Source organism: Lentilactobacillus parakefiri, from assembly GCF_002157585.1.
Classification (GTDB): domain Bacteria; phylum Bacillota; class Bacilli; order Lactobacillales; family Lactobacillaceae; genus Lentilactobacillus; species Lentilactobacillus parakefiri.
In genome coordinates this window covers 1-57,671 of the sequence record NZ_BDGB01000055.1, presented here as the reverse complement: position 1 = coordinate 57,671, position 57,671 = coordinate 1, and the positions used below count along the sequence as shown (strand labels likewise).

Genomic DNA, 57,671 nt, shown 5'->3' with positions numbered 1-57,671 from the left:
TTGCTCAAGGTCCTTTTGGGAAATATGGATTTCATCAATGACGTGGTCCAAATGGTGTTGTTCTTGTGTTTTGATATTATCTGCCATTATTTACCCCCTATAACTTGACTTAATAGTTTAGCATAAAAACGGTACCAATTCAAAAGACATTATCGTTTCAGGCTTAACCTTAACTTAAACGGCCTAACTTTGTTAATTGGTATACTTGCCAACTCACCGATGTACTATGGTATAATTTAGATGTTTTAAATAATTGTATACTTAGGAGGACATACATGACAATCTCACTATATTTTGTTAGACATGGTCAAACATACTTAAACAAATATCACCGTATTCAGGGCATCATCGATTCCCCATTAACAGATAAGGGAATTGCTGACGCGGTGGCTGCCGGAAAGCGGCTTTCTCAAATCAAATTTGATGCGGCTTATAGCAGTGATACGTCACGAGCAATTAAGACCGGTGAACTGATCCTAAAAGAAAATCCAAGTACCCTCGAGGAGCCAGTCCCCACCGGCGCCTTTCGTGAACTGAACTTCGGTTACTACGAAGGCGAAGATGCCGTCAAAACCTGGCACACAATTGGCGGCCCCATCGGGATTAACTCATTTCATGGCTTAATTGCCGAATTTGGGATTGAAAAGGCCGAAGACATGATTGCGGCCGCCGATCCGTATAAAGATGCCGAAAGCGGTGAAGCTTTCTGGAAGCGGCTTAAACCGGCCATTGATCAGGTGGTTGCTGATGCCCAGGATGGCGACAAGATTTTGTTGGCCACCCATGGAACCCTGATCCGAAATGTGGTTGCCAAGTTCAGTGATATTCACGTTGACGTGTCGACAAAGAACGGCAGTGTCACCAAGGTTAACTGGGACGGCAAGGGATACTCTGTTGCCTACTTTAATAATGTCAGTGAGGATTTATAAGGAAGTGCCAAACAGCCGTGAGCAAAAGTCTGCTCACGGCTGTTTTTGATCTGGTTCATAAATAGCTTGGATGAGAGACCCTAGTTTTCGTTGAACCGCTTCTTCAATTTAGCCTCACTAAAAGCCATCAAACTATCCGGATCAACCTGATACTTGTCACAAAGAATCAGGACCTGGTCCATCACATCTGCCAACTCTTCATGCAGATTATCCTTGCGTTCATCCTTGGTTTCATGTTCACATGGATGATCGCGGCCGATTTCAATTGCTCGAATTGCCCGGGACAGTTCGCCGACTTCCTCAGTCAAAAAGTTCAGTCGAATGAACGAAGAATATTTGTACCAATCCCGCCGCTTGTAAAAATCGACCAGCCAATCTTCATGCTGCTTTAACGTCATCGTTTACCACTCCATTGTCTAAGAATATGTCTCCTTAAAATCATACACCTCACTGTTTTGTTTTCCAGGTCAACAAGCTGATGGCAGTACAAACGACACTCGGAATCACAAAGGTCGGTACCACCAAGTCAGCAATCTGGGTCGAACTAACCAGCGCCCACCCCAGAAGTGAACAGATAAAAATTAGTTCAAGCACCAGCCAAGCTGCTATGTACGGGTGTTCAGTGAATCGCTTATGACTCATCCAATCATCTCCAAATAGTGATTAAGATTAGTAAACCACACAAATTTGAAGAAAATATGACCATTACCCCCACCCGTAGTCTGTTATAATAAGGGCGTCAGGGGGTTCACATCATGAAAAAAATTTTGCCAGCTATCGGAATCGGGCTTGCAGGCATTTTGTTTCTCACCGGCTGTGGGAACAAAAAAGCCGACATGCAGGATAAAACGACGGCCAATCCCAATACAACCAAATTAAATCATTTGTTGTCACCAGCAACCGCAAAAGTCCCGGAAGATTCACAGACCACCACGAATAACCAGCTCTATTCGCAATTTTATAAACAAAAGGGTCAGTGGTACTGGAAGCTGTCTTCTAAAGACGACGGAACGATTGATGACAGTAAAATTAAATCACTTAACGAAACGGACCAAAACGGTGTTTATAACTTTTCCATGGTCAGCAATCAGCGCAAACCTTACACGCTCAAATTTAATTGGATTAACGGCGGCCGCCAAGCCTATACCGTTAATGCCAGTTACCACCACGTCAACAGCAATTTCATCTTAGCTGACGCCAATACTGCAAACAATTGGCAGGCAGGTGCCCCACAGGTCGTCCAAGGAACTTGGGCAACCGACTTCGCTAGTAATTCAGTTAGTGACGCGCAAAAGCTGCCCTATACCAAGCAATTTTTGAACATTACCAGTACCGCCATGAGCAGCTTCACCAATGAATATGACACTAACCACCGGTTGTATAACTCAGACACAATTGCTAAAACCAGCAACGTTTCCTATAAGCAGACCGGCGATGACACTTATGTTTTAAAAGCTTACGGTACTGATCAAACACCAATCGTGTACAGCATCAATGCCCAAGGCAATAATCAAATTGAAGTGACTGGGCTGACGTCAGGCAGTCTAACGTTGACCAAATCAGCCACCACCCAACCCGCTACCAGCTCGACGACTGCCAGCTCACAGTCAGCTTCGACAACCAGCGGCTCCACTGCCACTCCAGCGGCCCCAACCACCAACCACCTCACCGATCAACAGGTGGTTAATTGGATTTGGCCTTACGTGAAGTCTAAATATCCAAATATGGCCGTCAATTCAACCGACTTTACCTACATGCCGCAAATGAGAAATGGTCAGCTGTACGTTAATGTGATGGAAAATCACAACTCTCAAGCATTCAAGAAGAGTGGCGTTGACACCGGCACTAATCCGCAAGTCGCCAGCTTCCGGGTCACTGCTAACGGTGCTCTAGAACAGATGGACGCAACGACAGGTGACTGGGCGGTTGTTTCCAATAGTTACGGCGGATAACGGTACCATCTTAAATTAGTTTTAAAGAGCCCAAAAAGTACCCACTCCTCAATCGGGAATGGGTACTTTTTTGGCTGTAGACAGCAGCACTGCTAATTAATACTCGCCATTTTACCTTGATAATCCTTATCAATATGTTCATAATGATCAACTTTGTATTTCAGCTTATCATAAGAGGCCTGCATTTTAGCCAGGCGTTCACTCACCGACTCCAGCTGCTCGTTCAAAAGGTCTTTCCTCGCTTGAACAGTTTGCTTCCCCTGCTTAAACAGGGAAATATAATCGATCAAATATTCCACACTGACGCCCGCATCCCTCATACAAATCGCAAACGAGACCCAGTTCAGATCCTCTTCATCATAGTTTCGATAACCGGCTTGGTCTCTGGAAACACGGGGAATGGCACCAACCCGCTCCCAATAACGCAGCGTATCGGATGTCACGTTAAACTTTTTAGAAACTTCATTAATTTTCATCTGCTCACCTCATTACAGTTTTCAATCATAAACCTTGAAGTGAACTTTAAGGCAAGCGTCTTTTGCATCTTAGTAATGACTTAATTGTTAACTACTTAATCCTCGTTAATTGGTGGCAGCTTTTTAATTAATTTTGCCGGAACCCCACCAACCATTGCGTTATCCGGAACATCACTGGTAACCACAGCGCCGCCGGCAATCACAACGTTACTGCCAATCGTGACACCAGGCATAATCGATGCCTTGCCACCAATCCAAACATCGTTACCAATCTTGACTGGGAACCCCTGAGCCATATACTTTCGCCTTTGTACGGCATCAACTGGGTGATTGACCGTATAGATATCAACGTTTGGTCCAATCATGACGTTATGGCCGATTGTGACGGGGGCGATATCCAGAATAGTGAGATTGTAGTTACTCAAAAAATCCTCACCAACCGAAATATTTTTGCCGTTATCACAATTAAAAGTTGCCTGAACGGACACCCGCTCACCGGTTTTGCCAAAAATCTGCTTAATTTTAGCGGTCTGCTTATCCGGCTCAGTCGCTGGAATCGAATTAAATTCTTGGCATAACTTGGCGGCTCTGGCTTTTCTGGCGGCAACCCCATCATCTAGGAAATAGGAGGGTTCACCAGCATCTAATTTTTCTAATTCTGTCACTTTTAGTCCACTCCTTTGATCAAAGATTGCCCTTCAACTATTATAACTGTAACAAAAATATCAGCAAATTCAAAAACGGCCCCAAACAGAAGCGTGAATTTCACCCTCTTTGAGACCGTTGTCTTTTAATACTGAATTAAATTATTGTTTCAATCGTGAATCTTCCCGTGCTCGTTTTTGATACATTGGAATTTCATCCTCACTGGCACGAACCCAGTGATGGGGCACAATTTCAACTAATGAACGTTCCTTACCGTCAAATTCCTGGCTAGCATCATAGGGAATTTGGACCCGCGCCCGTTCGTATTCAGGATCCGGAACTGGTACGGCTGACAAAAGGCTGGCGGTATAGTCATGCAGTGGATGAGCATAAATCTCATCAGAACTGGCAATTTCCAGCATTCGGCCATAGTGCATCACGCCGATTCGATCCGAAATGTATTTAACCATCGAAAGGTCATGGGCAATAAACAGATAAGTCAGGTTCCGTTCACGCTGCAATTTCTTCAGCAAATTAACCACTTGAGCTTGAATGGAAACGTCCAATGCGGAGATTGGTTCATCGGCAATGATGAATTGCGGCTGAACGGCCAGCGCTCTGGCAATCCCAATTCGTTGCCGCTGCCCGCCGGAAAATTCATGAGGATAACGGCTGGAGTGATCTTTATTCAAACCAGCGGTCTCTAACAAATCTTCAACTTGCTTGGAGCGGTCAGCATCATCTTTCGCTAAATGATTAATGTCAATCCCTTCGGCAACGATATCCTTCACTTTCATCCGAGGGTTCAGCGACGCATACGGATCTTGGAAGATCATCTGCATATCTCGGCGGAACTTCTGCTTCTGGCTCTTAGAATCAAGTTTGGAAACATCTTGACCATCAAAAATAATTTTACCAGAGGTTGGTTCGTACAAATGAATAATGGCACGGCCAGTGGTGGTCTTCCCGGAACCGGATTCACCAACCAAGCCAAAGGTTTCACCACGATACACGTCAAAAGTAATGTCATCGACGGCGCGGACTTCGTTAGGTTTGCCAATGTTGAAGTATTGTTTCAGGTGTTCAACTTGCAATATTTTGTTTTCTTCTGAGTAATCAATCACAGTTGTTCCTCCTGTTCTTCAACATGATTTCCCTTGCTCTTATCAATTTCTTGATGAACAAGTTCAGCGTAATGCTTTTGACGTTCGATGATCGGTTCAGGCGGGGTCACTTTAGGCGCCCGTTTATCCAGCAGCCAAGTGGCAGCGTAATGGGTATCCGACACCTTGAAGAACGGCGGCTGCTTTTCTGTGTCAATTTTTAGGGCATATTTGTTTCGGGCAGCGAAGGCATCCCCGACTGGTGGATCCAACAAATCTGGTGGGGTTCCTGGAATTGATGGCAATTCGGTCCCACCGGTATCCATCGTTGGCATGGAGTTTAAAAGTCCCCAAGTATATGGATGTTTTGGATTATAGAAGATTTCATCAACCGTCCCATATTCAACAATCTTACCGGCGTACATAACGGCAACTCGATCGGCCATCCCGGCAACCACGCCCAAATCATGGGTAATGAAAATAATGGAAGTGTTGGTCTTCGCCTGGAGTTCCTTCATCAAGTCCAGAATCTGAGCTTGAATCGTTACATCCAGTGCAGTCGTTGGCTCATCAGCAATGAGAATTTCAGGGTAGTTAACCAACGCAATCGCGATCACGATCCGCTGCCTCATCCCGCCTGAAAATTGGTGAGGATAGTTGTTAATCCGCTGTTCAGCATTTTCAATTCCGACTAACTTCATCATTTCCAATGCTTGGGCATAAGCTTTTTCACGCTTCATCCCCTTGTGGATAATCAGGGGTTCGGCAATCTGCTTACCAATCTTCATCGTTGGGTCAAGGGAAGTCATTGGATCCTGGAAGATTTCAGCAATGTCTCGTCCACGAATTTGGTCCATTTGTTTACGTGACTTTTTCAGCAAATCTTGACCTTTAAACATAATTGTTCCGCTATCAATCACAGCGTTAGGCGAATTTAATCCCATAATGCTTCTTGTTGTAACCGTCTTGCCTGAACCGGATTCCCCAACAATTGCCAAAGTCTCCCCTTTTCTCAGGTCAAAGCTGACATCTCGAATCGCTTGAACAGTACCGGCATAAGTATTGAAGTTGATTTTGAGATTTCTGACCTCAAGAACATCTTTTTCGTTTTCCATCTCAAAACACCTACTCTCTACTCTTTGGATCAAGGGCATCACGAAGCCCATCACCCAAGATATTAAATGCAATCATTAAGACTGAAAGAACGATTGCTGGATACCACATCTGATAAGGCAAGAATTGGAAGTTCTTCTGCCCATCGTTAATCAAAGTACCAAGTGAAGCTTGTGGCGCACTAATACCAATTCCGATGTAGGACAGGAAGGCCTCAAAGAAGATTGCTGTTGGGATGGTGAACATCAAGTTAATGATGATGACACTACTCAAGTTGGGTAATAAATGCTTAAAGGCAATCTTCCAAGAACTTTCACCCAGCGTTCGAGCCGCCAGGATAAATTCCTGGTTCTTCAACTCCAGCGTCTGGGCTCGGACCAGCCGAGCCATGTTAATCCAACTGGTAATCGCAATTGACAGAATGATCGCCGTCATTCCTGGTTTCAATACCAGGATCAACAGAACCATGACAACCAGGTTAGGAATTGACAACATGATTTCAATAATTCGTTGCATCAAGGTATCAACTCGGCCGCCAATCCAACCTGAGGTGATGCCGTAAACAACACCGAATGCCAAGTCAAAGAAACTGGCAATCAAGGCAATTTCAAGCGAAATTCGGGTTCCGTATAAGATTCTGGAGAACAAGTCACGGCCAAGGTAATCAGTTCCTAACAGGTACCAGTTATTGCCGGCATGCGCCTGGGCATAGGCATTCACCCGTTCACCCGATTGGTCAAGAGTCCCATTGAGGCCATTAATATCAATTCCAGGGATCTTTGGCGGTAAATTGGCAAAGTTTGGATTGGTTGCGTTTGGATTGTGCGTTTCAAAAAAGTGAGATCCAAAGGCAAGGATAAATAAAATGATAAGAAGTCCCAGTGCAATCATTGCTGCTTTATTTTTACGTAATCGACGCCACGAGTCTTGTAAGAAAGTTAAAGATGGCGTTGCGATTTTTTCGTCGTCCAGTTTGGCACGATCGGCACCGGCAATCGGTGTGAAATCGTCAGCTGAAGTTTGTTTTGCATTGTCTGCCATTATTATTCTCCCTCCTACTTATTAATTCTGATTCGTGGATCAATCAATCCATAAACGATATCAGTAATCAACAGCACAACACAAAGCATCGCACTATAGACAATTGTCAGCCCCATGATGGTTGGATAATCGTTAGTCAAAATCGACTTAACGAATTGTTCACCAATTCCGGGAATTGAGAAGATGTTTTCAACAACCATTGAACCGGTCATGATATTAACAGCTAAAGGCCCAATGATTGTGACAACGGGAATCAAACTATTCCGTAGTGCATGGTGATAAATAATGCCGACTTTGTTGAGGCCCTTGGCTTTTGCCAGTTCAATATAGTCTGAACTCAACACGTCCACCATTTCCGTCCGCATAAATCGGGCGGTTTCAGCTAATGGCGACGCGGCCAGTGCCAAGGTTGGCAGGACGGTATACATAAATCCACCCCAGTCAGCAATTGGGAACAGTCTCAATTTCAATCCTAGGTAGTACTGCAAAAGAACTGCCAAAACGAATGAAGGAATTGAGATGAACAGAATTGAAATGATGGTGGCTGAAGTATCAACCCAAGTGTTGGCTTTGATAGCACCAACGGCACCAACAACCAGTCCTGCAAGAACACCCAGTACCATTCCTTGGCCACCAATAATCAGAGATGGTCCCAGTCGACTGGAAATCAAGTATGAAACCGGCTGGTTACTGAATTGGAAGGAAGTCCCGAAATTACCATGAATGATGCCACCCAGATAAACCAGGTACTGCTGCCAAACAGGTTTGTCCAGCCCATACTGTTTATAAATTTGATGAATCTGTGTCGGTGTCAATTTGGCTTGGTTAGTCAATGGAGTACCAGGCATTAATTTCATCAAGAAAAAGGTGATCGTACTGACGATAAACAAGGTCAGAATAATGTAAAATATTCGTTTTCCCAAGTATTTTGCCATAAGTGTTCCTCTCATTTCTAATTATGTTGTCACTATTTTTTCATAAACTCCATATTAATGTAAAAGAGGCCGGATTTCAATAACCAGCCTCAAATACATCGAACTGTTCATTTAATAATTACTTAACGTAAGCCTTAGCCCAATCATATTGTGGTGAAGTTGGGAAAGGTTGAACACCCTTAACAGAAGATTTCAGTAATGCGGCTTGGCCTTGTTGATACAATGGCGCGATTCCTTGTTGATTCATAAGAATCTTTTCTGCTTGAACCATGTCATTCCAACGAGCAGTTTCATTGTTGGCATCGGTTGATTCAGATTTCTTGATCAAAGCATCATACTGCTTGTTTGACCATTTACCATCATTTTGAGGGTTGTCAGAAGTCATCAAGTCCAAAAAGTTGCTTGGATCTGGATAATCGGCAATCCATGCAGAAAGAACCAGGTCAAATTGTTGATTTTGGGCACGAGTTAATTTTGACTTAAGTGGAATGTTTTGAGTGGTAATCTTCAAACCAGGCAACTTGGTCAATTGACTTTGAACAAACTCTGATGCACGTTTGGTATCATCATCGTCAGCACCCAGCAGTGTCAAACTCAATGACTTCTTACCAACCTGTTTCATACCTTTTGCGAATAAGGTCTTGGCTTCAGCCAAATTGTAATCAGTTCCTGCTTTGACGTATGACTGCTTAGCAAAGTCTTGACCATTATGCTTAGCCATGTCAGCTGGGACAAAGCCCTTAGGCGTAATGTCACCGCCCTGCATAACTTTATTAACCATTTGTTTCTTATCAATGGCTAATGACATTGCCTTACGGATATTAGCATTTCTCAAAGCCGGGATCTTCTTAGTGTTAAATTCCATATATGAAGTTGAAGCTTCTGGGAAGACAACATAGTCTTTGTTCTTCTTGTTATTAGCAGCTAAAGTACCACTTAACGTTGTGAAATCAAGCTTACCGCTGTTATAACTATTCAAAGCAGTTGAAGGTGTCTTAACAGCTTGGAACTTAACATCTTTAATCTTGACACTCTTGGCATTCCAATAGTTCTTGTTCTTGGTCAACGTCCAGGTATCATTAGTCCCATTCCAACCCTTCAATACAAATGGGCCATTATAAGTATCCTTTGCTGCACTGGTTGCATAACTGCTGCCGTACTTAGCCACTGTCTTAGAATTCTGAGGGAAGAATTCTGGCTGCGTAACCATGAACTTAAAGTAACTTTGTGGTTTAACAAGTGAAACAACAAACTTATAGTTACCTTCTGCCTTAACACCTAACTTTGAAGGTGACATTTTTCCATTATTGATCTTGTCTGCATTCTTAATGTTGGCAAATATGTAGGCATATTGCGAAGCCGTCTTTGGACTAACTGTCCGCTGCCAGGAATAGACAAAATCTTTAGCAGTAACCGGTGTTCCATCATTCCACTTTGAATGACGGAGGTTAAAGGTCCAAGTTAAGCCGTCTTTTGAAGTCGTGTAACTCTTGGCAACTCCTGGATCAACTTTATTATTCTTGGCCATCCGAAGAAGTCCTTCGTTGGTACCATTGGCAACCTGTGCCGAATACAAATCAGTCATTTTTGACGTATCCATCGTGGCAATTGGTGATGGTGTCATCCAGCTAATTTCTTGTTTCTTTGATTGTGAAGATTTACTTCCACACCCAGCAAGGATAAGACCGGTAACCAGAGCTACCCCACCGAGTTTCGCTAATGAATTAATTTTCATGTTGCGATACTTCCCTTCTCATATATGAAATACATATCTTGTAATGACCCTGTTTTAAATTAAAATTTGATTAAAAGCAAACACTATTGAATCATTTAACTCATTTAGTCAGAATCAAATTGGTATGGTTGGTTAATTGTGAACGATGGATTGTTTAACCATCAGTACTTACGAACGATTATTCACGTTTAAATCGTCCAAAGAATTTTATTGGTCAAATGCTTTTTGACAATATATCCGGACCATTCCCTGCAAATATTCGAACCACAAGTAAACCGATTCACATCAGGAATCAATGTATTGCTCACTATATTAGCAGCCGCTCTCAGAGTTTGATATGCATATTTTGATGCATAAAGAAGACCCACCGAATTGTCAGTGAGTCTTCTTCTCGAATCATTTAGGATTATTTAACACTAATTTTGCTCCAATCCCACTGTGGGGCAGTTGGGAAGAATTGAACACCGTGAATCTTTGGCTTCATCAAAGTTGATATTGCCGGTTGATACAGTGGCACAATCCCTTGATCGTTCATCAGTACTTTTTCGGCTTGAACCATATCGTTCCAACGGGCACCTTCATTAGCAGCGTCGGCACCTTCTGACTTCTTAACCAAAGCATCATACTTGGCGTTGCTCCACTTACCATTGTTGTAACTGTTCTTAGAAGTTAAGATGTCCAAAAAGTTACTTGGATCAGGGTAATCAGCGTTCCAAGCGGTAATCACTAAATCAAACTGACCGCTGGCAGAACGTGAAAGACGCGTCTTATAAGGAACGTTTTGGTTGGTGATCTTAACACCAGGTAACTTGGTCAACTGGCTTTGAACAAATTCAGTTGAGCGTTTGGCAACGTCAGTATCATCGGAAAGCAGCGTCAGGTTAACTGACTTTTTGCCAGTTTCTTGAAGGCCCTTAGCCCAGTATTTCTTGGCTTCATTCAAGTTGTATGCAACTGCACCCTTAACGTATGATTCATCGGCAAAGTCCTTACCATTACGTTGAGACATATCGTCGGCAACAAATCCCTTGGGTGCCTGTGAGCCATCAGCGAGGACTTTATTGGCGAGTTGTTTCTTATCGATTGCCAATGAGAAAGCTTTACGGATGTTTTTATTCTTAAACATTGGGAACTTCTTTTCGTTCATTTCCAGGTAGTAGATTGAGGCTTGCTTGTACAAATGATAGTTCTTATCGTTCTTGTACTGTTTAACCTGAGTCCCACTTAAAGTGGTGAAATCAAGCTTGCCACTTTGATAACCATTCAAAGCGGTGTTAGGATCCTTAATTGCCTGCATGTTCAAGGTATCCAGCTTAATCGCCTTGGCATTCCAGTACTTCGGATTCTTTACGAGTTTCCAAGTATCGTTAGTTCCGTTCCAACCCTTCAGCACGAATGGGCCATTGTAGCCGTTCTTTTGGGCGTCGGTACCATACGATGAACCATATTTTTTCACCTTGGAAATTTCTTCAGGGAAGTAGTAGCTTTGAGAAACCATGAATTTGAAGTAACTTTGTGGCTTGATCAAATGAACAACCAGTTTGTAGTCACCCTCAGCTTTCGCTCCCAACTTGGATGGTGACAGCTTACCAGCATTAATCTTGTCGGCATTTTCGATGTTGGTAAAAATGTAGGCATATTGTGAAGCCGTCTTTGGATTAACCGTCCGCTGCCATGAATAGACAAAGTCTTTGGCGGTAACCGGCGTGCCGTCATTCCACTTCGAATGACGGAGATTAAAGGTCCACGTCTTGCCGTCCTTTGATACCGTGTAGTTCTTCGCAACCCCAGGCACAACTGCATTGCCGGTGGTCATTTTCAAAAGGCCTTCATTAGTCGCATTAACATTTTGGCTGGAAATCAAGTCAGTCATTTTTGACACGTCCATCGTATTGATGTTAGCGGCAACCATCCAGTTAGCCGATTGCTTCTTGGCACCTGAATCAGAAGATTTACTACCACACCCAGCCAATACAACAGCCGTGAGTAACCCAACTCCGGCGATCTTTAACAACGCTTTAGTCCTTATAAATATGAAACTTCCCTTCTTGTCTTATGTATTATCTGTGAACTCATTCATTTTAGGTTAAAATTTCATTAAAATCAATATCATTTTAATATTATTTCATTTCCGCCAGGTCAAGGATTTCATCACCCAGCATGAGATTGCTGCTTTAAAAGATGAGTTTTAAATAATAGAAGTTACCGATCAGTTTAATATTTGCTGAGCGTTTGTTTCCAAGACAAAAAGCCAACTGCACTTTGTCCACTATTTATTTACATTTGTGTGTTATACTTGAACACATAATTTATTAGGAGGCATTACATGGATTTACAAGAAACTTTAACTCCGGTTGTCACGATTGGATTGAACCGCAATACCAGCAGCTTCGAGTATTCAATGACGGAATTGAATAATTTGGCTGAGGCCAATAATATGCGGGTTGTTGAAACCTTGGTTCAAAAATTAGACCGGCCGGATCCTGCCACCTACTTTGGCAAGGGCAAGATTGAGGAATTGACTCAAGTCGTAATTGATGATGGTGTTGATACCATCGTAGTTAACGACGAACTATCCCCTAGCCAAATCCGGAACATTGAGAAAAACACCCATTCTCGAATCATTGATCGAACTGGGCTGATTCTAGAAATTTTTGCTAACCGGGCACAATCCCGCGAAGCCAAACTTCAAGTTGAATTAGCTAAATTAAAATATCAGCTGCCGCGTTTGCATACCAGTGCCAGTCAACGTTTGGATCAGCAGACTGGTACCAGCAGCGGTGCCGGTGGTGCCACCAACCGTGGTGCCGGTGAATCACAATACGAATTAAACCGTCGAACCCTTGAGAAGCGGATTACCCACGTCAATCAGGAACTCAAAGAAACCGCTAAGGCAGATCAAACAAAGCGTAAGCAAAGAGATCGCAGCGAGATGCCAACGGTTGCTTTGGTTGGGTACACCAATGCGGGCAAATCAACTGTCATGAACGGCATGATTAACCTATTTGGCGAGAACGAAGACAAACAGGTGATGGTTAAAAATATGTTGTTTGCCACCTTGGACACTTCGGTTCGCAAACTGACCTTACCGGATCAGAAACGTTTCTTATTAAGTGACACCGTCGGGTTTGTGAGTCAATTGCCTCACCAATTGGTTCAAGCCTTCAAGTCGACCTTGTCAGAAGCTGCCAATGCCGACCTGCTCATTCAAGTCGTTGATTATTCCGATCCTCATCGTGAATTGATGATGAAGACCACCGAAGACACCCTGGATGAAATCGGCGTCAACGGCATCCCAATGATCGTTGCTCTCAACAAAGCCGATAAGATGGAAGTTTCCTTCCCATCTCGCGAAGGTGACAACTTGATTATGTCGGCAATGGATCAAAGCTCGCTCCAAGAGCTAACGACCATGATCAAAGAAAAGATCTTCAAAAATTACCATCAATTGACGTTGCTAATTCCGTTTAGTGACGGCGATGTCGTTTCTTATTTGAATGAAAACACCAACATTGAAAAAACCGATTATCAAGATGATGGCACGGTGATTACCGCGGAATTAAATGATGTTGATGCCAAACGCTTTGAAAAGTACGTGTTAACCACAGAATAGCGGCACGATTGTGTCACTGCTTGTTTCATATTTTTTTGATAAAAAGAGAGGAAAAGCCCATGAAAGAACAGAAAGAAGTAACGCTGGATCGTGACCTCGGCCTCTGGTCAGCGTTAGCCCTTGTGATTGGAACGATTATTGGTGCCGGTGTCTTTGTTCGTCAGTCTGCCGTCCTAGACGATGCCGGCTCAACGTCAATGGCGTTATTTGCCTGGCTGGCAGGTGGTATTTTAACCATTACTGCCGGGTTGACAATCGCCGAAATTGCTTCGCAAATGCCTGAAACTGGTGGTCTTTACGTTTATATGGAACGAATTTACGGCAAACTTTGGGGATTTTTGTCCGGCTGGATGCAGATTATTATTTACGGCCCGGCAATGATCGCCTCACTGGGTGCTTACCTAGCCATTCTATTGTCGGATTTCTTTGGCTTTCCAAGTAAGTACAATGCCATTCTGGCAATTGGAACAATCGTATTAGTTGGTATTTTAAATTTATTCTCAAACCGCTACGGGGCAACGTTTGCTATTATTACCACGATCTGTAAGTTGGTTCCGGTTGCTGCATTAATTATCTTTGGCCTTTTCTTTGGTAAGGAAAATGCCTTTGGCCAGAGCCTGGTCCACGTTCACCAGTCAGCCGGTAACTTCGGAGTTGCGATCTTAGCAACGTTATTTGCCTTCGACGGTTGGATCCTGGTTGCCAACTTGGGCGGTGAAATCAAGAATCCTCGGAAATTACTGCCGCAAGCCATTACATTTGGGATCTTGGCAGTGTTAGCCATTTACCTGCTGGTTTCCTATGGCGTTTATCGCTCAGTGCCCGCTGAACAGATTCACCGCTTGGGTACGAGTGCCATTCCTTACATTGCCAATCAGGCATTTGGACAAGTTGGCGGTAAAATTTTGAGTATTGGGATTATCATCTCCATCGTTGGCTGTATGAACGGGAAAATCATGACCTTCCCGCGGATTATGTATGCAATGGCTAAGCGTGGTCAGCTGCCATTCTCAAAGACTTTGTCGTACTTGCATCCAAAGTCACATACGCCAATTTTCTCAACGGTTGCCGAGTTACTGATTGTGACAGTTATGATCATCTTTTCCAACGCTGATCGCCTTTCAGAATTATGTATCTTCACTGTTTACTGCTTCTATGTGATGGCCTTTGTTGGCGTCTTTCTCTTAAGAAAACGCAATCCAAACCAGCATCGGGTATTCTCCACCCCACTATTCCCAATTACGCCAATCCTGGCAATTGGTGGTTCACTCTTCGTTATCGTCAGCGAAATTATGTCTGACCTTCCAGGGGTGTTAACTTCCTTTATCTTCGTGGCCGTCGGTATTCCGGTATTTTATTATGAAACTAAGAAGTATCGCGAAAGCCAAGCAGAAGCCGCAAAAGAAGAATCATTAGACAAGGAAAATTAATCAGGTATCAAAAATGAGCTGGAAATCACAATTGGTTTCCAGCTCATTTTTTCTCTTTATTTTTAATGTTTGAAATCTTTCACGATAAGACAACCACCTTACCAAAGCTGTCATGGCTGTCCAGGTATGCTTGAGCGTCAGCGGTATGCTTCAAATCAAACACCTTGGTTGGTGCGACATCTATGTGACTGCTGTTAATGATATCAAACAGATCGTCAAACATTCGCTGGTCAAGAGCGCCAGATTCAAAACTCGTTAAGTAACCACCATTCAGTTGAGAAATTGGTTCAAAGTGGGTTAAGTCCCAGACACCGCCCAACTCACCGGTGACACAAGTGATCCCATTTGGTTGAATAAATTTCATTGAGTTGGGTAATGTAAGTGCACCAACCAGTTCCAGGATCCGGTCAAACTTCTGATCCCCAGTCTGTAGTTGGTTGTCCTGATCCAAAACGACTTCATCAAAGCCAACCGATTTCAATTCATCGGCCTTCTCCAAATGCCTGGTTGACCCAACCAGCTTGATTGAAGGCACCATGGCCCGGGCCAACTTAGCAGCCGCTACACCAACGCCACTCGTTGCCCCACGGATGAGTAAGGAGTCGGCATCATCCAATTGTAGCTTTAGGAGTGATCCGTAAGCCGTTCCGTAAGTTTCGGGAACCGCAGTTAAATCTGAAATCGTAAGTTTCGTGTTAACCGAGTAAATCTGCTTGTTGGAGAGCAGTACGTATTCAGCATAACTGCCGTTAAACACTCTGCCCATTCCACCCATCACAGAGACCACAATTTGCCCTTTCAATAAGTGATCGGAATCGGTGGTTTCGACAACTTCGCCCACACACTCAATCCCGAGAATTCTGGGCAGTTTAACTGATGGCGACCAGCCATTCCGAGTGAAAATTTCCGAACGGTTAATGCCAAATCCTTTAACTTTCAACAATGTCCAACCATCCCTCACTTTGGGAGTCGGCACATCTTCATATGATAAGGCGGAAGGTCCACCCGGGTGACGTAATACGATTGCCTTCATTCTGATTGCCTCCTAAACACTTTCACGTTCGACGATGTTAATTGGCGTATACATCGAATAAAACTCCTTGATTGATTCGCTTACCAGCATATCCATCCCTTTAACACCCATCTCAAAAAACGATTGGGTAACACTGGATAGCTTTGGCCGCACAATATCACACAGTTGAGTCCCGTCAACTGTCAAAATGGCAAGATTGCCGGGCACCCGGATGCCATATTGGTTCGCCTGGTTTAAAATACCAATCCCCACCAAATCACTGGATGCAATCACAGCGGTCAGCTCGGTTTTTTGACCATATTGCCTCATTGCCTTGAGGCCATCCTCATAGGTAAAGTGGCCACCACAGACCCATTCGGCTTTTCGGGCCAACTGATTATCACGCATGGCATCCCGGTAACCTTCAAACCGAAGATTGCCGACAAACGAATTCAGATCCGTTCCTGCAAAACCAATTTTGGTATGGCCTTTTTTTATCAAATATTTGGTCGCTTGATAGCCAATATCAAAATCATTTGATGAAATAAATGGAAAGTTGGCGTTTTTCATCGTCATTGAAATAAAAATAAACGGAATGTTGGCACTCTCAAGTAAAGCGTTATTTGTGGGATCCAGGTCAACGGCCACCAGCAAAATCCCCATTACCGAGCGCTCGATAACTGTTTGCAGCGCCTTTTCCTGCATTTCAGGTTTGTTCTCACCGGCAAAAATAATCATGACGCTTAAATTGTGGGCTTCGGCCTGCTGCTGAATCCCGTTTAGGATTGGGTTGGAAAAGTTCGTTTGAGTCGAACTGACCAGCACCGCAATCACCCGACTCTTCCTGGTAACCAGTTCAACGGCACTCGTGTTGCGCTGATACCCCAATTGTTTCGCCGCATCCCTAACTTTCTTAGCAGTCTTCTCTGAATAAAACTCACGTTGATTCGACAAAACCCGTGAGACTGTGGCCGGAGAAACTCCAGCCATTTTGGCAATATCTTTAATGGTCGCTGCCATAGGCACACCTCTTCATGACAAAATAGTTCCCTCATAATCTGTCATTCATTATACCACAAGGGATTTGACACCCATTTACACAAACGTTTGTGATATTGTTTTAAAAGTATTGCAAGCGCTTGTAAATGATGTTACTATCATCAATGTAAACGTTTTCTTTTTCAATATATGAATTGGCCAAGTTGAATCAGAAACCAAATTTGATTTCTTAAGGGAGGAATTTTCATGATTGCAAAGGAACAAATTGGTAAAGTCATCACCACACCAACTGAGGAGGCAGCCCCCAAACATCAGGGTCTGCCGACGCTGAAGTTAGCAACCATCTTTGCGATGACATTTGGTTTTTTCGGGGTTAACATGGCCTTTTCACTTCAGTCTTCACAAATGGGGCGAATTTTTCAAACGATCGGTGCGGATCCAACCAAGCTCGGATTTTTCTTCATTCTTCCGCCGTTAGCGGGAATGGTTGTTCAGCCATTAATGGGTAAGTATTCAGATCTGACTTGGAATCGATTTGGTCGCCGAATGCCATACCTAATGGTCGGTGCCCCAATTGCCGCTTTGGTGATGATCCTATTGCCCAACGCCGGCTCATTCGGATTTGGCTACGCATCCATTGCAGCACTGCTGTTCGGTGCCATCACCATTTTATTCATGGACCTATCTTCAAATGTCTGCATGCAGCCATTTAAGATGATCATTGGCGATATGGTGAATGAAGACCAAAAGGACAAAGCCTGGTCATGGCAGCAGTCATTCTCCAACCTCGGCGGAGTGGTTGCAACCCTCTTTCCTTTTTTGCTAACATGGATTGGTGTTTCCAACGTTGCACCTAAAGGGGAAGTTCCACTGTCGGTCAAATTAGCCTTTTATATCGGCGCGGGAGTTTTGCTGGCAACCTCAGCTTACACAATCTGGTCGGTCCACGAATATGACCCAATTGCTTATGCTCAATATCACGGGATCAGCAATAAAAAGCCCGCTAAGCACGCAAGCTTATGGACATTATTGAAAAAGGCTCCCCGTTCTTTTTGGGAGGTGTCTGCCGTTCAACTATTTGACTGGTTTGCATTTCAATACCTCTGGACTTACGGAACCGGTGCAATCGCTCAAAACGTTTGGAACACCAGCAACCCCGCATCAGCTCGGTATCAAGCAACTGGGAACTGGTTTGGCATGATGACGACAGTTGAATCTCTAGCTGCAGTTATCTGGGGATTTGCAGTTCTTTCGCACACCAAGCCAACGCAACGGAAGCTTTGGTTCAGAGTTGGTCTGATCATGGGTGGAATTGGCTTTATCTGGGTCTTTTTCATTCACTCACAGATGATGCTCATCCTACCGTTCGCCCTAATTGGTATGAGCTACTTAACGATGCAAACAGAATCATTATCACTTTTTACTGAATCACTCAATGGTGAAAATGAGGGTGCCTACCTGGGATTATTTAACTGTGGAATTTGTCTGCCACAGATAATCGCATCCGTTGCCAGTTTTGGATTGTTCCCATTAATCGGTAAATCCATGCCAGGCATGCTGGTCATTGCCGGCATCATGATGTTCTTAGGGGCATTGATGGTTGGCATTATTCACCCAGCCCTTTCAGCAAAAACAACTCACTAATACGGAGGTAGAAAAAATGACACACAAATGGTGGCAAAACGCCGTAATTTATCAAATTTATCCACAAAGTTTTCAAGACAGCAACCACGATGGTATCGGTGATCTGCACGGTATTATCAAACGGCTGCCCTACTTACAAAAGCTGGGAGTGGACGTTCTTTGGCTCAATCCAATCTACGACTCCCCTTTAAAAGATAACGGCTATGATATCGCTGATTACGAAAAGATTTTACCGGACTATGGCAGCATGACCGATTTCAATGAGCTGCTTAAAGCCATTCATGCTCACGGGATGAAGTTACTGATGGATCTGGTGGTTAACCACACTTCTGATCAGCATCGCTGGTTCCAGGAAAGTAAACAGTCGAAGGATAATCAATACGCAGATTACTATATCTGGCGTGATCCGGTTGACGGTCATGAACCCAACAACTGGGGCGCTGCTTTTGGCGGCTCTGCCTGGACTTATGTCGAAGAGCGTGGTCAATACTACCTGCACTTATTTGCCCCCGGTCAACCGGACTTGAATTGGGAAAATCCGGCGGTCCGCGAATCCGTCTGGGAGATCATGCGCTTTTGGTTAGACAAGGGCGTTGATGGCTTTCGCATGGATGTCATCAACTTGATTTCTAAGCCAGTCGGACTACCTGACGCCCCAGAGCCTGCAACTATGCGATTGTAGAACCATTAGTGGCTGATGGCCCGAAGCTTAACGATTATCTCAAGGAAATGAATGAGGAAGTGCTTTCCCACTATGACGTGATGACCGTCGGCGAAATGCCGAGTTCTAAACCAGAGGATGCAATTGCATACACGGGACTTGACAGCCACGAATTAAACATGGTTTTCCAATTTGAACACGTTCAGTTATCTGCCAATCCAGATCCCCAACTCGGCAAGTGGGATGACACGCCGGTTAAAGTCCCCGAACTTAAGCAGGCCTTGTCTCCTTGGCAAACAGCACTTGACGGCAAAGGCTGGAATAGTCTTTATTGGAACAACCATGATCAACCACGAGCCGTTTCCCGCTTTGCTACTGACAATCCGAAGTACCGTGTTTTAGCTGCTAAAATGCTGGGGACGACCCTCCATATGATGCAAGGAACCCCCTTCGTTTATGAAGGCGAAGAGTTGGGGATGCCCAATGTTCACTACACCCGCTTGGATCAGTACGAGGACTTGGAATCGATCAACGCTTACCACGAATTGGTTGACGAAAATCATCTAGTGGACGGCCCAACGATGTTGTCCTATCTGTCCGCTCGGTCCCGAGATAATGCCCGGACGCCAATGCCATGGGATACAAGTACCAACGCCGGCTTTTCTGATGTTAAGCCCTGGTTTGCTTTGAACCCTGATTATCCAGAAATCAATGCGGCAGCAGCGGTGAATGATCAGTCTTCTACCATTATCAAAAGTTAATTCAGCTCAGGCACGATTCTGATTTGATTAAATTTGGAACTTACGAGGAGCTTGATCCAAAATACGCTCAAGTCTTTGCTTACCGCCGCCATTATCAGGGCAAGACGTTATTAGTCATTAGTAATTTCACCGATCAAAACGTTGTTCGTGACTATGATCAAGATCACGCGTCCAAGCTGTTGCTTAGCAACTACCCTGACGATGAGGGTACGGTGCTTCGTCCTTATGAAAGTAAGGTTTATGTGTTTGACTAACCAATCTCGTTGAAAGGCAGCCACTTTCGGTTGTCTTTTTTGGTGTCCAATAATCTTGGCGTTATAATTAAGAAAATTATCTGGTAAAGGAGGTGTGCTATGACCGCCTATGTATTGTATCAACTCGAATGGATCTTACGACTGTTTGTGGCCGCCATTTGCGGGGGTCTGGTCGGCTACGAGCGTAAAGTCCGCCTAAAGACTGCCGGCATTCGGACGCATATGTTGGTGGCCGTCGGATCGGCGTTGTTCATGATCATTTCCAAATACGGTTTCTTTGACGTCATTAACCATGCGGATGTCAGCTTGGACCCCTCTCGGATCGCATCTCAGGTTGTAACTGGGATTGGTTTTATTGGTGCTGGGGCGATCATTACCAGAAACCACAAAATCGACGGTTTGACCACTGCAGCTGGTTTGTGGGCGACTGCCGCAATTGGCCTGGCGATTGGGGCTGACATGTACGTTATCGGGATTGCTGGCACCCTGTGCATTTTGGTTACCCAGACCATCGTCCGCCAAATCCGGGCACTCAAACGCTACCCCAATCGTTCGCTACTCCGCTTACAAGTCACCTTTAATGGCGAACTGGCATCGATGGACGAGCTGCCGGACAGGCTGAGAGCGATTGGCAGTGCAGATATTCGGATGCGAATCGTTGCTTATAAGCCAGACTCATTTTCCCTGGAAGTTCGGGTGAAACTGCAGCATAAGATGGACCCGGATGAGTTTATCCGTCAGATGAGTGATTTGGTGGACGTGCGGAAGATTGAAGTGCTGGATTAAAATGGGAATGTGAAAATAACCCTCAACGTAAAGCAACCAGTAAGCTTTTTGGGAGATGATAATACACTTTATGTTATCCTACAAAGGAAGGTATTAATAGCCAAGTATTGGAGAACTTGATTCATTGGGAGGAGAATTGTTTTGAATAAAAGCGTTTTGTTAATTACACTTGGATTGTTAGGCGGGGGATGCATTATGACTACTAATGCATCCGCACAAACAAGGGGACTTCACAGAATCTCATCCCATTGGGTCAATCAGTCTGTAAAAGAATACAATGGACTTAGTCAATATTACCGATTCAATCAAAATACGAAATCCGGTCCATTCAAAGAGGCAAAGGTCATCCTCCCCAAAGGCACAATTGTGAAGGGAAGTGTTGGCAATGATAGCGCCAGTCAAACTCACTACGCCCTCCGTGGTCCAAGCAATCTGAGTTATGCCCTGAAGAAACGCGTTGGTATGAAAGATCCGTGGAGATCTCTTAACTACTGGCAGACATATATGCCGTCGAGATATACACGTGTAAAGAGGCCTCCCTTTATGCCTACTTTCGGTGAAGGGGTATTCTTTAGTGGCGGCACAAAAGCATTCAAAAATATGGCCACTCGTTCAAAGTCAACAAGCAATGCATTTAGAATCAGTTCTGATGGTTATGTCGAATTTTACAAGTATCGAGCAAAGTCGCTTATCGATAACGACTACCAAGTATTTACGTATAATCAAAAACCAGCTTCCTATGCTAAAATTAATCACACATTAGTTAAGGGATCCAAAACTTATCTCTATTATGGGTATAATCTCAAAGGTATTAATGACAAAAGGGCTCGAACATCCGGTGCATACAAGTACCGTTTGACAATTCACAACTTGCACACGCCGTATAGATATACAACTCGTGGTGGCACCTCATATGGCAGCATGTATACAATTGGCAGCCATCATTTTTACAGTATTCCGTTAGGATACGAAAGTTCCGGGTCTGATTGACGGCAAAAATGAATCCTATTATTTTTGATATGATCCAAGTGGTTGAAACATACAAAAGGAGTAACTCCAGTTTGAATTGAGTTGCTCCTTTTTGAACGACTATTATTCGGTTTTAATTGAGTGGGGTTCATTGTTATTTGGAATAAATGTGCTCCGACGGGCCTGACGTCAATTTCTAAGACAAAATGTGCTCCTTGGAGCAGCAACCGGCGCGTTTGTTATGCTCTTTTGAACTCCCTTCGGCCTTGAAAATACGCTCCGACGGCCGGGTGAAACCCTGCCTAGCCTACTTGGCGACGACCCAGGACCCGGCCACATAAGCGAAAAGGATCAACGATGAACAAAGACCGTTCATCATTGATCCTTTTCGCTTATGTTCTGGGTCCTAACCGGGTCTCGTCGCGCTCTCTACCGTTCTGCTCCCTGCACAACTTCCTCCACTTCACCCGACTTCTTGGCTGTTCCCAGTCTGTGGTCGAGATACTGTGACAATAGTGACAGTGAGTAGCAAACGATGAAGTACATGACCGCCAACGCCAAGAACATTGGAATCGTGTAATTGGTATTTTGACCGTAAATGATTTGCGCATGGTTCATCAAATCCGGCAGGACAATGATCGTTGCCAGTGACGTATCCTTAACCAAAGAGATAAACTGACTAACAATCGCTGGAATCATGTTCTTGATGGCTTGCGGCAGGATAATGTATCGTAACGCCTGCCAGTAAGACATTCCAGTCGATCTAGCCCCTTCCATTTGGCCGGTTGGAATTGAAACAATTCCGGCACGAACAATTTCTGCAACCATCGCCGATTCAAAGACCGCCATCGCAATGACTGATGCCCAAATTGGATCTGGCTTGAAGCCGATATTTGGTAACCCAAAATAGGTAAAGAAGATAATCAGGATTAACGGTAAGTTACGAATGATGTCAATCACAAAGCCGACAATCGCTGACAAATACTTAATTTCAACATAGCGAATGATTCCCAAAATTACCCCAAATATGTAACTGAGGATAATCGAACAAACTGAAACCAGGATTGTGACCCAAGCTCCTTCAAGAAGGAACCTGATATTAATCCATGAGTAAGCACCTAAGACTGTTAACATATCTCGATTCCTCCTTTATGCCAATTTCTTTTCAAGGTAACGCATGTAGTAACTCAATGGCAAAGTCAAAATCAGGTATAACATCCCCACACACAGGTAGGTGCTCATACTTTGCAATGAATCAGATGCAATGACATTTCCTTGATACATCAAGTCAAATCCGGCAACAAAGGCCAAGACTGAAGAGTTCTTCACCAAGTTGATAAACTGGTTGCCCAGTGGCGGAATGACATATCGGAAGGCTTGCGGCAAAACAATGTAGCGCATTGCCTGCCAGAAGGTTAACCCGTTGGCACGAGCCCCCTCCATTTGGCCAGGATCAACAGATTGGATTCCTGAACGAACCGTTTCAGCGATAAATGCGGAGGAATAAAGAATCAATCCAACGGTTCCAGAAGCAAACCCACTGATTTCAACAATGTACATGGGAATAACCACGTAAAAGAACATTGTGATAACCAGTAGTGGAATGTTCCGGAAAACTTCAATGTAAACTCTTGAAATAATTCTAAGAAACTTATTGGGGAAAACTTCCAGGATAGCAAAACCAGATCCGATAATTAACGCAAATACCAATGCGATAATCGAGCAGAGAAGCGTTTGGCCTAATCCATAAAGAAGCTCGCCACCATAATTTTGAAAAATGCTTATCATCGTTCTGCCCCCTTCAAGTCAAATCCGTGAACCTTGTGGAACCACTTATAAAGGAGCTGGTTGTATTGGCCGGAATTTTCAACCTTGGTCAACGCATGATTCATGGCATCTCTCATCTTGCCCTGACCCTTATCAACGGCAATCCCATACGGTTCATTGGTGAATGTGCCGCCAACAACGGAATAGCCGGGATTTTCAATTGACATCCCGTAAAGAATCCCGTTATCAGTCGTTAAAGCATCCCCCTGACCTGATTTCAACGCCGTCAGTGCCTGTGAATAGTCGGACAGCTGAAGGACTTTAGCTTTAGGGGCAAACTTCTTAATATTTTGAACGGAGTTGGAACCAACCACCCCGAGGACAATCGCGCCCTTATGATTGAGCCCCTTCACATTTTTGATCGGACTACCATTCTTAACGAGGATGGCTTGTCCGGCATCAAAATACGAGCGTGAGAAGTCAACTTGCTTAGCCCGCTCCGGGGTGATGGTCATGGTTGCCATAATGGCATCAATGTTACCATTTCTCAGTAATGGCATCCGGGTTTGACTGGTAACTTGAATAAATCTGGCCTTACCATCTTTACCAAGGATCTGCTTGGTCATGGCTTTTGCCAAGTCAATTTCAAATCCCTTGATCTGATTGTCCCGAACATCCATCAAACCAAATAGCTTGGTGTCGGCTTTAACGCCCCATGTGATCGTCTTTGTCTGCTTGTCGTCTTTCAGCACATTCTTCTGTGATGCTGAACTCGAACAGGCACTCAAACTAACGACCATTAAGAGCAGGGTTAATAATAACCCAATTCTTGATATGATCTTCTTCATGATGCGACCTCCCAATAATGAAATTTTTAATGCGTAATAATTTTCCCAAGAAATTGTCGTGCACGTTCATTGGAGGGTTCACCATCAAAGAATTTGTCGCTCGTGTCATCTTCCAAAATCTGACCGTCATCCATAAAGATAACCCGGTTGGCCACTTCACGGGCAAATCCCATTTCATGGGTCACAACCAGCATGGTCATATCTGAATCTTGCGCAATATCTTTCATAACGTTCAAAACATCATCAATCATTTCTGGGTCCAATGCACTGGTTGGCTCATCAAACAAGAGGCACTTTGGCTTCATTGCCAGTGAACGGGCAATCGCAATTCGTTGTTGCTGACCACCTGATAATTGAGCCGGTAACTTGTTAGCTTGACTTTGAAGACCAACTTGATCAAGCAGCTGCATTGCCAGTTCTTTATTTTCCTTTTCAGGACGTTTCAACACAATCCGTGGTGCCAACATAATGTTTTCGAGCACCGTCTTATTTGCATATAAATTAAAATGCTGGAACACCATACCGACATTCTTGCGGATTCGGTTAGGATCAGTCTTCTTATTAGCCAAATCCTGACCGTTAACAATCAACTTACCTTCTTGAATGGGTTCAAGCCCATTAACCGTTCGAATCAGTGTCGATTTACCAGAACCTGAAGGACCGATTAAAACAACGGTTTCACCCGCTTCAATCTTCAAATTGATGTCCTTTAAAGCATGGAAATCGCCGTAATACTTTTGTACGTCTTGAAATTCGATCATTGCCATGTCATTTTCCTCCAATGCTTTCAGGCTATTTATTAAAATTGCCTAAGAATGATACTACATCCATAATATGTTAAAAAATTTGATTGGTCAAAAAAATGTAACAAAAAATTTATTTCCATGTTACATTTTCTATCAAATGCTGAACACCCCGTTGACGCTTCGTGATTCCCCTCCAGAATTAGCAATGTATAAATTTGGGTAATTAACTAATTATAATTCACAATCAGTCAAAAAGGAAACCCCCATTTGAATAAAGTTTAATTGGATGCTCATTTTATGGCTGAAAAATGAGAAGCTAAATCAAAAAAAATAGCGTGCAATCTAAAGCCAAACCGGCTTGGAATTGCGCGCTATTAGAATACAAAATGACTAATTTTCACAAATATAATCGAGAATCCTAAACATGACGTTTTTATTTTCTGCCGGTACCTGACGAGCTAATATCTCATCAGCTGACTGGTTCAGCACCGAGCCATCAATGTATGCAAAGTCATTGACGACCATCTCCCAGACATTATCTTCCTTAGGTTCAAAGTGAAACTGCAAGCCTACCACATGGTGATTCAGCACAAACCCCTGATTCACCAAGTGATCGCTTGAGAACAGCAACTCCGATCCTTCGGGAAGTTCAAACATGTCTTCATGCCAGTGCAGAACGGTCATTTGCTCAGGCAAGCCGGGAATCACATCGGACTTACGGTAGACCGGCGCCCAGCCAACTTCCTTTGCTGGACCTTTGGAAACTGCATACCCCAAGGTCTTAGCAATCTGTTGCGCACCGAAACAGGCACCAAAAATCGGCTTGTCGTCTACCAACAGCTGCTTAATCAACTCACGCTCCTGTTTTATCCACGGCAAATCGTCATTAGGGCTCATTGGCCCGCCAAGAATAACCAGGATATCCGTATCATCTGCGGTGGGCAGCTGGCCGAATTGATACGGGTGATAAATATACATCTGGTATCCTTTAGCATGCGCCCAGTCCTGAATGGATCCTGGCCCTTCGTCCGGCGTGTGCTGCAAAACATTCACTCTCATAACGAATCCTTTCACTTACAGTTTCTTGTATGCAACCATTGCCTGCAGCTTAAAGTTCTGCGGCGCTTCGATCACCCCAGCACGACCAATCTGTTTATATGGGCCGCCAACCAAGGTCACGGAAGCCAGATATAACTTAACCACATTTAAATCAATCGATCTAATCGACTGCAGGCCAATCCGTCGAATTTCACCAACCGGATAAATCTCTGCTTGATTCAAGCCGCAATAGACCACTAGCGAAGCCCCCTGCTTTTGCATTTCAAAATAGGGCATTAAGACACCCTTCCCAATCGCATAAACTGGCTTACTATTCACTTTCAATAATTCGTAAATCTTCCGATCGCTCATACCGTTGTAATCGGCTTTGAACAACTGCTGACGTTCCATTTGGCCGACTAACCGGTCAATATTTGCCTGCTGCACGGGAGAAACGTCAATTTTGGCCGGTAACAGGTGCTGATCGTCAAACAACCCGTTTGCAGGGACGTTTCGTTCGTCAGCAATCACCGTTGTCCCCATTTTAGAGTCTACCTGTGTTTCTCGCGGATGCTCTTGGATGTGTAAAAGCTTGGCAATCTTCGGCGAAATATCGAACCACGGTTGTTTCTTAGTGAAGTAGTAGAAGAAATTACAGGCCGTAAAATACAGTAGAATGACGGCGACTAACAACAGGGGAACGCCCTTGGTAAACATCTGGTTCTGTAGAAAACGGAAACTAATATAGAACAGATAAACATCGCCGAAGAAACCCAGGATCGTGTAAATCCGGCTTTTAAGGGTCACGTTGATATTAAAGTAGCCCAGGTAGTGGTTAACCATGTCCAAAAAGCTAAACATTAGTTAGTTCCCTCCCCTGTATTGCCAGTCGTGACGTCTGCGTTTGCATTGGCATTATTATTGTTGTTTTGCGTGGTTGTTCCGCCAGTTGTACCCGTCGTTTGATTACTGCTGTCACTATTGGTTTGGGTATTCTGATCTGAATTATTATTGTTAGAGTTAGTGGTGTTGCCACCGGTCGTGGTGCCTTTTTTAGTCGTCGTCCCCTTGTTGGTCGTCGTTGATTTGTTGGTTGTTGTTCCATTAGTGGTATCTTTATTAGTATTTGTCGAGTTATCGTTTGTCTGCTCATCAGAGGAGCTGGCATTCTTTTCACTTTCGGCCTTTTCAGAAGAAGCCTTGGCAGCAGACGATTCTTCTGCAGCCTTTTTCTTATCGGCTTCTTCCTTTGCCTTTTCGGCTTTTTTTTTGGCATCAGAATCGTCGGTCTTTTTCTTGTCGCCATAAATGGAATCCGAAATCTTCTTTTGATTGGTCGTTTGAGTGGTCCTAGGGGTTCCCTCATTGGTAGAGGTCACATTATTGACCACAACGTTGGTAGCGCCGAGTGCCAAAGAAATTGAGAGAATGGCAAAGGGCGTAATTAATGGTGGAATTTGATTATCCATTCAAAAAACTTCCTTACTAAATTTTTGTAGCCTCCATTATCGCATAAGAATATGAACGAAACCTAAACAATTCGTTAATTATTCATTAAGTTGGCACATTGTGGGCACAGACCGTAAATCTGAAAGAGGTGGCCGGTCACTTCACAGCCAGCCAGCTGGGAAGTAATCTCAGGGCTTAACGGACAATCTTTGAGCTCGATCACTTTACCACAATTGCTACAAATAAAATGGTGGTGGTGCTCATGCTGAAAATCACACTGGAATTTGACAGACGCCCGATCACCTTGAACCTGCCGTTCCACAATTCCCAAATTGGCAAATTCGGAAATGTTACGGTAAATGGTGTTGTGACTCATATTAGGAAACGTTTTGCGCATGAAATCATCAATGCTGGTCACTTCGACAAATTTGTGGGTGGCGACGCCAACTAAAAATTCGATCATCGCCCGGCGTTGCTTGGTAATCTTAAAATTATTTTCTTTTAACACTTTGGTAGCTTGTTCAATTGCTGCAAGCATACTATTCACCTCTAATAAGTAACTATTACTGTTTATTGCATACTACCATAATCTCCAGACAGCAACAACTATCCCGCCGTTTCGGTGCGATACTTTTCAACAATTTTATCAATTTGCTGGGCAGTCTGCTGCCAGTCATGATTAATCACCTGATAGGCCTTTCCGGCCAATTCATAGGGTAACTCAAGATCGCGGTGATACTCCTTGCTTTGAATACGTTTTTCGACCATTGCCGCATTGTCGCCCCGTCCCTGCATCCGGCGTTGAAGTTCTTCAGTATCGCCTACTTGGAGGAAAATAATAATCGCTTTGTCGCCCAGCTTTTCCTTGTATGTAATCGCTCCGGCCGTATCTAAGACGATCGTCGCAAGCGGTGACTTCTCCCAGGCATTTTCCAAACCCTCATATGATGAACCGTAGTAATGGCCGGCATAGTGAACCGACTCAAGAAAATGGTTATCAAAAAACGAATGGTCGTCTTCAAAATAATAGTCGACACCATCCCGCTCGTTTTCTCGTGACGGCCGGGTTGTATGGGTGATCACCCGAGCCATTTTGTACTGGTCATGCAAATAATCACGAACAGTAGTTTTGCCGCTGCCTGCAGCGCCGGTAATTACAAACACTCGATTATTCATTCCGATTCCTCGATATTTTCTTTATTTCGAATATAGGTTTCCGCTTTTTGGAGCAGCTGGCGAAGATTATCATAAGTCAGCTTTTCGTATGCATCCGGATAATCAAACCAGCCAAATGAGTTAATTTCTTCATCTTGCTTTTGAACCTTCACTTCAGGCGCCACTCGGCTGACAAAGAAGGTGACGTCTTTGTGATGACCGTTATTCATATCATATTCAACTTTTTCTTTGAAGTGAGCGTCAATCTGCGTTTTCAAACTGGTTTCTTCGCGAATTTCACGAACAGCCGTTTGAATCAAATTTTCATTCTGCTCAACGTGACCTTTGGGTAATCCCCAAAAATCAGAGGTGGCACTTTGCAGCAACAAATACCAAATTTTGCCGTCTCTTATTTGATAAACAACTGCACCGCTTGCATATTCAGTAACCATAGTTCGTCTCCTTTTAGACCTTCATTGTTTTCTTGAGTAACATTGGCGCAACGATTGTCGATAGGACAATCACGATGATAATCTCTGAGTACAAATTTTTCGCCATCAGATTGGCCGACAAGCCAATTTGAGCAATGATCAGCGCCATTTCACCTCGTGAAACCATCCCCGACCCGACAATCAACGCACTGTGCCAGTTCATTTTTGTAATCCAGGCCCCCAGCGCGCCGCCAAACAACTTGGTTGCGATCGCCAGAATTGTCATGATCACAATAAAGCCGAGGTTCTTAATAACATTGCTGAATTCCATGTCTAACCCGATACTGACAAAGAATATTGGGATAAAAAAGGTGTACCCCACCGAGCTGACACTGCTGGACACTTCTGATTGAAATTTGGTCTGAGAAACCGCCACACCGGCGAAAAACGCGCCAACAACTGAGCTCAGCCCCAACGCGTCGGCCGACCAGGCCATTGTCAGGCAAATCACCAGTGAGGTGATCGCAACCGAGCCATGAACCGGCAGCCGTTCTGCCAGCCGCAGGATAATTGGTGCTCCCCATTTGACCACAACGATCACACCTAAAAAGTACATCAATTGGTAAAGCGTCGCAACCACTAAATTAGAAGACCCGCCGCCAACGCCAAACGAACTGACGAAGATACTCAATAAGATTACAGCGATGATATCATCAACTACCGCGGCCCCGAGAATGGTGGCACCTTCTTTGGTATTTAACTTCTTGAATTCCCGCAGCACTTCCACGCTAATTGACACCGACGTTGCCGCGAAGATAACGCCCCAAAAGATTGACCGTTCAAAGCCCTGACCCATCATCTGACCATAAATATAGAAGATAACCATCGGAAAGAGCACGCCGATCGCTGCGACGCTCATAGCTGGTTTGAAATACTTCTTCAATAAATCCAGGTCACTCTCGATGCCGGCAATGAACATCAGAATAATAACCCCAATTTCGGCTCCAGCGTGCATCAATTCGGTATTTTGCAAAATTCCCAGAATACCTGGTCCTAAAATGACCCCGGCGATTAATTGGCCAATCACTGCTGGCATCCCCAACCGCTGACTGATCGCCGCAGCCAATAACGTTGCAATTAAAATGAGTGCAATTTGACCCACAAACGCCATCTAAAAACCCTTTCTTTGCTTAACAATTAGATTCTACTATTGATATTAGTTTACCATACCCATTGCCTGCGTTCATCGGGTGAGACCGGTAATTTGAAGAAGTTATTTTCACAATCAAGATTCTTTCATTTAACCAGAAAAGATTCTCGACAAAATTGCCGAGAATCTTTTTTCATCTATTAATTATCTTAATCTAATCCAGATACCCTTTAGTCGCCGCAATAATTTCCTGCAGGCCCTTCTTGGCATCCGAGAACATCATACTAGTCTGGTCTTCACTGAACAGTGGGTTTTGCACACCGGCATATCCGGTACTCATTGAACGTTTGATGACGACCACAGACTTTGATTTATCAACATCCAAAATTGGCATCCCTGAAATGGCATTGCCCTTTTCACGAGCCAATGGGTTGGTTACATCGTTCGCCCCAATGACCAATGAAACATCGGTATTTTCAAACATCGAGTTCGCTTCGTCCAACTGTTTCATTTGATCGTAAGGCACATTGACATCAGCGAGCAAAACGTTCATGTGGCCAGGCATCCGGCCGGCAACTGGGTGAATCGCGTAGTTCACGTTGATCCCGGCGTCCGTCAGCAATTTCGCCAACTCAGCAACTTCATGCTGGGCCTGAGCGGCAGCCAACCCGTAGCCAGGAACGATCATCACATTGTGGGCATAGGCTAGCTGCATGCCGACGTCATCAGGAGTGGTCTTCTTAATGTTGGTCGGTACTTCAGCACCGGCACCGGTACTACCATTGGAATCACCACTGCCGAAACCGCCGGCGATGATATTGGCAACTGACCGGTTCATCGCTTCAGCCATTTGCAGGGTCAAAATAGTTCCGGCAGCACCAACCAACGCACCGGCAATGATAAGAACCTGATTATCAATGACAAATCCGGCGAAGGCAACTGCCAAACCGGTAAAGGCGTTCAAAAGTGAAACAACCACTGGCATGTCAGCCCCGCCAATTGGTAAGGTCATCAATAGGCCGAAAATCAAGCTGGCAAACAATGCCAGGACCATCGGCCAGTAAGCGGAAGGAAACCCAATCATCCAGACACCGGCAACGATAATGGCTAACACTGCCAGGCCGTTAATGAGTTTGTCGCCGGGAAACGAAATCGGTTTGCCAGGCACGTGTCCGGACAACTTACCAGTCGCAATCAGTGAACCTGAAAAGGTAATCCCACCAATAATAATGTCAAGTAACACTGGAATGGAAAAAGCCAGGCTCAAAGAGGTGCCAACGGCTTCATGCGTATAATCGAAAATCCCGATTGTGGCAGCGGCACCGCCACCAACGGCGTTAAATAGTGAAACCAATTGAGGCACGTCGGTCATCGATACTTTGCGTGCACGAATGACCCCATATAAGATTCCAATTAGCAGGCCGGCAAATAAAACCGTCCAGCCGATCAACGTAATCTGGCCCTTGGCGATAATTTCAACTAAAATCATTACAACCGCCATCGCCATGCCGAGCCCAGACAACAAGTTACCGTTTCGGGCCGTCTTTGGTGACCGCATCATATGAACACCAATGACATAGCAGACGGCTGACAGCAAGTAAATTAAAGAAGCAATTGTTTTAAGGATTGACATTACTTGTCGCCTCCCTTGTCAGCTGAATCCGGCTGCTTTTTCGGGCGGTTAAACATTCCCAGCATTCGGTCGGTCACGGTGTAACCACCAGCGACGTTGACAGCCGCAAAAAACGCGGCCAGAAATGCTAAGACATAGAAATACCAGCTGCTGGCTTCCGCAGCGATCACAAAGGCGCCAACGACAACGACCCCATGAATCGCGTTGGCCCCGGACATCATGGGTGTCTGCAAAGTTGAAGGAATTTTACTCATCACTTCAAACCCAACCAGCAGGCTTAAAACAAAAATGGCTAAATTTGTATATAATTCTTGACTCATAATGGCTAATCCCCCTTCTCGGCTGACTTGTCGTCAGAATCGGCAGGTGCATCGTCATCTTTAGCCGGTTGAGCGGTTGGCAGGTTCAGCGCTTTTCTGACTCTTTCGGAAATAATTTCACCGTGATCAGTTGCCACCAATTGGCTCATGACATCATCTTTCAAATCGATGGTAATTTGAGCATCTTTATCAGCAACATCATTAATCACTGCCTGAACGTTCTTCGAGAACATTTCAGAAGCTGACGTCGCCATCTCACTGGCTAAATTACCGGCACCAATCAATTGCACACCGGAATCGGTCACCACTGTTTGGTCAGGCCTAGATCCAGCGACATTGCCACCGAGATCACTAGCAGCCAAATCGACAAAGACGCTGCCTGGCTTTGCATTATCAACAGCCGCTTGGGGAACCAGCATTGGCGGCTTCTTTCCAGGAACCTGAGCCGTGGTAATCACAATATCATTTTGTTTGATAAAACCGATCAACTCGTCTTGCTGCTGCTTTTGCTCATCGGCTGACAATTGACGAGCATAACCCCCTTCACCAACCGCGCTAACGGAGCTGGTGAGGAATTCGGCGCCGAGTGATTCGACTTCCCCTCGCGAGGCGGGACGAACATCATAGCCTGAGACAATCGCTCCCAGACGTTTAGCGGTTCCAATGGCCTGCAGACCGGCAACCCCAGTCCCTAAGACCAATACCTTGGCTGGCTTGGCAGTCCCCGCAGCGGTGATCATCATTGGAAAATAGCGGGCAAATTTGTCGGCAGCAACCAAAGCTGCCTTGTACCCGGCAATTGAAGCTTGTGAACTTAAAACATCCATGCCTTGTGCCCGAGAAATTGTCCGTGGCAGCAGTTCAAACGACAGTGCCGTAACCTTCTGTTTGGCAAGCTGTCGGATCGAATCCAGATCCGTCAAGGCTTTCAATAAGCCGATGAGAATCTGTCCCTCGTGAAGCTTACCCAAAGTTTCTGAATCCGGTAAATCAACCGTTGCAATCACATTAGCCTGACTAACGGCATCGTCTCTGCTAACCACTTGTGCACCGGCGTCTTGGTATGCTTGATCAGAAAAGTAAGCATTCTGACCGGCCCCCCTTTCGACCATCACTTCAAACTTACTGTGGATGAGCTTGGAAGCGACATCTGGTGTGATTGCCACACGGTTTTCATCGCCAGATTCTTTCAAAGCAGCAATAATCGTAGACATTAAAGCGACCCCCTTCACAATCATTTTGCAAACGCTTTATACAAATCAAGGCTAGTCTTCTCCATCGACAAATGCAATGGTTTGTGATTAACTTTACAAGCATAGAAAAACGAACCAAAAAGTTATTTTCGGTTCGTCTTTTTTAAAGTATTAATTGTGACTATGAGTTAGTGATTAACCATGTTGGAATTAGAAACCTCAGGATCAAAAGGATCGACAATCGAATTCCCATCAATGATATCGAGATGTTCACTCCGCTTGCGGTCGGCCTCACGCTGTTCCAACTTTTTGACAATTTCGGCATGCTTTTCATCGGTCAAATCATAGCCGAAGTAAAAGACAACGCAGGAAATCGCACTCGCAATCGCCGGGACTAGGAAGTACACGGCACTGATGCCAGAGATGGTACTGGCAGATTGTGGTTGGTTAGCCACATACCCGGTCATAGTCAAGGCCAAGCCCGGGATAAAGCCGGCAACTCCCTGCGCAATCTTGCGGACGAAACTGTATCCGGAATAAATGATCCCTTCCGAGCGAATCCCTGTTTGCAGCTGACCGTACTCAATCACATCATTCACAAAAGCAAAGGCAACGGTACCACTGAACCCCAGGAACATGTATGAAATGGTGTTGACAATCAGATAGGGAATCACGTGTGAACCAGTGATAAAAAAGTTGACCAGTTCTGCGGCAATGAATCCCAATGTAGCATAAATTGCAACGTTCTTCTTACCAATTTTCTTAACTAACGGCGTTGCAAAGATTACCGCCGGAATGATCGATAAGGCACTCAGTAAGCTGACAACGCTGACAATTCCGACTTGTCCCAAAACATACTGAAAGTAATACAATTGAATGCCCATTTTGAGAAACATCGAGCCAACACTGATAATCGTGAAGACCGACAGAATAATGAACGGGCGATTGGTTAACAATCCCTTGATCGATTTGAGGCCATCCCCCTTTTGACGCGGTTTATGGTCAATAATTCGTTCTTTGGTTCCGGCGTAACAGAGAATTTGAGAAACGACGCCGGCGGCAGCAAAAGCAGCGACCGTGGCAATATAGCCAATCTTAGGGGTGGCAAAGATTGCGACCAGCGGAATGACCACTGCTCCGGTCAGCAATGCTGCCATCTGACCAGTCAGGTCACGTGCAGCAGATAGGGAAGTTCGATCACCGGAATCCATGGTCATCGCTGCAGCAAGCGACCCATAGGGAATATTCACGACGGAGTAGCAAAATCCCATGATGTTATAGGAAACAAAGGCGTAGATGATCCGACCGGTCTCACCAAAATTAGGGGTGACAAAACAGGCCACCGTGGCGATCCCCAGGAATAAAGACCCATAGAGGATGTACGGTCGGAATTTACCACGTTTGGAGATATGCTGGCGAGAATCCACAAAGGCGCCGACACTCGTATCGACAAAAGCATCGAAAAACTTGGCAATCAGAAAAATCAAGCCACCCCAGTAGGCGGGGATCTGCAAGACATCTGTGTAGAATTTTAGTAGGAACAATTGGGCAAATTGAAACATGAGGCCATTGCCCAAATCACCAAGTCCATAGGCAACCTTTTCGCGCATTTTTAACTTTTCTGTTTTCATCATAAAGCCTCCCAAGTGTTTGCTGTTCAAAAATCCATTAAGCGCTTTCATTTTAGGCAATAAAAAACCGGCGCACGCGGAATCACGTGTTCCGGTTCGAAAATCAACATCATTATTTTTTATAACCAAAATTTGGAATCTTGGTCCAACGATCTTTCAAGTAACGAACCACCATCTTCGGCTCCCGTGACCTGGTAAAGATCCCCTTCTTGTTGCCTTGGACCCGTTGAATGCCAAATTTAGTCTGGAAGTCCGCGAAATTCCACAGCTGTTCGCCGACGAAGTGTGGGAATTCATCGAAGACTTTACTAGTCATTCGATAGTAGTCTTCCTGAAATTCTTCAGAAAACGGCTCGTCATAATTACTATGCAATCCCGGAATCGTATCGGCGCCGTACTCAGTATACATAATCGGCTTGTCAGGGAATTTATCAGAATATTCTTTCAACTCATCACGAGTTGCTTTTTCTGCGGTCTTCAAGTCACCATTGCCAACGTACCAGCCATAGTACCGGTTCAAGGCGATCACATCGACGAGTGAAATGCAGTTATCCGTCTTTGGATTAGCCATCATGATGCTGGTGTACGTACAAGGACGCTTTTGTGGGTCTAATTGTCGGGCTTCATCAAATAACGGTTTGAAGTATTCATAAGCGCCTTTTGAAAAGGTTGCGGCTTCGTTGGCAATCGACCCATTGCGACACAGGCATGATTCTTATCGCGATCAATGATTTCTTTGATGACCTGCTTGTGGACGTCAGCAGTCTTTAACTTAGTCCAAGTATCATCTTGATAGTCGTCGCTCTCAAGCATTGACACGTCAAAGCCAAAGGTCACCATTAAACCGACAGCTGGGGTTTCGTCAATCACCACAATTCCTTCACGATCACATAGCCGCATCATTTCTTCCGAGTATGGATAATGGGAAGTTCGGAACGAATTGGCACCCATATCTTTCATCAAATTGATGTCTAAGACGTTAACCGGTTGGTTGATGCCCCGCCCGTGAACGTATGAATCCTCGTGTTTACCAAAGCCTTTAAAGTAAAACGGTTCGCCGTTAATCAGGAACTGAGCGTTTTTTACCTCAATTTTGCGAACACCAAAAGGTTCTGAGTACGTATCGATAATCTCACCATTTCGGATGATTGCCACTTTTGCAGTATAGAGATAGGCGTTGAGTGGCTGCCAGAGATGAACCTGATCGATATGCAGGTTAGTATCAGCAGAATCACCACTGACCACCGGATGGCCGTCTTGATCCAAAATGGTCACTTTAACCGTATCAATTTCACCATGGGTCGTGACTTTAACCAAAACATCGGCACTCGAGTCAGCAAGGTGCACATCTGGCACAACCGTGATATCACTAATGTAGTCAGCCGGCGTTGAGTAAATTTTAACTGGTCGTTGAAGACCCGCATAGTTGAAGAAATCAAAGTTTTCGTCGACGTGGCGGTGCTTGTGGCCGTCCTGGTCAGTGGTTTCGGAATAGTTGCCAACCGGCAGGGTCGTGTAATCAAGAATGTTGCTTAATTTGACAGTTAAGCGGTTGCCACTATCGTTCAAATAGTCATTAATTTCTACTTCAAATGGCGTGAAACCGCCCTTATGATGCGTAATCTCTTGGCCGTTGAGGTAAACCCAAGCTTCGTGGGTGGCGGAGCCGAATCGCAGCACCAGGCGCTGGGTTCGTAATGGCTTGGCAATGTCAAAATTCGTTTCGTACCACACAAAGCCGTTGTGTTCGCGAATCTTCTTGGAGGCGGTTTGGTCATTAAATGATGCTGGAACTGAAATCACGTCTTCAGTTGGCAGTGGCCGTTTGGGATCAATCGGGGTGTTTTCCTCATCGATCATAAATTTCCAAAGTCCTGATAAGTCTAGAACCGTTCTGCTGGGTGTTGTAAGTGGGTATAACATGATTAAAATCCTCCGTTCGTTAAGTCAGTATTTATTCTGCTGCTTCTCAATGTCTTTAATATAAGCTACACTGGGGTCAAATGCTTATCTGATTTTTACTTAAATCGCATTCTGTTGACTTTTGTGTAACCGCTATCAGAAAGGAACTTCATTATGAATTACCCAGTCATCAATCAACCGCCTCATTAATTCATTCAATGACGCAAATTGACATCGTCATTATTCAAAAAAACGGCATCCCTATCACGCGGATTCAGGAAAACACATTGCCGGTTTTTCAGCGTTTGAAAGAGCTTGACACGATTTTGAACCGAGTTCAGCATTTGGCTACCAATGAATATCTGACTTACACGGATTCCGCTCGGCTGAGTTATCTCGCCGCCCGGCCGAACCAGCCCGAGGATGAAACCGTCATTTTAGGACCGTTTTTGACGACCACGCTGACTGTCGATGAAATCGCCGCAATTATGGCAGAAAATTCCTACACCATTAGTGAACGTCGGCAGCTCACTCAGCTCTATCAAAGTCTACCCGTCCTCGCAGAAGCTAAAATCAACGACTTGGCCACTTTGATGACCAATTTATTTGCCCATCCATTAAACGGTGCCAGTGAGAAGGTCAAACTAAGTAACGGGCCCCAGCCGATTGCAAGCTCATTAGCGACGGTTAACAGCGACCATCGACAACAGATCGAGGCCAACTATGCAAACGAGGACGAAATTACCAATGCAATCGCATCGGGTGATCAAGCCACCGTGCAGCATCTCAATATCACCATGACCAAGATTTTTTATTCCTTTGTCAATCGCATCCCCGGAAAACCGCTTCGGTCCTCAAAGAACATCTGCTTTGTCTTTAACACTATTTGCCGGATTGCCGCTCATAAAGGCGGTGTCCACCCCGTTTACCTAAATGACATCTCTGAAAAGTACGCGTTATTAATCGAGCGGCAAAACACGCTTCAGGGACTGCACGTGTTGGTTCATTCTATGACTGAAGAATACTGCCAGCTAGTCCAGTCAGTCTCTACCGCCGGCTATTCACCAATGATCAAACGAGCGGTCGACTATATTCTGCTCAACTTGGGACATTCGATGACACTCAATCAAGTCAGCAAGTCAATCGGCACTAATCGGTCGTATCTGTCAAGAAAGTTTAAGCAGGAAACAGGCTTAACAATTACCGACTACATCAACCACCGGCGAATCGTTTTGGCCAAACAATATTTGAGCAGTCAACAGCTCCCGATTACCGACGTCGCGTTCATGACCGGTTTCAACGATTTGAATTATTTCATCCGAGTTTTCAAGAAGCTCACCGGTCAAACCCCTTTGCAATTTCGACAAAAGCCAACCAGTTCAGCCATCAAAAAGTAAGGTATAATGGCGTTAACAATCATTTTCCAGGAGGTATTTCATGAAAATTAATCAGTTTGCATACGTTCCAACCGATCATCAGACAATTGTCCAAGAGTTGGCGGACGTTCATTTCTTAACGGCTCAAACCAGAAAAATGGCGGATCCCGTCATGCTTTACCGACAGTTTCTGCTGAAGTTTTTCATTGAAAAGCAGAGCTTGGCCACCCGGATTCAAAAGGTTTCGAATTTGATGGCAAACCCATCTCTAAATGCCTATGAATTCACGACAACACAAGATGCGGTCAGCAAGCTGGCCTTCTATAACGTTGGTTTGCAGCTGCTGGGATTTGAGGTTGGTTTGGACTTCGATTTAGTCGATCCATTTTCAGCTATGAAAAAATACCGCCTGCCAACCGCTGACGTGGACGACGTTCTCGATCGCAATCAGCTCATCGATGCCTGGTACAAATTGCTTAACACTCGCACCAAATTCGGCCAGACCCTCATTGATTATCTAGCCGGACAGGGTTATTATCACCAGTTTTTCGAAACCGGCGACCTAAAACAGCCGCTGATTTTCAACGGCAAGTCGCAAGCCGTCTTCGATAACAGCGAATTAATCCGCGACGTTGTCTACGTCGAAGCACCCTTAGACAACGACCATGACGGTAAACGTGACCTCCTAAAAGCAGAAATCATTCGGCCAAAAGAAACCGAAAATGGCCTAAAAGTTCCGGTTATCTTCACTGCCAGTCCATACGATCAAGGAACCAACGACCAACAAGCTGATCAAATCACTCACGACGTCAATCAAGAAAAATTGACTCGCAAAACGCCCACCCATTTGAGTTATGACGACATAAAGTTTGATTATGACAACCACAACCTTCCGGAACCACGAACCGTTAAAGACACCAGCAAGGTGGCTGAAGAATCATTTGTCAAAACCTGGACTTACTCGCTGAATGATTACTTCCTGGCGCGCGGGTTTGCGGTGGTCTACTCGTCTGGTGTTGGCACCAAGGATTCCGATGGCATTCGGACAACCGGAACCCCTGATGAAACCATCAGTGCCACTTCAATCATCGAGTGGTTGCATGGTGATCGGACCGCCTTTACCAATCGGTCTGACCAAATCAGCATTCCGGCTTGGTGGTCCAATGGAAACGTTGGGATGACCGGACGTTCCTATCTCGGAACCCTCTCGACAGCCGCTGCGATGACGGGTGTTTCCGGTCTCAAGACGGCGGTCGTCGAAGCCGGCATTTCCAATTATTACGACTATTATCGAGAGAATGGCTTGGTGGTTGCCCCCGGTGGCTTTCAAGGCGAAGACACTGACGTCTTGGGCGAGCTCACCTTCAGCCGGGAACAGTCAGCTGCGGATTATCTCAAAATTAAGGATACTTGGCTGGACCAACTTAAGAAGCTGACTGATGGTCAAGATCGTCAAACCGGCAGCTACAACAGTTTCTGGGACAATCGCAATCTCTTGAAGAATGTCAATATCAAGGCCGACATGCTACTGGTGCACGGTTTAAACGATTGGAACGTTAAGTTGTCCCACGTTTACAATCTCCGAGAGACGTTGAAGAACGAAAAGGTTACCCAAAAATTAGTCCTCCACCAAGGACAACACGAGTACCTCAACAATTTCCGCTCAGTTGATTTTACCGATATTGTCAATCTTTGGCTGACCAACAAATTGCTGGCAGTCGACAATCAGGCCAATCAGATTGTGCCGGATGTTTTGGTTCAAGATAATGCCGAACCGGAAACCTGGACAACATACAAAGACTGGGGTGGCGCTGTTAAGGAGATTTCCTTGGATGATAAACGCTGGACTGACATGAACGAGAACCACACGTTTAGTGACCAACTGCCCGATGATTTATTTAAGGACTACATCGAAAACACCAAGAAGTGGCAAAAAGCTTTATTTACCAAAAATCATTCCAAGCTCGACAAGCACAGCATTAAGCTTGTGTCAGAACCACTGGCCAAAGATCTCACCGTTGACGGCAGAGCTACGATCACTTTACGGGCTGCCAGCAGTGCTGATCTGGGCTTGTTAAGTGCGGCACTCGTCGACTACGGGGTTGAGAAACGTTTGACGGCTGTTCCGCAAGTCCTTTCCGCTCAGCAAATCATTACCGGCTACCAGTGGCGCAAGGATGATTTGAAAGAATTCCTACCTGAGAAAAAAGCATCTGCTTACAAGAAGTTTACCGATGCCCATATGAATATGCAGAACCGTACCAACAATTATCAATCAGATGATCTGAGACCCGGTCAATATTACAACTTCACCATGGCCTTCCAGCCAACCTTCTGGCATTTGCTGAAGGGACACCAACTTGGGTTGATCATTTACGCTACCGATATGGATTACACCATCCGCAGCAATCAGGATATCTCTTACGCAGTTGACCTTGGGGCCTCAAAGATTGACTTGCCATTACTTTCTGCCGATGATAAACAGTGATAAATGTGATATGCTTTTTATAAATAATAATAATAAGGATAGGTGATTTTATGAAGACAGGAACAAAGATCATTACTTTGGATAACGGCTATCACTTATGGACCAATACCCAAGGCACTGGCGACATTCATTTGTTAGCTTTACACGGCGGCCCCGGTGGCGAACATGAATACTGGGAAGACGCAGCCAAACAGCTCAAGAAGCAGGGCTTAGACGTTCAAGTAACCATGTATGACCAACTGGGTTCATGGTATTCTGACAGTCCTGATTTCGGCGATCCTAAGAACCGCAAGGACATTTTAAACTATGATTACTTCTTAAATGAAGTTGACGAAGTCAGAGAAAAACTTGGCTTGGACAACTTTTACCTGATCGGCCAATCATGGGGCGGCTTGTTGGTTCAGGAATACGCTGCCAAATTTGGTCAACATTTGAAGGGCGCCATCATTTCTTCAATGGTCGATCGAATTGACGACTACACCAAGCATCTGGAAGAAGTCCGTGAAAAGGCCTTAACCCCAGAACAAGTAGCCTATATGAAGGACTGCGAAGCCAAGGGCGATTACGACAATGACAAGTATCAATCATACGTTGATATTTTGAATAAGGGCTACATCGACCGTAAGCAGCCTTCCAAGCTGTCACACCTGATCGACGTGACCAACACCGACATCTACGGGGCATTCCAAGGTGATAACGAATTTGTCGTCACTGGTAAATTGGCTGAGTGGAACTTCACCGATCAATTGAAGAACATCAAGGTGCCAACACTGGTAACGTTCGGTGAACATGAAACCATGCCAATCGAGACTGGCAAACGAATGGCCGAAATGATCCCTAACGCCAAATTCGTCTCAACGCCAGAAGGCGGCCATCATCACATGATTGACAATCCAGACGTCTATTATGATCACTTGGCAACCTTCATTCGGGAAGTCGAAAATAAGACATTCAACAAATAAGTATCCAACTAATATTTGCCTGATCACTGCATTTAAACAAATCGCGCCATCATTCCAAAGACACAGGAATGATGGCGCGATTTGTTTGATTCTGGAAACCACCCAGTTACTAACCACTTACTACTTTCTCAGCGAATCCCGCTGCAGAAGCTTAATCGGTAACACGTACTTATCCAACAGCTCATCATCGTTTTTCTGAAGCCGGTTAAACAACAAGCGAACCAACAAGTCGGCAATGTCTCCTACCGGCTGCACAATTGTACTTAATTCGGGATGATATTCTTGAACGTAATCAGACCCGTCGTAGCCAATCACTTGCACGTCTTCGGGAACTCGCATTCCTGCCTTACGTGCCTCTTGAATACATAGTAATGCGGTCTGATCATCGGTACAGAAAATACCGTCCGGCTGACTCGCGAGCAATTTTTCACGTAACGTTGCCCGCCTGATATTGGGGGTTGAATTGAAGGGAAAGGCCACCATTTGAACCGAACAGCCATGTTCCTCGGCAACGTGTTCAAAACCAGTTAATCGTCGGTTATTGGGCGCCCGCTTTTCTAAACTACCGGACACCAACATGAACCTCTTGGAACCTTTCTCAATCATAACTCTGGCGGCCAATTCGCCACCCGCCTGGTTATCACTGCTGACGGTCGGAATCTTGGTCTGAAAATAACGGTCATACGAGACAATCGGCAGTCCGGACATTTTATATTCCTTAATTCCCTCATTATGCGAACCGGTAATAATCCCATCGACCTGGTTGGCCATCAGCATTTTGAGATACTGCTGCTCCTTTTCAGGATTGTCCATACTGTTACAGATGATCGCTTTATAGCCGCGGGCAAACAACCGATTTTCAATTTCTTCAACAACTTGGGCAATCAGTGGATTTTCTACGCTGGCAAAAATCAAGCCAACTAATTTAAATTGCTTTCCTTGAAGGACTCTGGCAGCCAGACTTGGTTGGTAATTAAGCTGCTGCATTGCAGAAAAGACTTTTTCTTTGGTTGCGGCTGACAAATAACCGCGTTCATTGATCACCCGAGAAACGGTAGTCACAGAAACACCGGCCAACTTTGCCACATCCGCTAATTTAGGTTGCATGCAATCACCTTCTAATCGCGTTTTGATAGTACCAGTATAGCATATTGGAAAATATTTTTATATTAATTTATGTCAAACGATTGACACACGGTTATGTAAGCGTGTATCATGTGTTTTGTGAAAGGGGTTTCAAAACTATGAGAGGTGAGCACATTGATTAGTAATCAGCAAGATCCAACCTGGTGGCAGAACGCAGTTGGCTACCAAATCTATCCAAAAAGCTTTTATGACAGCAATAACGATGGGATCGGTGACCTGCCAGGAATTATTGAAAAGATTCCCTACATTAAATCTTTGGGTGTTAACTTCGTCTGGCTATCACCGTTCTTCGCGTCACCAAACGTTGATAATGGGTATGACGTGTCCGATTATGAAGACATTGACCCCCAATATGGCACGTTGGATGACACATTTAAGATGATCAAGCAATTCCACCAAAATGACATCCGAGTCGTCTTCGACCTAGTCATTAACCATACCTCTGATCAACATCACTGGTTCCAAGAAGCTCAAAAATCGGTGGATAATCCCTACCATGATTTCTATATTTGGCGAAAACCAGTTGCTGGAAAGGTTCCCAATAACTGGGTCTCCTTATTCGGCGGTTCTGCCTGGACTTATAACGCCGCGACCGACGAATATTACTATCACCTATTTGCCAAACAGCAACCGGATCTTAACTGGGAAAATCCCAAGGTTCACCAAGCGGTCAAGCAGATTATTGATTGGTGGGCTGAGCATGGTGTTGACGGCTTCCGGTTGGATGCCATTTCTCACTTGAAGAAGAATCAGTCGTTTGCCGACGTGCAAGACCAAGAAGCAGCAATGAACAACGTTTTCGGCATCGAAAAATTTCTCGACGAACTCAGTACTGATTTTAAACGCAACCACCTCATGACAGTGGGTGAGGCGGGTGGCGTTCCAGTCACCCGGGCGAGAGAATGGGTCAATACCAAAACCGGTTACTTCGATATGATCTTCCAATTTGACCACGTTAGTTTTTGGGAAAAGTTCACCGTCGGCAAAATCGACGTGGCGATGCTGAGAAAGACGTTGACCAATTGGCAGAATGGCCTTGAGGGAATCGGCTGGAACGCCCTTTTCCTTGAGAATCACGACCTGCCCCGAGCGGTTTCTTACTTCGGCAACGATGGCGACATGCGTCAGCAAAGTGCAACTGCACTGGCAATGATGTACTTCTTAATGAAAGGGACACCGTTCATCTATCAAGGACAAGAACTTGGGATGACCAACGTCTCCTTTGACAATATCGATCAGTATCGTGACTTGGATTCCAAACGCTTCTATCAAGAAGAATTGGCAAAAGGTGCAACCAAAGCAGAAACATTGTTTAAACTTCAAAAAAAGAGTCGCGACAATGCCCGCACGCCGATGCAATGGACCTCAACGGGAGGCTTCAGCAACCATCAGCCTTGGATTGAAATGAACCCCAACCACCAAACGATCAATGTCAAGAATGAACAAGCCGACTCAAACTCAGTTCTCAGCTTTTACAAACGGTTAACGACTCTGAGACTCAGCGATCCCGTTTTGCTGGCTGGGAAATATCAGTTAATCGACACTCACGATCATCAGCTCTACGTTTACACTCGGGAATCAGCGCGCAAAGGTTACTTGATCATCACCAATTTGAGTGATACCCCGGCTGCTTACCAAGTAACCTCGGATTTTCAAAACCTTGAGCTAGTCCTCACCAATCGTTCAGCTGAACAAAATCCCACTGCCATGAAGCTTCAGCCATGGTCAGCCTACCTTTACAAATACGAAAGGAAATAACTAATGAAATTAAATAATCAAGCAATGCTCATTACCTATCCGGATAGCTTGGGCAACAATATCAAGGACCTGCAAAAGGTGCTGACCACTTACTTGGACGGCGTCGTCGGTGGTGTTCATCTGCTGCCATTCTTCCCATCATCCGGTGACCGCGGATTTGCACCAATGGATTACACCAAAGTCGATAAACAATTTGGCGATTGGAACGATGTTAAAAAGTTAGCTGAGTCTTACTATTTGATGTTTGACTTCATGGTCAACCATATCTCGAAACAGTCCAAATACTTTAAAGATTTCCAGGCAAACCATAATCAATCTGCTTATCGGGATCTGTTCATTCACTGGAACGAATTTTGGCCCAAGGGTCGCCCAACTCAGGCGGACATTGATTTAATCTATAAGCGCAAACCAAAAGCCCCCGTTCAAACCGTTAAATTTGCTGACGGTCAGACTGAAGATGTTTGGAACACCTTTGGTGAAGACCAGATTGATCTGAATGTGAGTTCCAAAGTGACTAAACAGTTCATCAAAGAAACATTGAACTTCCTGATGGACCACGGCGCTTCAATTATCCGATTGGACGCTTTCGCTTACGCCATCAAGAAATTAGGGACAAACGATTTCTTCGTCGAACCAGAAATCTGGGATCTCCTGAAGGAAATCAGCAAAATCACCAACCCACGTGATACCACTCTGCTGCCTGAAATTCACGAGAACTATCACATTGTTCGAAAAATTACCGATCACGATTACTTTAGCTACGATTTCGCCCTACCGATTGTTACCTTGTATAGTTTGTACTCCGGTAAAGCCGATCGTTTGGCTGGCTGGCTCAAGAACAGTCCTATGAAGCAGTTCACAACTTTGGACACTCATGACGGCATTGGGGTTGTGGATGCCAAGGACATTCTGTCTGATGATGAACTTGACTATACCAAAGCCGAAATGTATAAAGTCGGTGCCAACGTCAAGAAAGTCTATTCCAGCACTGCTTACCATAACCTTGATGTTTACCAGATCAATACCACATACTACTCAGCCCTCGGAGATAACGATCATGCTTATCTACTGGCGCGCGCAATTCAAGTGTTTGCGCCTGGCATTCCACAGATTTACTATGTCGGCCTACTTGCTGGTAAAAACGATTTGGATTTACTTGAAAAGACCAAGGAAGGTCGCAATATTAACCGCCACTACTACTCATTAGAAGATGTAGCGCAAGAAACTAAGCGGCCAGTCGTCAAGGCATTATTTGACCTCCTCCGCTTCCGCAATCACAGTCCGGCATTTGATCTTGAAGGCGGGATTGACGTCCAACAAATCGGTGACAATCAAATTGTGGTTACACGCCGATCAAAAGATGGTCAGACGGCCGCAACGTTATCCGTTAATTTGAAGACCCAGGCCTTTACCATCACGGAAACCAATCCACTTGGTGAGACTAAAGAAGTTTTGACCAGTAATCTGGCAGCCGTTAAATAAGGACATAAACTGAAAAGAGGATTAAAAATGAAAATGACACAAACATTGCCTGCGGGTTCCCATTCACTCACAAATGATGAACATATTACCAACAAAGAACGCTTAAGTTATGGGGCATCTGACTTTGCCTGCAATATCGCTAACGGCATGGTCGGCACCTACTTGATGTATTACTACACGGATGTTTTTGGTTTAGCTGCCGGGGCAATCGGTACCCTGTTCTTTATCGCCCGAATTGTAGATGCAATTTCAGGTCCAACTTGGGGAATTATGATTGATCGCACCCACACCCGTTGGGGCAAAAGTCGCCCCTTCTTCCTATGGTTCTCCATTCCATACGCCATCTTCTTTATTCTTGCTTTCTCATCCATTCCACTAGGACCACTGGGTAAGCTAATTTGGGCGTACGTGACCTATATTGCAATCGATATTTTATATTTGGGAATCAACATTCCAATTACCTCGATGCTGCCAAGTCTGACTGCCAGCCCACAAGAACGGGTTCGGTTCAGTACCGTTCGTCAGGTCCTAGCTACCACCGGTGCCACTTTGATTTCAATCATGGTATTGCCGGCAGTCTCACTGCTTGGTCAAGGTAACGACAATAAAGGCTTCTTTATTACCGCAGTCCTGGTTGCCGTTCTAACTGCGTTCTTACTGTTGCTAACGTTCAAAAATACACGTGAACGTGTCCATCCCCGTCACCAAGAAAAGCTTTCTCTTAAGCAGTCCGCTCGGGCGCTTAAAGGAAACTGGCCTTGGATGATTATTTCATTGATGTATTTCTTCTTCTGGATTGGGATGCAAACCAAACTTCAAGTAACGGTTTATTTCTTTAAATACAATATGCACAATGCGGACTTAGCTTCGTTTATGCTCGGCCTGCAGGCACTCTCTTTGGTTGTAATTGTCTTTACACCATTCTTGACCCGTCACTTCGGCAAAAAAGGCACCATGGTGATTGGCCTTGGTCTCTGTGTCATCAGCCAACTGGTTCTTGGAATTGGTGCCAAGATGATGAACGTGCCAATTCTGGCCGGTGCTACCATCTTAGGGTACTTCGGTAATGGCTTCTTCGCCGGACTACTGCCAGTGATGCTTGCTGACACCGTTGATTATGGCGAATGGAAAAATGGCGTTCGGGCTGAAGGCCTGGTAACTTCATTCTCGGGGATCGCTTCTAACCTTGGTATGGGAATGGGCGGTGTTGTCACTGGATTCTTACTCAGCATGAACGGCTATGTTGCTAACCACGCCCAAACCGCGCAAGCTTTAAACGCAATTGAAATGAATTTCGTTTGGGTACCATTCATTGGATTTGGCATCGGGTTGATCTTGATGTATTTCTACAAGTTCGATAAAATGCAACCTCAAATTGAAGCAGACCTCAAAGCACGCCACGAAGCTGCTTAAGCCATCATTTAATAATTAATTCAATAAAGGGCCCCTGAAGTTAGTCAATGACGAACTTCAGGGGTTCTTTGATTGTTACAGATAAGCTTGATAACCCAAGACCAGTGCCAGGATAACTGCAAATATGCCAACAGCGTGTTTAATCACTGTCGATGGAATGTACCTCACGATGATCGGACCGATATAACCGCCGGTGAATAATCCAATCAGCAAGTGAATAATCACTGCCCAATCGATTGGAATCGTGAAGATAAACATGGTTGCCGCGACAATATTATTCATAAACGAGGCAAAATTACGCATTGAATTATAAATCGCGTAGTTCTCATGAACGATCTTGGAAAGGACAGCAATCATCAATAATCCAGATGCTGCACCGAAGTAGCCGGTATAAATTCCGACTAGAAACGTACTCAACCAGCTTACAGCAGTGATAATTCGATTATTAATGACCGGCTTCCCACGACGTTTCGGCGTTAAAATGAGGATTCCCGCTAGCATAATAAAAACGGGGACCAATTTTTTGAAACCATTGTTGGTGCTGTGAATTAAAATGAGTGCCCCAAAGACACCACCCAGGGTGTTTAGAACGGCAATTTGGAACGCCTGTTTCCAATGTCCATGCAGCTCCCTCAACGAAGCGGTCACCGTTCCCAATCCGCCACCAACTTGGGCAACGGTAATCGTTGCGTTGGCAGTAATCGGTGCCACGCCAACTGACAACAGAACTGGATATAGGGTTAGCGAGGCCATCCCCACAATCCCGGTTAATACGCCTGCTAAGAGACTCATAAGTACCAAATAAATAATCGAAAACATACTTCTCCCTTCACATCACCGGCACTGTTGTGTTTGGTTACGCCTGCACATACCAATATTTAATTCCAGAATAGCATTAATCTCCCATTATTCAACTATTCCTTTCCCCACACTCATCCGGATTTAATGCTATTTCTTAATATACATATACTTATAGTTCCACTGTGAGCCAGTTGTATTGTGCGTAATCCCATGCAAATAAGGTCGTTTCAAATATAAGTTGTAGTTTTGGAATAATGGTGTCGCCCCTTGGTCCTGCATGAGGATCTTCTCGGCCGCCAGCATCTTATTCCAGCGAATCGATGGATTGGCGTTATTGGTGTAAATTGACTGGCTGATTAACTGGTCAAACTTTGCGTTATGCCAAGAGCCATAGTTCATTGAGTTCTTACTCATCATCGGCTGAAGAAAGGCAGTTGGATCGGCGATATCGGCACCACGACCGGTGATATAGGCTTCAAAATCACCTGCAACACCACGAGCATATTGAACTTCTTGAGGAACCGTTTGGAGATTGATTGTTAATCCAGGTAATTGCTTTTCAGCAGATGACTTGATGAATTCACTGACTTTCTTCACATTATCTGAATTGGCCACCATAAGATTAAAGGTTAAATTCTTTTGTCCAACTTGCTTCAATCCCTTATTCCAATAGTCTTTGGCGAGCTTAGAATCATAGGCAACCCCAACGCCGCCAAACTGCTTTGAAGCAAAGTCTTTATTATGGGTAGGATCATAGGCCAGATACTTGGTGACAAACCCCGTTGGTTTGAGTGATTCACCTTTTAATAAGGTGTTGGCAATTTGGCCCCTGTCAATCGTTAATGAAATGGCTTTACGGATGTTCACATTGTTAAAAGCCTTCCGTAAGACTGGATTCTTGATCTTTTGATTATAGACCAAATAATTCATATATGAATACGGTCCGCGGTATAAGTCGGTACTATTCTTATAATGGGTAACTTGATCACCAATCAAAATTGTAAAATCAAGTTTGTGGGTTTGATACAACGATAGGCTGGTCTGTGGGTCGATCACGTGATTCATATGAATTGTGTTCATCTTGACATGCTTCTTGTCCCAATAATTTTGATTCTTTTTAAAGGTCCAAGTGTTGGACTGCGGTGCCCACTTTTTGATGACATACGGCCCGGAAAAGACGGCTTTATTAGCAGCTTGGCCATAACTGGCCCCATATTTATCGACGATCTTTTTGTCTTGGGGTGAAAAAGCCTGATAGGTCATCAATTTAGTAAAGTAAGCAATCGGTCGGTCTAAATGAACGACAAAAGTTCGCTTACTTGGTGCTTCAACGCCCAACGCACTCAATGGCAGCTTGCCAAAGTTAACCTTTTCAGCATTCTTCACACCATCAAACAGATAAGCGTGAGTTGACTTGGTTTTGGGGTTCAAAGTGCGCTGCCATGAATAAACAAAGCTTTCTGCGGTAATTGGATCACCATTACTGAATTTGGCATTCTTTCGGATCGTAAACGTATAAGTCTTACCATCATTTGAAACGTGATAGTTACTTGCCAGTGCCGGTACCGGCTTGTGCTTCTTGTTCATATAGAGCAAACTGTCGTACAGGTTACCAGCGTTATCAAAACCCTGAGCTTTCGAAACATCCAGTGTCACAATGGAATAGTTTGCCGACAGATTGGCGGTTCGAACCAGCTTACCGTTATCTTTGGACTTGGTTTGGGTCGAACAGCCCGCAAGTGTCCCCACACTTAAAATACCAGCCGCCAAAAGGAGCAATTTTCTTAAATAATGATTCATATTCTAAACACCATTCCCTTCAAATAATCCTGTTACCGCTTACAACAATTCCCCAAAAATAAGTCCAAAGTACCCGTTGCCAGGGGGAGCAGGTCAGGAACCTTGGACTTTAACACGTCAATATTTTACAACAGGTTTACCGCATAAATCAAGGACAATTTTTGGGATAAAAATACCACACAAAGGATTGTTTGTGTGGTATCATGGTTTTATCTCATTTACGATTCGTCCCGAATCACTGGTTTTTCCTTTAGGCTCAATTGTTCCACATTCAGAACCTTATCAACCAATCCATCATAGAAACTGGACTCATGGCTGACAATAATCAAGTTGCCTGGGAACCGGTCTAATGCCCGTTTCAAGGCTTCCTTGGTTTCTTCATCCAAATGGTTGGTGGGCTCATCCATAATTAAAAAGTTGGTTGGGGTGAACTCCATCATCGCCAATTTGACCTTGGTCTGTTCGCCACCAGAAAGCTCCCCAATTGGTTTGATGGCATTGGCAGCATCCAAACCACATTTGGCAAGCTTCGTCCGAATCGCCCGCTGGTTCAATTTCGGAAATTTATCCGAAATAATCTGCATGGGTGTCATTCGGTTATTATCCCATTCCAGTTCCTGGCTGAAGTAACTAATGTGAGAAGATGGGGAGAATTTGGCCGTCCCGCCCTTTGCAGGCAGCTGACCCAGGATTGATTTGATCAGAGTTGATTTACCAACCCCGTTAAAGCCGGCGAAGCCAAACTTTTCACCCATTGAAATCGTGAAAGTGACTGGCTTAAGCAACGGTTTATTATAACCAACCGATAAGTGATCGACAGTCAAGGCTTCATGAGAACCGGTTTCTTCATAAGGAAAATTAAAGCTGGCCTTGATGTTAGTCGAAGGCGGATCAATTTTATCCATATGGGCAAGTTTCTTCTCCCGGGATTTGGCCATCGTTGACTTGGAACCGGCCTTGTTCTTTCGAATAAAACGCTCGGCCTTCTCGATTTCCACCTGCTGCTTATCATACTCACGCTGCTGGAATTCTTCCCGTTCGGCACGCTGGCGCATCGCTTGTTTGAAACTCCCGCGATATTTAGTGATCTTACCAAAGGCAACGTTAATGATGCAGTTAGTAATCTTTTCCAGGAAATCATAATCATGGGAGACCACCAGTGCAGACCCATTGAAACCATTCAAGTAGTCAATCAGCCAATCGATTTGAGCTGTATCCAAGTAATTGGTCGGCTCATCTAGTAAAATAACATCCGGATCAGCCAACAGCATCTTAGCAAGAATAATCTTGGAACGCTGACCACCAGACATTTGACCAACTAGGTGATCGCGACCAATGTTATCTAATCCCAAGCCGGTAATGGTCTGCTCGATTCTGGTATCAATGTTATAGAAGTCGCTGGAATCCAGGATATCCTGTAGTTTCCCAGCCCGCTCAAGCAATTTATCGTCGGCAGTCTTCGCATAGGTATTATAAAGGTCGTTCAATTGGTCGCTGGTTTTGTACAAATCAGCAAACGCAGTCCGCAAAAAATCGATGAGGGTCAAATCTTCCTCAACATCAGCATACTGGTCCAAATAACCAATTTTAATATTTTTCTGCCACTTTATGTCTCCAGAAAGAGGCAGTTCACTTCCAGTGATGATCTTAATAAGGGTTGATTTACCAACCCCATTTTGACCAACCACGCCCATATGCTCGCCCTTTTCAAGCGTAAATTCAGCATCTTTATACAGATCCTTCTCAGCAAAACTCATCGAAAGATTTGATACGGATAGTAATGGCAAAAAAGTTCACTCCTTAATTCATTCGAAATACTACATACAATTTGTAACGTTACGCTTGTTTCCCATAGTAGTCAAACTAATCGTGCGAAGATTTCCCTTTGGTATATAATGAAAACATTACTTTTAAAGGATGATCATACAATGAATATCAGAGAAATTGAATACATCACAATTCCCGTTTCCAACTTAGAAGTCAGCCTTCGTTTTTATCACGAAGTCTTTGACCTTCAAATTGTCGATTTACCTAACGGTGACAAGGGAGCGGACATGCACAAAATGTTCCTTGATTTCCACGAGGAAGACAAGGTCGACACCCCGATCTCATTTGGCTTGATTGCCAAAGATAAAATGGCCGATATCAAGGCCCATTTGATCAACTATTTTGTTGATATCGTCAATGAGCCGACTGAAAAAACTGAAGTAAGGAGAAACGTTAATTCGATTACCATTTTAGATCCAGACAAGAATCGAATCGAAGTTAACGAGTTCAGATAGATGAAGCCAACCAGGTATCTCATAACTAAATCAACCCAAATTCTAAAATTCGTGGGATTTCTGGCAGTGTACATCGTGGCCGAATCGGTCTTTGAAATTGCCGGTCAATACATTAAAAATCCCTTGAGTGCGCGTCACCTTCTGGGGCTGGCACTGGTTCTAATTGCTGGTGCACTGGCCCTGGTCGGTTGGCGTTATGGCAAACAATTAACCGTCAATAATCCCCGACACTTTGGCAGACGGCATCCAACGGCCAAACGAATCGCCCAACTGTTATGGATTTTTATTTTGATGACAGCTGTCCAGGTGCTTTGGCAGTGGCTGATTGCCAAGCATATTTTGTCAACTCCCAGTAACCAGCAGGCTGTAGAAGCTGCCGAAATCAAAATGCCAATGTGGAACCTCTTCTTTGGTGGGATTCTCGCACCGATTTTTGAAGAGTTAATTTTCCGAGGGATCTTCATGAATTACTTCTTCAACCAGGATAATCGGTTGAACAATATTTTGGCAATTATTGTTAGTGGCTCACTCTTTGGCTTTGCCCACGAGATGAGCTTTGATCTGACTTGGATCATGTATTCCGCGCTCGGCTGCTGTTTGTCGTTTGCCTACATGCATTTTCGAGATATTCGTTACAGTATCGCGCTTCATATGATGAATAATTTGATCCCGTAGCTTACGGTTAATTTCAAGGGACTACCATTTGGTTATTTAGGTAGAATCTAAAAGGGGGCCGGCACAAAACATCTCGTTTTGTGTCGGCCCCCTTCTCTTGTTTTATTAAATCATGCCTACAACTAAGCTTAATCTAACTGCTGACTGAGTTTTTGCTTCGGCTCTTTTGGTACCTGAGAATACGAAATTCCTTTATAGTCAACCACGTTCTTGGCCCTTGAGTAGCCAATGCGGATATAGTGACCTTTCGTAAACTTATGGCCATCAACGGAACCAACTTCCAGTGTCTTTTTGTCACCTTGTTCGTTATAGGCTTTAATCTTGTAATAGTAAACGTCCGGATTGCCGCCTGGTGAATTTTCTTTGCGTTCCAAGTTACCAACTTGGCCATAATAGTAGATTGGTGAATAGTTGTGGTGATACCAACCACCGCCAATTGCTAAAATAATCACGATGATTCCTAAGATAATCCAGCTTGTTCTCTTCATCATACTCTCCCCACTAACCGTTTAAGCAAATGATAGCGAATCTGGCAAATTCTGTCAATCAATTGGTAGTCCGCAAATCAGCCATCATCTTTTCCAGATAGGCTTCTAACTTAGGATCATGGGCATGCAGGTACATCCCCTTAATTCCACGTCGCAATAGAACGTTCAAGGAGTTTCTCAGCAGTTCGACTTTACTTTGTTCATAATCTTTCTCTGACATATCGGACCGGTGTTTAAAAATCTCCACATCGGTGACTTTGCTGGGGTCAACCCCCAGCCGATTATCCGTGGTGAGATAAAACGGCGGTCCAATGATAATCCCGATGTAGTTCAGATCAAATCCCTGCACTGTGTAAATACTACCAACCTCATCGATCGTTTGGGGCTGTTCAGCCCAGGGTGTACTGGTGAAATTATATTGATCCCAAGGCAGGTGGAAATTGCCCTCATTCACCAAATGTTTACCACCATCTAAAGTCGATGGGTAACCACTGGTCGACGTCATTCGTGATAAGCCATATTGATCATTTTTCTTGATAATCGTGCGAAACATCTTTTGGGCATCCGCAAAAATGCGAAAATCATAATCGCCGATGTCACTGGGAATCGGTCCGATAATATTCCCATCAATAAAGTGATCCAACCAATCCATCAATTGCGGTCCCGCTTGCATTCTAAACTGCTGCTTGAGATGAACCAATTCGTGGGGATAAGGCGCAATCAGCTTTTCCAATCTGGCTTTATTCCAAAAGCTCTTGGTGCGCAGGACTTGGTGGGGATCAAAAACAACAATCGTCACTCGGCTCAAATTGATGATATCCTGCAGCTGATTGTCCCCATAATAATTGTTATAGTGATCCGGCTTACTCAACAACAAATGGGCTTCATCAACGACCGTCAAATTCACCCGTTTATCCTGCTTGTGCATCTGATTGATAAAACTCGTTGGCCGTTGGTAATACTTTTTCAGCATATGCGGTGTTTGGCCCGCCAACTCCCGATATACTTTTAGGAGTTCTGGATGGTTAACCAAAAAGTAGGCATCGTCAACCACCTGAGCTAATTGGGTAAATAGCTGATTCAAGATCAAGCTTTTACCAGTCCCAGCATCCCCCATCAAAACAAACACAGCGTGACCGTCTTCTTTTAAATGTTTAAGAGAAAAGTCATCAATTTGTTTTAGAACGGTCTTTTGGTGGTCAGTGAGTTCAATATTTTTCGAAAATGCATTTAAAGTGTGGGATTCCAAAGATTCCATTAGCTTACTCCTTCTCTAAAAGCTCAATAATATTATGATAACTTTTCACCGTTTGAATTTCCAGGACGATCAGACTTGCAATCGCTACCATTAATCATGAATAATAGAAACAAACTGAATCAGCAAGGAGAATGACCATGCCAACTTTTACTAATGGAAAAATATTCACTGGACTTGACCGCACAAGCTTTGCTTCAGCAATGGCCATTGAAAACGGTCACGTGACATGGATTGGCGACTCCAACGACCTCAACGATGCCAATGCAATTGACCTGCATGGAAAAACCGTCTTGCCGGGCTTGATCGACGTCCACACCCATCCCAAATATATTGCCGATGCCCTGCACGGGGTTGCCTGCACCCCACCAAATGTCAATAGCATCAAAGACATGCAGGCTGCCCTTCGGCAATCACCAGCGTTTGGCAAAGGACCTGACACTTGGATTGAAGGCTGGGGATTTGACGAAACCAAGTTAGCCGAGCACCGGACGCCAACCATCGACGATCTGGATGAAATTTCCACCACTCAGCCAATTTTTGTTTACCGCTCCGATTGTCACTCATCAATTGGCAACTCCAAAGCATTGGAACTGGCGGGAATCACCGCAGACACGCCGGATCCAGTCGGCGGATTCATCGGCCATTTCAGTGATGGTCGACCAAATGGTTACATGAAAGAAGTCGCCGCCACCCAGTTACTGATCCAAGCCAAATCAGCCCAAAGCTATCAGGGCGACGTTGACAACATGGCCAACAGTTCCAAGCATTATCTTCAAAACGGCATCGTTGCCATTGGAGAAATGATGGGCAGAATGCGCCCCTATGATTCATTGAAGCTATACCAGGACGCCGTTAAAGCCGGTTTCAAGCCGAAATCAGCCATTTACTATGTCTACGATGAAGTTGCTGGAAATGCCAGCCTAAGACCGACAAATGATGACCAGCTGCGGATTGCCGGCATCAAAGTCTTTATGGATGGCAGCATTTCCGGTGAAACAGCCTATAATCAACAGCCTTATCCCAGCGGTCAAAATGGTGTCTGCTTAACCGATGCAGCTAAACTCAGGCAGGCAGTTGCATATGCTCAACAACAGCATCTTCAAGTAGCCATTCATGCCATGGGCGACGCTGCGATTCAAATCATTTTAGACGCAACCGATCACCTGCAGCCATGGCTTTCTGACCGCCCATCAATTCGAATCGAGCACGCTTCAATTTTGAGTGATCAAATGCTCAGGCAAATCGACCAAGCAACGATGAATTACGCGCTGGTGACTCAGCCAATTTTCTTTTTCGCCGAGGATGAATCGTACCGCGACTACCTTTCACCCCAGCAGTTTAAGGAAGCCTACCGCGTGAAATCAATGATCAACAGTAAAGCCGAGTTTGCACTGAGCTCCGATGCGCCATGCACGCCGTGGGCTGAACCGGATAGTCCGTTCGTTAATATTTACGCCGCGGTCACCAGAACAGCTGTGAATGGCGACATTGTCAATCCAGAGGAAGCAATTACCGTTCCAGATGCCGTGCTTGCCTACACCACCTGGCCGGCTAAGATTGGCGGCTTTAGTGGAAATGGCCAGCTGACACCGGGCTATGCTGGAGATTTTGTTGTCTTAGATCGTGATATTTTCACTATCCCCGCTAATGAGATTAAGGACGTTCGGGTGGCAGCAACTTGGATAGACGGCAAAAAAGTCTATTAAAATCCAAAAATGGCACTCACAACGAGTGTCATTTTTTATGGGGATTTGGTTTTATAGGGTGCTCACAAATTTAATGAATCTCAGTTAGGCCTTTGTCTGACCTTTCTCATCTACTTCACCGGCTTGAACAGGATCTTCCTTCTTCAAGGTAAATGCGGCAAAGACAGTTACGACAGCAACGATCGCACCAAGAATTAAGTAAGTATGGTGGAAGCCGATTGAGTCATACATGTTACCAGCAAGAGCGGAGAAGACGAAGACTGAAATCTGTTTGGCAAAGTTTGATGCTAGGGCATAGACCGTCGCGTAGACTCGAATATCGAAGGCTCCGGCAATGTACTTCATGATTGAAACCAGTACCAATGGCATTTCGAATCCGGCCAACAAACGGAGAACAATGACCCAGATCAAGCTTGGTGACAAGGCACTTCCGATAATCCGAATTGCTAAAATACAACCATAGGCAATTAGTCCGTTCCGTGAACCAATCTTGTTAATAATCCACGGCATTGGAATCATCAATAAGAACTCCAAACCAATTTGAGCAGTGGTCATATAACTATATGGTAGATTGCAAATTTAATCCGAATTTTTGGACAAATTTGTCAGCATAACCTGATACGGTGTTTGCCAGTCGAGTATTTTAAGCGGTCGCTGGTTAATTTGGAGTAACGTCGTCGTTAAATCTTGAGCACTAATGTGCTCAAAACGAGTC

At 44.6% G+C, this 57,671-nt stretch carries 50 protein-coding genes and 4 pseudogenes (1 of these 54 running past the window's edge); 17 read left to right on the top strand and 37 right to left on the bottom strand.

Annotated features, from left to right (window positions below; genetic code table 11):
• On the bottom strand, positions 1–87 hold the start of the coding sequence (helD, locus tag LPKJCM_RS06140; RefSeq protein ID WP_057962288.1) for an RNA polymerase recycling motor HelD. 2,208 nt of this gene lie to the left of the window's left edge; the window shows 87 of its 2,295 coding nt (coding positions 1–87); it begins with the start codon at positions 85–87; its stop codon lies off the left edge, out of view.
• Between the two features lie 188 nt (positions 88–275).
• Between helD and LPKJCM_RS06135 the strand changes: the two genes are divergently transcribed.
• Positions 276–929, top strand: coding sequence for a histidine phosphatase family protein (locus LPKJCM_RS06135; protein ID WP_057962287.1), 654 nt, complete (start codon positions 276–278; stop codon positions 927–929).
• Positions 930–1,009: 80 nt separating this feature from the next.
• On the opposite strand, the gene LPKJCM_RS06130 is transcribed toward LPKJCM_RS06135, so the two are convergent.
• Together LPKJCM_RS06130 and LPKJCM_RS06125 are read right to left on the bottom strand one after the other, a co-directional pair.
• Positions 1,010–1,327, bottom strand: coding sequence for a MazG nucleotide pyrophosphohydrolase domain-containing protein (locus tag LPKJCM_RS06130; protein ID WP_057962286.1), 318 nt, complete (start codon positions 1,325–1,327; stop codon positions 1,010–1,012).
• Between the two features lie 49 nt (positions 1,328–1,376).
• Positions 1,377–1,571 (bottom strand): hypothetical protein, encoded by a 195-nt coding sequence (locus tag LPKJCM_RS06125; protein ID WP_057962285.1) that lies wholly within the window; start codon positions 1,569–1,571, stop codon positions 1,377–1,379.
• Between the two features lie 113 nt (positions 1,572–1,684).
• On the opposite strand from LPKJCM_RS06125, the gene LPKJCM_RS06120 reads away from it, so the two are divergent.
• Entirely contained in the window at positions 1,685–2,881 is a 1,197-nt protein-coding gene (locus LPKJCM_RS06120) for a hypothetical protein (protein ID WP_057962284.1), read from the top strand.
• Between the two features lie 92 nt (positions 2,882–2,973).
• On the opposite strand, the gene LPKJCM_RS06115 is transcribed toward LPKJCM_RS06120, so the two are convergent.
• The 8 genes from LPKJCM_RS06115 to LPKJCM_RS06080 form a co-directional block, all read right to left on the bottom strand.
• Positions 2,974–3,357, bottom strand: a complete 384-nt coding sequence (locus LPKJCM_RS06115) for a MerR family transcriptional regulator (RefSeq protein ID WP_057962283.1) — start codon at positions 3,355–3,357, stop codon at positions 2,974–2,976.
• Between the two features lie 95 nt (positions 3,358–3,452).
• Positions 3,453–4,022 (bottom strand): sugar O-acetyltransferase, encoded by a 570-nt coding sequence (locus LPKJCM_RS06110; RefSeq protein WP_057962282.1) that lies wholly within the window; start codon positions 4,020–4,022, stop codon positions 3,453–3,455.
• Between the two features lie 141 nt (positions 4,023–4,163).
• The gene (locus tag LPKJCM_RS06105; protein WP_057962281.1) at positions 4,164–5,126 is read right to left on the bottom strand and encodes an ABC transporter ATP-binding protein; all 963 of its coding nucleotides are present in this window, start codon (positions 5,124–5,126) and stop codon (positions 4,164–4,166) included.
• Entirely contained in the window at positions 5,123–6,220 is a 1,098-nt protein-coding gene (locus LPKJCM_RS06100) for an ABC transporter ATP-binding protein (protein ID WP_057962280.1), read from the bottom strand. The genes LPKJCM_RS06105 and LPKJCM_RS06100 overlap by 4 nt, the downstream gene beginning before the upstream one ends.
• Before the next feature lie 10 nt (positions 6,221–6,230).
• Positions 6,231–7,259 carry an ABC transporter permease gene (locus tag LPKJCM_RS06095; RefSeq protein ID WP_087069572.1) on the bottom strand — a complete coding sequence of 343 codons (1,029 nt, stop codon included), beginning with the start codon at positions 7,257–7,259 and terminating at the stop codon, positions 6,231–6,233.
• Between the two features lie 14 nt (positions 7,260–7,273).
• On the bottom strand, positions 7,274–8,194 hold the full coding sequence (gene opp3b / locus LPKJCM_RS06090) for an oligopeptide ABC transporter permease (RefSeq protein ID WP_014940412.1): 921 nt from the start codon (positions 8,192–8,194) through the stop codon (positions 7,274–7,276).
• Positions 8,195–8,312: 118 nt separating this feature from the next.
• On the bottom strand, positions 8,313–9,929 hold the full coding sequence (locus LPKJCM_RS06085) for a peptide ABC transporter substrate-binding protein (protein ID WP_057962279.1): 1,617 nt from the start codon (positions 9,927–9,929) through the stop codon (positions 8,313–8,315).
• Positions 9,930–10,335: 406 nt separating this feature from the next.
• On the bottom strand, positions 10,336–11,958 hold the full coding sequence (locus LPKJCM_RS06080) for a peptide ABC transporter substrate-binding protein (RefSeq protein WP_057962278.1): 1,623 nt from the start codon (positions 11,956–11,958) through the stop codon (positions 10,336–10,338).
• Between the two features lie 297 nt (positions 11,959–12,255).
• On the opposite strand from LPKJCM_RS06080, the gene hflX reads away from it, so the two are divergent.
• The gene (gene hflX / locus LPKJCM_RS06075) at positions 12,256–13,542 is read left to right on the top strand and encodes a GTPase HflX (RefSeq protein WP_057962277.1); all 1,287 of its coding nucleotides are present in this window, start codon (positions 12,256–12,258) and stop codon (positions 13,540–13,542) included.
• 59 nt (positions 13,543–13,601) lie between these two features.
• The gene (locus tag LPKJCM_RS06070) at positions 13,602–14,972 is read left to right on the top strand and encodes an APC family permease (RefSeq protein WP_057962276.1); all 1,371 of its coding nucleotides are present in this window, start codon (positions 13,602–13,604) and stop codon (positions 14,970–14,972) included.
• 79 nt (positions 14,973–15,051) lie between these two features.
• Here LPKJCM_RS06070 and LPKJCM_RS06065 read toward each other — a convergent pair whose 3' ends face one another.
• On the bottom strand, positions 15,052–16,005 hold the full coding sequence (locus LPKJCM_RS06065) for a zinc-binding dehydrogenase (RefSeq protein ID WP_057962275.1): 954 nt from the start codon (positions 16,003–16,005) through the stop codon (positions 15,052–15,054).
• Between the two features lie 12 nt (positions 16,006–16,017).
• Positions 16,018–17,004 carry a LacI family DNA-binding transcriptional regulator gene (locus LPKJCM_RS06060; protein ID WP_057962274.1) on the bottom strand — a complete coding sequence of 329 codons (987 nt, stop codon included), beginning with the start codon at positions 17,002–17,004 and terminating at the stop codon, positions 16,018–16,020.
• 225 nt (positions 17,005–17,229) lie between these two features.
• Between LPKJCM_RS06060 and LPKJCM_RS06055 the strand changes: the two genes are divergently transcribed.
• From LPKJCM_RS06055 to LPKJCM_RS06040, 4 genes and pseudogenes are all read left to right on the top strand, one after another.
• Positions 17,230–18,627: an SLC45 family MFS transporter gene (locus LPKJCM_RS06055; RefSeq protein ID WP_087069571.1), complete on the top strand. Its 1,398-nt coding sequence runs from the start codon at positions 17,230–17,232 to the stop codon at positions 18,625–18,627.
• A 16-nt stretch (positions 18,628–18,643) separates the two neighbouring features.
• A pseudogene (locus LPKJCM_RS06050) lies at positions 18,644–20,303 on the top strand (glycoside hydrolase family 13 protein).
• Positions 20,304–20,402: 99 nt separating this feature from the next.
• Positions 20,403–21,089, top strand: coding sequence for an MgtC/SapB family protein (locus LPKJCM_RS06045; protein WP_057962273.1), 687 nt, complete (start codon positions 20,403–20,405; stop codon positions 21,087–21,089).
• Positions 21,090–21,632: 543 nt separating this feature from the next.
• Positions 21,633–22,079, top strand: a complete 447-nt coding sequence (locus tag LPKJCM_RS06040) for a hypothetical protein (protein WP_057962272.1) — start codon at positions 21,633–21,635, stop codon at positions 22,077–22,079.
• 408 nt (positions 22,080–22,487) lie between these two features.
• Here the strand turns inward: LPKJCM_RS06040 and LPKJCM_RS06035 are convergent, their stop codons facing one another.
• The 16 genes and pseudogenes from LPKJCM_RS06035 to uidA form a co-directional block, all read right to left on the bottom strand.
• Positions 22,488–23,192 carry an amino acid ABC transporter permease gene (locus LPKJCM_RS06035; protein ID WP_057962271.1) on the bottom strand — a complete coding sequence of 235 codons (705 nt, stop codon included), beginning with the start codon at positions 23,190–23,192 and terminating at the stop codon, positions 22,488–22,490.
• Between the two features lie 15 nt (positions 23,193–23,207).
• Positions 23,208–23,846 carry an amino acid ABC transporter permease gene (locus LPKJCM_RS06030; RefSeq protein WP_057962270.1) on the bottom strand — a complete coding sequence of 213 codons (639 nt, stop codon included), beginning with the start codon at positions 23,844–23,846 and terminating at the stop codon, positions 23,208–23,210.
• The gene (locus LPKJCM_RS06025; protein WP_057962269.1) at positions 23,843–24,673 is read right to left on the bottom strand and encodes a transporter substrate-binding domain-containing protein; all 831 of its coding nucleotides are present in this window, start codon (positions 24,671–24,673) and stop codon (positions 23,843–23,845) included. The genes LPKJCM_RS06030 and LPKJCM_RS06025 overlap by 4 nt, the downstream gene beginning before the upstream one ends.
• A 26-nt stretch (positions 24,674–24,699) precedes the next feature.
• Positions 24,700–25,440, bottom strand: coding sequence for an amino acid ABC transporter ATP-binding protein (locus LPKJCM_RS06020; RefSeq protein WP_057962268.1), 741 nt, complete (start codon positions 25,438–25,440; stop codon positions 24,700–24,702).
• Positions 25,441–25,809: 369 nt separating this feature from the next.
• The gene (locus tag LPKJCM_RS06015) at positions 25,810–26,478 is read right to left on the bottom strand and encodes a type 1 glutamine amidotransferase (RefSeq protein ID WP_057962267.1); all 669 of its coding nucleotides are present in this window, start codon (positions 26,476–26,478) and stop codon (positions 25,810–25,812) included.
• Positions 26,479–26,493: 15 nt separating this feature from the next.
• The gene (locus tag LPKJCM_RS06010; protein ID WP_057962266.1) at positions 26,494–27,318 is read right to left on the bottom strand and encodes a DUF6681 family protein; all 825 of its coding nucleotides are present in this window, start codon (positions 27,316–27,318) and stop codon (positions 26,494–26,496) included.
• Positions 27,318–27,926 carry a hypothetical protein gene (locus LPKJCM_RS06005; RefSeq protein ID WP_057962265.1) on the bottom strand — a complete coding sequence of 203 codons (609 nt, stop codon included), beginning with the start codon at positions 27,924–27,926 and terminating at the stop codon, positions 27,318–27,320. The genes LPKJCM_RS06010 and LPKJCM_RS06005 overlap by 1 nt, the downstream gene beginning before the upstream one ends.
• Positions 27,927–28,000: 74 nt before the next feature.
• Positions 28,001–28,444 (bottom strand): Fur family transcriptional regulator, encoded by a 444-nt coding sequence (locus LPKJCM_RS06000; protein ID WP_057962264.1) that lies wholly within the window; start codon positions 28,442–28,444, stop codon positions 28,001–28,003.
• Positions 28,445–28,512: 68 nt separating this feature from the next.
• On the bottom strand, positions 28,513–29,082 hold the full coding sequence (locus LPKJCM_RS05995; RefSeq protein WP_057962263.1) for a guanylate kinase: 570 nt from the start codon (positions 29,080–29,082) through the stop codon (positions 28,513–28,515).
• A complete protein-coding gene (locus LPKJCM_RS05990) occupies positions 29,079–29,513 on the bottom strand; it encodes a bis(5'-nucleosyl)-tetraphosphatase (protein WP_057962262.1) in 435 nt (144 codons plus the stop codon). Before LPKJCM_RS05990 ends, LPKJCM_RS05995 begins: the two co-directional genes overlap by 4 nt.
• A gap of 13 nt (positions 29,514–29,526) precedes the next feature.
• Positions 29,527–30,663 carry a cation:proton antiporter gene (locus LPKJCM_RS05985; RefSeq protein ID WP_057962261.1) on the bottom strand — a complete coding sequence of 379 codons (1,137 nt, stop codon included), beginning with the start codon at positions 30,661–30,663 and terminating at the stop codon, positions 29,527–29,529.
• 193 nt (positions 30,664–30,856) lie between these two features.
• Positions 30,857–32,275 (bottom strand): NAD(P)(+) transhydrogenase (Re/Si-specific) subunit beta, encoded by a 1,419-nt coding sequence (locus tag LPKJCM_RS05980; RefSeq protein ID WP_057962260.1) that lies wholly within the window; start codon positions 32,273–32,275, stop codon positions 30,857–30,859.
• Positions 32,275–32,595 carry an NAD(P) transhydrogenase subunit alpha part 2 gene (locus LPKJCM_RS05975; RefSeq protein ID WP_057962259.1) on the bottom strand — a complete coding sequence of 107 codons (321 nt, stop codon included), beginning with the start codon at positions 32,593–32,595 and terminating at the stop codon, positions 32,275–32,277. The genes LPKJCM_RS05980 and LPKJCM_RS05975 overlap by 1 nt, the downstream gene beginning before the upstream one ends.
• A 5-nt stretch (positions 32,596–32,600) precedes the next feature.
• Positions 32,601–33,809: an NAD(P) transhydrogenase subunit alpha gene (locus LPKJCM_RS05970; protein ID WP_057962258.1), complete on the bottom strand. Its 1,209-nt coding sequence runs from the start codon at positions 33,807–33,809 to the stop codon at positions 32,601–32,603.
• Positions 33,810–33,976: 167 nt separating this feature from the next.
• Entirely contained in the window at positions 33,977–35,419 is a 1,443-nt protein-coding gene (locus LPKJCM_RS05965) for an MFS transporter (protein WP_057962257.1), read from the bottom strand.
• Positions 35,420–35,531: 112 nt separating this feature from the next.
• Positions 35,532–37,342 (bottom strand): annotated as a pseudogene (uidA, locus tag LPKJCM_RS05960) (beta-glucuronidase).
• 197 nt (positions 37,343–37,539) lie between these two features.
• Between uidA and LPKJCM_RS05955 the strand changes: the two are divergent.
• The 3 genes from LPKJCM_RS05955 to LPKJCM_RS05945 are packed head-to-tail and all read left to right on the top strand — an operon-like array spanning position 37,540 to position 42,147.
• Entirely contained in the window at positions 37,540–38,718 is a 1,179-nt protein-coding gene (locus tag LPKJCM_RS05955) for a helix-turn-helix domain-containing protein (protein WP_057962256.1), read from the top strand.
• A gap of 40 nt (positions 38,719–38,758) precedes the next feature.
• Complete coding sequence (locus tag LPKJCM_RS05950) at positions 38,759–41,185, top strand: Xaa-Pro dipeptidyl-peptidase (RefSeq protein ID WP_057962255.1); 2,427 nt, start codon at positions 38,759–38,761, stop codon at positions 41,183–41,185.
• Between the two features lie 50 nt (positions 41,186–41,235).
• A complete protein-coding gene (locus LPKJCM_RS05945) occupies positions 41,236–42,147 on the top strand; it encodes a proline-specific peptidase family protein (protein ID WP_057962254.1) in 912 nt (303 codons plus the stop codon).
• 120 nt (positions 42,148–42,267) lie between these two features.
• Here the strand turns inward: LPKJCM_RS05945 and LPKJCM_RS05940 are convergent, their stop codons facing one another.
• Complete coding sequence (locus tag LPKJCM_RS05940; RefSeq protein ID WP_057962253.1) at positions 42,268–43,254, bottom strand: LacI family DNA-binding transcriptional regulator; 987 nt, start codon at positions 43,252–43,254, stop codon at positions 42,268–42,270.
• A gap of 153 nt (positions 43,255–43,407) precedes the next feature.
• On the opposite strand from LPKJCM_RS05940, the gene LPKJCM_RS05935 reads away from it, so the two are divergent.
• The 3 genes from LPKJCM_RS05935 to LPKJCM_RS05925 are packed head-to-tail and all read left to right on the top strand — an operon-like array spanning position 43,408 to position 47,946.
• Positions 43,408–45,051, top strand: coding sequence for an alpha-glucosidase (locus LPKJCM_RS05935; RefSeq protein WP_057962252.1), 1,644 nt, complete (start codon positions 43,408–43,410; stop codon positions 45,049–45,051).
• 3 nt (positions 45,052–45,054) lie between these two features.
• A complete protein-coding gene (gene gtfA, locus LPKJCM_RS05930; RefSeq protein WP_057962251.1) occupies positions 45,055–46,533 on the top strand; it encodes a sucrose phosphorylase in 1,479 nt (492 codons plus the stop codon).
• Positions 46,534–46,560: 27 nt separating this feature from the next.
• A complete protein-coding gene (locus tag LPKJCM_RS05925) occupies positions 46,561–47,946 on the top strand; it encodes a glycoside-pentoside-hexuronide (GPH):cation symporter (protein ID WP_057962250.1) in 1,386 nt (461 codons plus the stop codon).
• A gap of 75 nt (positions 47,947–48,021) precedes the next feature.
• On the opposite strand, the gene LPKJCM_RS05920 is transcribed toward LPKJCM_RS05925, so the two are convergent.
• The 3 genes from LPKJCM_RS05920 to LPKJCM_RS05910 all read right to left on the bottom strand — a co-directional run bounded on the left by LPKJCM_RS05920 (position 48,022) and on the right by LPKJCM_RS05910 (position 52,334).
• A complete protein-coding gene (locus LPKJCM_RS05920; protein ID WP_057962249.1) occupies positions 48,022–48,765 on the bottom strand; it encodes a sulfite exporter TauE/SafE family protein in 744 nt (247 codons plus the stop codon).
• Between the two features lie 129 nt (positions 48,766–48,894).
• Positions 48,895–50,547, bottom strand: coding sequence for a peptide ABC transporter substrate-binding protein (locus LPKJCM_RS05915; RefSeq protein ID WP_225364143.1), 1,653 nt, complete (start codon positions 50,545–50,547; stop codon positions 48,895–48,897).
• 218 nt (positions 50,548–50,765) lie between these two features.
• A complete protein-coding gene (locus LPKJCM_RS05910) occupies positions 50,766–52,334 on the bottom strand; it encodes an ABC-F family ATP-binding cassette domain-containing protein (RefSeq protein WP_501161689.1) in 1,569 nt (522 codons plus the stop codon).
• Between the two features lie 141 nt (positions 52,335–52,475).
• On the opposite strand from LPKJCM_RS05910, the gene LPKJCM_RS05905 reads away from it, so the two are divergent.
• Positions 52,476–52,829 (top strand): VOC family protein, encoded by a 354-nt coding sequence (locus LPKJCM_RS05905; protein WP_057962248.1) that lies wholly within the window; start codon positions 52,476–52,478, stop codon positions 52,827–52,829.
• Positions 52,830–53,504 carry a CPBP family intramembrane glutamic endopeptidase gene (locus LPKJCM_RS05900; RefSeq protein WP_057962247.1) on the top strand — a complete coding sequence of 225 codons (675 nt, stop codon included), beginning with the start codon at positions 52,830–52,832 and terminating at the stop codon, positions 53,502–53,504.
• 128 nt (positions 53,505–53,632) lie between these two features.
• On the opposite strand, the gene LPKJCM_RS05895 is transcribed toward LPKJCM_RS05900, so the two are convergent.
• Both LPKJCM_RS05895 and LPKJCM_RS05890 read right to left on the bottom strand, forming a co-directional pair.
• Complete coding sequence (locus tag LPKJCM_RS05895) at positions 53,633–53,995, bottom strand: YxeA family protein (RefSeq protein ID WP_225364142.1); 363 nt, start codon at positions 53,993–53,995, stop codon at positions 53,633–53,635.
• A gap of 55 nt (positions 53,996–54,050) precedes the next feature.
• The gene (locus LPKJCM_RS05890) at positions 54,051–55,250 is read right to left on the bottom strand and encodes a DUF2075 domain-containing protein (RefSeq protein ID WP_057962245.1); all 1,200 of its coding nucleotides are present in this window, start codon (positions 55,248–55,250) and stop codon (positions 54,051–54,053) included.
• 137 nt (positions 55,251–55,387) lie between these two features.
• Between LPKJCM_RS05890 and LPKJCM_RS05885 the strand changes: the two genes are divergently transcribed.
• Positions 55,388–56,956, top strand: a complete 1,569-nt coding sequence (locus tag LPKJCM_RS05885; RefSeq protein ID WP_057962244.1) for an amidohydrolase — start codon at positions 55,388–55,390, stop codon at positions 56,954–56,956.
• Positions 56,957–57,040: 84 nt separating this feature from the next.
• Here the strand turns inward: LPKJCM_RS05885 and LPKJCM_RS05880 are convergent.
• Positions 57,041–57,520, bottom strand: a pseudogene (locus LPKJCM_RS05880) (MFS transporter); the annotation flags it as partial.
• A gap of 15 nt (positions 57,521–57,535) precedes the next feature.
• Positions 57,536–57,671: pseudogene (locus LPKJCM_RS12905) on the bottom strand (IS30 family transposase); the annotation flags it as partial.

Excerpts from the sequence above, each read along its gene's own strand:
- LPKJCM_RS06010 (WP_057962266.1), bottom strand. The coding sequence starts at position 27,318 with ATGTTTAGCTTTTTGGACATGGTTAACCACTACCTGGGCTACTTTAAT.
- LPKJCM_RS06055 (WP_087069571.1), top strand. The coding sequence starts at position 17,230 with ATGATTGCAAAGGAACAAATTGGTAAAGTCATCACCACACCAACTGAG.
- LPKJCM_RS05970 (WP_057962258.1), bottom strand. The coding sequence starts at position 33,809 with ATGTCTACGATTATTGCTGCTTTGAAAGAATCTGGCGATGAAAACCGT.
- LPKJCM_RS06020 (WP_057962268.1), bottom strand. The coding sequence starts at position 25,440 with ATGGCAATGATCGAATTTCAAGACGTACAAAAGTATTACGGCGATTTC.
- LPKJCM_RS06115 (WP_057962283.1), bottom strand. The coding sequence starts at position 3,357 with ATGAAAATTAATGAAGTTTCTAAAAAGTTTAACGTGACATCCGATACG.
- LPKJCM_RS06015 (WP_057962267.1), bottom strand. The coding sequence starts at position 26,478 with ATGAGAGTGAATGTTTTGCAGCACACGCCGGACGAAGGGCCAGGATCC.
- LPKJCM_RS05985 (WP_057962261.1), bottom strand. The coding sequence starts at position 30,663 with ATGGCGTTTGTGGGTCAAATTGCACTCATTTTAATTGCAACGTTATTG.
- LPKJCM_RS05940 (WP_057962253.1), bottom strand. The coding sequence starts at position 43,254 with ATGCAACCTAAATTAGCGGATGTGGCAAAGTTGGCCGGTGTTTCTGTG.
- LPKJCM_RS05945 (WP_057962254.1), top strand. The coding sequence starts at position 41,236 with ATGAAGACAGGAACAAAGATCATTACTTTGGATAACGGCTATCACTTA.
- LPKJCM_RS05905 (WP_057962248.1), top strand. The coding sequence starts at position 52,476 with ATGAATATCAGAGAAATTGAATACATCACAATTCCCGTTTCCAACTTA.
- LPKJCM_RS06135 (WP_057962287.1), top strand. The coding sequence starts at position 276 with ATGACAATCTCACTATATTTTGTTAGACATGGTCAAACATACTTAAAC.
- LPKJCM_RS05895 (WP_225364142.1), bottom strand. The coding sequence starts at position 53,995 with ATGATGAAGAGAACAAGCTGGATTATCTTAGGAATCATCGTGATTATT.
- LPKJCM_RS05890 (WP_057962245.1), bottom strand. The coding sequence starts at position 55,250 with ATGGAATCTTTGGAATCCCACACTTTAAATGCATTTTCGAAAAATATT.
- LPKJCM_RS06130 (WP_057962286.1), bottom strand. The coding sequence starts at position 1,327 with ATGACGTTAAAGCAGCATGAAGATTGGCTGGTCGATTTTTACAAGCGG.
- LPKJCM_RS05990 (WP_057962262.1), bottom strand. The coding sequence starts at position 29,513 with ATGGTTACTGAATATGCAAGCGGTGCAGTTGTTTATCAAATAAGAGAC.
- LPKJCM_RS06045 (WP_057962273.1), top strand. The coding sequence starts at position 20,403 with ATGACCGCCTATGTATTGTATCAACTCGAATGGATCTTACGACTGTTT.
- LPKJCM_RS06070 (WP_057962276.1), top strand. The coding sequence starts at position 13,602 with ATGAAAGAACAGAAAGAAGTAACGCTGGATCGTGACCTCGGCCTCTGG.
- LPKJCM_RS06100 (WP_057962280.1), bottom strand. The coding sequence starts at position 6,220 with ATGGAAAACGAAAAAGATGTTCTTGAGGTCAGAAATCTCAAAATCAAC.
- LPKJCM_RS05915 (WP_225364143.1), bottom strand. The coding sequence starts at position 50,547 with ATGAATCATTATTTAAGAAAATTGCTCCTTTTGGCGGCTGGTATTTTA.
- LPKJCM_RS05925 (WP_057962250.1), top strand. The coding sequence starts at position 46,561 with ATGAAAATGACACAAACATTGCCTGCGGGTTCCCATTCACTCACAAAT.
- LPKJCM_RS06035 (WP_057962271.1), bottom strand. The coding sequence starts at position 23,192 with ATGTTAACAGTCTTAGGTGCTTACTCATGGATTAATATCAGGTTCCTT.
- opp3b (WP_014940412.1), bottom strand. The coding sequence starts at position 8,194 with ATGGCAAAATACTTGGGAAAACGAATATTTTACATTATTCTGACCTTG.
- LPKJCM_RS05920 (WP_057962249.1), bottom strand. The coding sequence starts at position 48,765 with ATGTTTTCGATTATTTATTTGGTACTTATGAGTCTCTTAGCAGGCGTA.
- LPKJCM_RS05980 (WP_057962260.1), bottom strand. The coding sequence starts at position 32,275 with ATGTCAATCCTTAAAACAATTGCTTCTTTAATTTACTTGCTGTCAGCC.
- LPKJCM_RS05950 (WP_057962255.1), top strand. The coding sequence starts at position 38,759 with ATGAAAATTAATCAGTTTGCATACGTTCCAACCGATCATCAGACAATT.
- LPKJCM_RS05965 (WP_057962257.1), bottom strand. The coding sequence starts at position 35,419 with ATGAAAACAGAAAAGTTAAAAATGCGCGAAAAGGTTGCCTATGGACTT.
- LPKJCM_RS06125 (WP_057962285.1), bottom strand. The coding sequence starts at position 1,571 with ATGAGTCATAAGCGATTCACTGAACACCCGTACATAGCAGCTTGGCTG.
- LPKJCM_RS06030 (WP_057962270.1), bottom strand. The coding sequence starts at position 23,846 with ATGATAAGCATTTTTCAAAATTATGGTGGCGAGCTTCTTTATGGATTA.
- LPKJCM_RS05995 (WP_057962263.1), bottom strand. The coding sequence starts at position 29,082 with ATGAATAATCGAGTGTTTGTAATTACCGGCGCTGCAGGCAGCGGCAAA.
- LPKJCM_RS05885 (WP_057962244.1), top strand. The coding sequence starts at position 55,388 with ATGCCAACTTTTACTAATGGAAAAATATTCACTGGACTTGACCGCACA.
- LPKJCM_RS06120 (WP_057962284.1), top strand. The coding sequence starts at position 1,685 with ATGAAAAAAATTTTGCCAGCTATCGGAATCGGGCTTGCAGGCATTTTG.
- hflX (WP_057962277.1), top strand. The coding sequence starts at position 12,256 with ATGGATTTACAAGAAACTTTAACTCCGGTTGTCACGATTGGATTGAAC.
- LPKJCM_RS06085 (WP_057962279.1), bottom strand. The coding sequence starts at position 9,929 with ATGAAAATTAATTCATTAGCGAAACTCGGTGGGGTAGCTCTGGTTACC.
- LPKJCM_RS05900 (WP_057962247.1), top strand. The coding sequence starts at position 52,830 with ATGAAGCCAACCAGGTATCTCATAACTAAATCAACCCAAATTCTAAAA.
- LPKJCM_RS06040 (WP_057962272.1), top strand. The coding sequence starts at position 21,633 with ATGCCTACTTTCGGTGAAGGGGTATTCTTTAGTGGCGGCACAAAAGCA.
- LPKJCM_RS06060 (WP_057962274.1), bottom strand. The coding sequence starts at position 17,004 with ATGGCAGCGACCATTAAAGATATTGCCAAAATGGCTGGAGTTTCTCCG.
- gtfA (WP_057962251.1), top strand. The coding sequence starts at position 45,055 with ATGAAATTAAATAATCAAGCAATGCTCATTACCTATCCGGATAGCTTG.
- LPKJCM_RS06005 (WP_057962265.1), bottom strand. The coding sequence starts at position 27,926 with ATGGATAATCAAATTCCACCATTAATTACGCCCTTTGCCATTCTCTCA.
- LPKJCM_RS06065 (WP_057962275.1), bottom strand. The coding sequence starts at position 16,005 with ATGAAGGCAATCGTATTACGTCACCCGGGTGGACCTTCCGCCTTATCA.
- LPKJCM_RS05955 (WP_057962256.1), top strand. The coding sequence starts at position 37,540 with ATGACGCAAATTGACATCGTCATTATTCAAAAAAACGGCATCCCTATC.
- LPKJCM_RS05975 (WP_057962259.1), bottom strand. The coding sequence starts at position 32,595 with ATGAGTCAAGAATTATATACAAATTTAGCCATTTTTGTTTTAAGCCTG.
- LPKJCM_RS06025 (WP_057962269.1), bottom strand. The coding sequence starts at position 24,673 with ATGAAGAAGATCATATCAAGAATTGGGTTATTATTAACCCTGCTCTTA.
- LPKJCM_RS06095 (WP_087069572.1), bottom strand. The coding sequence starts at position 7,259 with ATGGCAGACAATGCAAAACAAACTTCAGCTGACGATTTCACACCGATT.
- LPKJCM_RS06000 (WP_057962264.1), bottom strand. The coding sequence starts at position 28,444 with ATGCTTGCAGCAATTGAACAAGCTACCAAAGTGTTAAAAGAAAATAAT.